General features: G+C 36.5%; 58 protein-coding genes and 1 tRNA gene (2 of these 59 cut by a window edge). 38 read left to right on the forward strand and 21 right to left on the reverse strand.

Going from position 1 to position 57,671, the window contains the following annotated elements; genetic code table 11:
- A protein-coding gene (locus tag ACTJIV_RS14375; RefSeq protein WP_111955546.1) for a DHH family phosphoesterase crosses the window boundary here: on the forward strand, window positions 1-736 show its 3' portion. Its footprint begins 269 nt before the window's first position; the window shows 736 of its 1,005 coding nt (coding positions 270-1,005); the start codon falls outside the window, past its left edge; its stop codon occupies window positions 734-736.
- Between the two features lie 51 nt (window positions 737-787).
- Here ACTJIV_RS14375 and ACTJIV_RS14380 read toward each other — a convergent pair whose 3' ends face one another.
- The 5 genes from ACTJIV_RS14380 to tilS form a co-directional block, all read right to left on the reverse strand.
- Window positions 788-1,627 (reverse strand): patatin-like phospholipase family protein, encoded by an 840-nt coding sequence (locus tag ACTJIV_RS14380; RefSeq protein WP_228452689.1) that lies wholly within the window; start codon window positions 1,625-1,627, stop codon window positions 788-790.
- Between the two features lie 42 nt (window positions 1,628-1,669).
- Window positions 1,670-2,452: an alpha/beta fold hydrolase gene (locus tag ACTJIV_RS14385; RefSeq protein WP_440628279.1), complete on the reverse strand. Its 783-nt coding sequence runs from the start codon at window positions 2,450-2,452 to the stop codon at window positions 1,670-1,672.
- Window positions 2,453-2,512: 60 nt separating this feature from the next.
- Window positions 2,513-3,040 carry a biopolymer transporter ExbD gene (locus ACTJIV_RS14390; RefSeq protein ID WP_440628281.1) on the reverse strand — a complete coding sequence of 176 codons (528 nt, stop codon included), beginning with the start codon at window positions 3,038-3,040 and terminating at the stop codon, window positions 2,513-2,515.
- Between the two features lie 271 nt (window positions 3,041-3,311).
- Window positions 3,312-5,378: a protein-disulfide reductase DsbD family protein gene (locus ACTJIV_RS14395; protein WP_111955538.1), complete on the reverse strand. Its 2,067-nt coding sequence runs from the start codon at window positions 5,376-5,378 to the stop codon at window positions 3,312-3,314.
- Window positions 5,375-6,694: a tRNA lysidine(34) synthetase TilS gene (gene tilS, locus ACTJIV_RS14400; protein ID WP_440628284.1), complete on the reverse strand. Its 1,320-nt coding sequence runs from the start codon at window positions 6,692-6,694 to the stop codon at window positions 5,375-5,377. Before tilS ends, ACTJIV_RS14395 begins: the two co-directional genes overlap by 4 nt.
- Window positions 6,695-6,784: 90 nt before the next feature.
- On the opposite strand from tilS, the gene ACTJIV_RS14405 reads away from it, so the two are divergent.
- The 6 genes from ACTJIV_RS14405 to ACTJIV_RS14430 all read left to right on the forward strand — a co-directional run bounded on the left by ACTJIV_RS14405 (window position 6,785) and on the right by ACTJIV_RS14430 (window position 11,530).
- Complete coding sequence (locus tag ACTJIV_RS14405; protein WP_440628286.1) at window positions 6,785-7,618, forward strand: OmpA family protein; 834 nt, start codon at window positions 6,785-6,787, stop codon at window positions 7,616-7,618.
- 395 nt (window positions 7,619-8,013) lie between these two features.
- Window positions 8,014-8,661 carry an O-methyltransferase gene (locus tag ACTJIV_RS14410; protein ID WP_116014267.1) on the forward strand — a complete coding sequence of 216 codons (648 nt, stop codon included), beginning with the start codon at window positions 8,014-8,016 and terminating at the stop codon, window positions 8,659-8,661.
- 89 nt (window positions 8,662-8,750) lie between these two features.
- Window positions 8,751-9,467 (forward strand): C40 family peptidase, encoded by a 717-nt coding sequence (locus ACTJIV_RS14415; protein WP_111955530.1) that lies wholly within the window; start codon window positions 8,751-8,753, stop codon window positions 9,465-9,467.
- Between the two features lie 17 nt (window positions 9,468-9,484).
- Window positions 9,485-9,952 carry a DUF1648 domain-containing protein gene (locus tag ACTJIV_RS14420; RefSeq protein WP_223560366.1) on the forward strand — a complete coding sequence of 156 codons (468 nt, stop codon included), beginning with the start codon at window positions 9,485-9,487 and terminating at the stop codon, window positions 9,950-9,952.
- Window positions 9,949-10,293: a cupin domain-containing protein gene (locus tag ACTJIV_RS14425; RefSeq protein WP_440628289.1), complete on the forward strand. Its 345-nt coding sequence runs from the start codon at window positions 9,949-9,951 to the stop codon at window positions 10,291-10,293. Before ACTJIV_RS14420 ends, ACTJIV_RS14425 begins: the two co-directional genes overlap by 4 nt.
- A gap of 4 nt (window positions 10,294-10,297) precedes the next feature.
- On the forward strand, window positions 10,298-11,530 hold the full coding sequence (locus ACTJIV_RS14430) for a 3-deoxy-D-manno-octulosonic acid transferase (protein WP_440628291.1): 1,233 nt from the start codon (window positions 10,298-10,300) through the stop codon (window positions 11,528-11,530).
- Here the strand turns inward: ACTJIV_RS14430 and ACTJIV_RS14435 are convergent.
- Genes ACTJIV_RS14435 through ACTJIV_RS14445 form a run of 3 tightly spaced genes read right to left on the reverse strand, consistent with a single transcriptional unit; the run spans window position 11,522 to window position 13,921 of the window.
- A complete protein-coding gene (locus tag ACTJIV_RS14435) occupies window positions 11,522-12,148 on the reverse strand; it encodes a deoxyuridine 5'-triphosphate nucleotidohydrolase (RefSeq protein WP_440628293.1) in 627 nt (208 codons plus the stop codon). The two genes, ACTJIV_RS14430 and ACTJIV_RS14435, sit on opposite strands and share 9 nt — an antisense overlap.
- Window positions 12,148-12,903 carry a glycosyltransferase family 2 protein gene (locus tag ACTJIV_RS14440; RefSeq protein ID WP_440628642.1) on the reverse strand — a complete coding sequence of 252 codons (756 nt, stop codon included), beginning with the start codon at window positions 12,901-12,903 and terminating at the stop codon, window positions 12,148-12,150. Before ACTJIV_RS14440 ends, ACTJIV_RS14435 begins: the two co-directional genes overlap by 1 nt.
- Before the next feature lie 22 nt (window positions 12,904-12,925).
- On the reverse strand, window positions 12,926-13,921 hold the full coding sequence (locus tag ACTJIV_RS14445) for an acyltransferase family protein (RefSeq protein ID WP_146897169.1): 996 nt from the start codon (window positions 13,919-13,921) through the stop codon (window positions 12,926-12,928).
- A 178-nt stretch (window positions 13,922-14,099) separates the two neighbouring features.
- Between ACTJIV_RS14445 and ACTJIV_RS14450 the strand changes: the two genes are divergently transcribed.
- From ACTJIV_RS14450 to ACTJIV_RS14515, 14 genes are all read left to right on the forward strand, one after another.
- A complete protein-coding gene (locus ACTJIV_RS14450) occupies window positions 14,100-14,573 on the forward strand; it encodes a lipocalin family protein (protein WP_111955518.1) in 474 nt (157 codons plus the stop codon).
- Between the two features lie 196 nt (window positions 14,574-14,769).
- Window positions 14,770-17,583: a leucine--tRNA ligase gene (gene leuS / locus ACTJIV_RS14455; protein ID WP_440628296.1), complete on the forward strand. Its 2,814-nt coding sequence runs from the start codon at window positions 14,770-14,772 to the stop codon at window positions 17,581-17,583.
- 240 nt (window positions 17,584-17,823) lie between these two features.
- Complete coding sequence (locus tag ACTJIV_RS14460) at window positions 17,824-18,687, forward strand: MotA/TolQ/ExbB proton channel family protein (protein ID WP_034723277.1); 864 nt, start codon at window positions 17,824-17,826, stop codon at window positions 18,685-18,687.
- A 68-nt stretch (window positions 18,688-18,755) separates the two neighbouring features.
- On the forward strand, window positions 18,756-19,358 hold the full coding sequence (locus ACTJIV_RS14465) for an ExbD/TolR family protein (RefSeq protein WP_111955514.1): 603 nt from the start codon (window positions 18,756-18,758) through the stop codon (window positions 19,356-19,358).
- A gap of 15 nt (window positions 19,359-19,373) precedes the next feature.
- Window positions 19,374-19,946: an ExbD/TolR family protein gene (locus tag ACTJIV_RS14470; RefSeq protein ID WP_440628299.1), complete on the forward strand. Its 573-nt coding sequence runs from the start codon at window positions 19,374-19,376 to the stop codon at window positions 19,944-19,946.
- Between the two features lie 22 nt (window positions 19,947-19,968).
- Window positions 19,969-20,811 (forward strand): energy transducer TonB, encoded by an 843-nt coding sequence (locus ACTJIV_RS14475; protein WP_111955510.1) that lies wholly within the window; start codon window positions 19,969-19,971, stop codon window positions 20,809-20,811.
- A gap of 75 nt (window positions 20,812-20,886) precedes the next feature.
- Window positions 20,887-21,084 (forward strand): DUF308 domain-containing protein, encoded by a 198-nt coding sequence (locus tag ACTJIV_RS14480; RefSeq protein WP_111955508.1) that lies wholly within the window; start codon window positions 20,887-20,889, stop codon window positions 21,082-21,084.
- Window positions 21,074-21,946 carry a PstS family phosphate ABC transporter substrate-binding protein gene (locus ACTJIV_RS14485; RefSeq protein ID WP_223560359.1) on the forward strand — a complete coding sequence of 291 codons (873 nt, stop codon included), beginning with the start codon at window positions 21,074-21,076 and terminating at the stop codon, window positions 21,944-21,946. The genes ACTJIV_RS14480 and ACTJIV_RS14485 overlap by 11 nt, the downstream gene beginning before the upstream one ends.
- A 91-nt stretch (window positions 21,947-22,037) precedes the next feature.
- Window positions 22,038-23,687: a tetratricopeptide repeat protein gene (locus ACTJIV_RS14490; RefSeq protein ID WP_111955504.1), complete on the forward strand. Its 1,650-nt coding sequence runs from the start codon at window positions 22,038-22,040 to the stop codon at window positions 23,685-23,687.
- A gap of 167 nt (window positions 23,688-23,854) precedes the next feature.
- Complete coding sequence (gene bshB1, locus ACTJIV_RS14495; protein ID WP_111955502.1) at window positions 23,855-24,574, forward strand: bacillithiol biosynthesis deacetylase BshB1; 720 nt, start codon at window positions 23,855-23,857, stop codon at window positions 24,572-24,574.
- Window positions 24,575-24,609: 35 nt separating this feature from the next.
- Window positions 24,610-24,685 (forward strand) — tRNA-His (locus tag ACTJIV_RS14500).
- Window positions 24,686-25,006: 321 nt separating this feature from the next.
- Window positions 25,007-25,312 carry a hypothetical protein gene (locus tag ACTJIV_RS14505; RefSeq protein WP_440628302.1) on the forward strand — a complete coding sequence of 102 codons (306 nt, stop codon included), beginning with the start codon at window positions 25,007-25,009 and terminating at the stop codon, window positions 25,310-25,312.
- A gap of 4 nt (window positions 25,313-25,316) precedes the next feature.
- Complete coding sequence (locus ACTJIV_RS14510; RefSeq protein ID WP_111955498.1) at window positions 25,317-25,514, forward strand: hypothetical protein; 198 nt, start codon at window positions 25,317-25,319, stop codon at window positions 25,512-25,514.
- Between the two features lie 42 nt (window positions 25,515-25,556).
- Window positions 25,557-27,854, forward strand: a complete 2,298-nt coding sequence (locus ACTJIV_RS14515) for a hypothetical protein (protein WP_440628304.1) — start codon at window positions 25,557-25,559, stop codon at window positions 27,852-27,854.
- A gap of 147 nt (window positions 27,855-28,001) precedes the next feature.
- On the opposite strand, the gene ACTJIV_RS14520 is transcribed toward ACTJIV_RS14515, so the two are convergent.
- A complete protein-coding gene (locus ACTJIV_RS14520) occupies window positions 28,002-28,337 on the reverse strand; it encodes a DUF3276 family protein (RefSeq protein ID WP_034701927.1) in 336 nt (111 codons plus the stop codon).
- Between the two features lie 99 nt (window positions 28,338-28,436).
- A complete protein-coding gene (locus ACTJIV_RS14525; RefSeq protein ID WP_440628307.1) occupies window positions 28,437-30,098 on the reverse strand; it encodes an ABC transporter ATP-binding protein in 1,662 nt (553 codons plus the stop codon).
- 90 nt (window positions 30,099-30,188) lie between these two features.
- On the opposite strand from ACTJIV_RS14525, the gene ACTJIV_RS14530 reads away from it, so the two are divergent.
- From ACTJIV_RS14530 to ACTJIV_RS14545, 4 genes are all read left to right on the forward strand, one after another.
- Window positions 30,189-31,094: a transcription antitermination protein NusB gene (locus ACTJIV_RS14530; protein WP_111955492.1), complete on the forward strand. Its 906-nt coding sequence runs from the start codon at window positions 30,189-30,191 to the stop codon at window positions 31,092-31,094.
- A gap of 1 nt (window position 31,095) precedes the next feature.
- Complete coding sequence (locus ACTJIV_RS14535) at window positions 31,096-31,617, forward strand: DUF1573 domain-containing protein (protein ID WP_440628309.1); 522 nt, start codon at window positions 31,096-31,098, stop codon at window positions 31,615-31,617.
- Between the two features lie 9 nt (window positions 31,618-31,626).
- Window positions 31,627-31,992 carry a preprotein translocase subunit YajC gene (gene yajC, locus ACTJIV_RS14540; RefSeq protein WP_111955490.1) on the forward strand — a complete coding sequence of 122 codons (366 nt, stop codon included), beginning with the start codon at window positions 31,627-31,629 and terminating at the stop codon, window positions 31,990-31,992.
- 357 nt (window positions 31,993-32,349) lie between these two features.
- A complete protein-coding gene (locus ACTJIV_RS14545) occupies window positions 32,350-33,084 on the forward strand; it encodes an SDR family NAD(P)-dependent oxidoreductase (protein WP_440628311.1) in 735 nt (244 codons plus the stop codon).
- On the opposite strand, the gene ACTJIV_RS14550 is transcribed toward ACTJIV_RS14545, so the two are convergent.
- The 8 genes from ACTJIV_RS14550 to ACTJIV_RS14585 form a co-directional block, all read right to left on the reverse strand.
- Window positions 33,081-33,614: a hypothetical protein gene (locus ACTJIV_RS14550; RefSeq protein WP_440628313.1), complete on the reverse strand. Its 534-nt coding sequence runs from the start codon at window positions 33,612-33,614 to the stop codon at window positions 33,081-33,083. The two genes, ACTJIV_RS14545 and ACTJIV_RS14550, sit on opposite strands and share 4 nt — an antisense overlap.
- A 26-nt stretch (window positions 33,615-33,640) precedes the next feature.
- Window positions 33,641-35,569: a DNA ligase D gene (gene ligD / locus ACTJIV_RS14555; protein ID WP_440628315.1), complete on the reverse strand. Its 1,929-nt coding sequence runs from the start codon at window positions 35,567-35,569 to the stop codon at window positions 33,641-33,643.
- A gap of 38 nt (window positions 35,570-35,607) precedes the next feature.
- Window positions 35,608-36,210 (reverse strand): DNA polymerase ligase N-terminal domain-containing protein, encoded by a 603-nt coding sequence (locus tag ACTJIV_RS14560; RefSeq protein WP_440628317.1) that lies wholly within the window; start codon window positions 36,208-36,210, stop codon window positions 35,608-35,610.
- On the reverse strand, window positions 36,210-36,995 hold the full coding sequence (gene ku, locus ACTJIV_RS14565) for a non-homologous end joining protein Ku (protein WP_440628320.1): 786 nt from the start codon (window positions 36,993-36,995) through the stop codon (window positions 36,210-36,212). The genes ACTJIV_RS14560 and ku overlap by 1 nt, the downstream gene beginning before the upstream one ends.
- 96 nt (window positions 36,996-37,091) lie before the next feature.
- The gene (locus tag ACTJIV_RS14570; RefSeq protein ID WP_336379061.1) at window positions 37,092-37,334 is read right to left on the reverse strand and encodes a DUF7660 family protein; all 243 of its coding nucleotides are present in this window, start codon (window positions 37,332-37,334) and stop codon (window positions 37,092-37,094) included.
- Entirely contained in the window at window positions 37,321-37,851 is a 531-nt protein-coding gene (locus tag ACTJIV_RS14575) for a hypothetical protein (RefSeq protein WP_336379060.1), read from the reverse strand. Before ACTJIV_RS14575 ends, ACTJIV_RS14570 begins: the two co-directional genes overlap by 14 nt.
- A 34-nt stretch (window positions 37,852-37,885) precedes the next feature.
- Window positions 37,886-39,640 (reverse strand): aspartate--tRNA ligase, encoded by a 1,755-nt coding sequence (aspS, locus tag ACTJIV_RS14580; protein ID WP_440628322.1) that lies wholly within the window; start codon window positions 39,638-39,640, stop codon window positions 37,886-37,888.
- Between the two features lie 162 nt (window positions 39,641-39,802).
- On the reverse strand, window positions 39,803-40,162 hold the full coding sequence (locus tag ACTJIV_RS14585) for an ankyrin repeat domain-containing protein (RefSeq protein WP_440628324.1): 360 nt from the start codon (window positions 40,160-40,162) through the stop codon (window positions 39,803-39,805).
- Window positions 40,163-40,274: 112 nt separating this feature from the next.
- On the opposite strand from ACTJIV_RS14585, the gene ACTJIV_RS14590 reads away from it, so the two are divergent.
- Window positions 40,275-41,669, forward strand: coding sequence for an MATE family efflux transporter (locus ACTJIV_RS14590; RefSeq protein ID WP_440628326.1), 1,395 nt, complete (start codon window positions 40,275-40,277; stop codon window positions 41,667-41,669).
- A gap of 265 nt (window positions 41,670-41,934) precedes the next feature.
- Window positions 41,935-42,054, forward strand: coding sequence for a 30S ribosomal protein THX (locus tag ACTJIV_RS14595; protein ID WP_111955466.1), 120 nt, complete (start codon window positions 41,935-41,937; stop codon window positions 42,052-42,054).
- Window positions 42,055-42,108: 54 nt separating this feature from the next.
- Here ACTJIV_RS14595 and ACTJIV_RS14600 read toward each other — a convergent pair whose 3' ends face one another.
- The 3 genes from ACTJIV_RS14600 to ACTJIV_RS14610 form a co-directional block, all read right to left on the reverse strand.
- Window positions 42,109-42,762 carry a DUF937 domain-containing protein gene (locus tag ACTJIV_RS14600; RefSeq protein ID WP_111955464.1) on the reverse strand — a complete coding sequence of 218 codons (654 nt, stop codon included), beginning with the start codon at window positions 42,760-42,762 and terminating at the stop codon, window positions 42,109-42,111.
- A gap of 81 nt (window positions 42,763-42,843) precedes the next feature.
- The gene (locus tag ACTJIV_RS14605) at window positions 42,844-44,103 is read right to left on the reverse strand and encodes a protein O-mannosyl-transferase family (RefSeq protein WP_440628328.1); all 1,260 of its coding nucleotides are present in this window, start codon (window positions 44,101-44,103) and stop codon (window positions 42,844-42,846) included.
- A 1-nt stretch (window position 44,104) separates the two neighbouring features.
- Entirely contained in the window at window positions 44,105-44,614 is a 510-nt protein-coding gene (locus ACTJIV_RS14610) for a DUF2480 family protein (RefSeq protein ID WP_111955460.1), read from the reverse strand.
- Between the two features lie 78 nt (window positions 44,615-44,692).
- Between ACTJIV_RS14610 and lpxB the strand changes: the two genes are divergently transcribed.
- From lpxB to ACTJIV_RS14665, 11 genes are all read left to right on the forward strand, one after another.
- The gene (gene lpxB, locus ACTJIV_RS14615) at window positions 44,693-45,796 is read left to right on the forward strand and encodes a lipid-A-disaccharide synthase (protein WP_223560346.1); all 1,104 of its coding nucleotides are present in this window, start codon (window positions 44,693-44,695) and stop codon (window positions 45,794-45,796) included.
- A 73-nt stretch (window positions 45,797-45,869) separates the two neighbouring features.
- A complete protein-coding gene (locus tag ACTJIV_RS14620; RefSeq protein WP_440628329.1) occupies window positions 45,870-46,961 on the forward strand; it encodes a glycoside hydrolase family 99 protein in 1,092 nt (363 codons plus the stop codon).
- Window positions 46,962-47,255: 294 nt separating this feature from the next.
- Window positions 47,256-49,004, forward strand: a complete 1,749-nt coding sequence (locus ACTJIV_RS14625) for a ComEC/Rec2 family competence protein (RefSeq protein ID WP_440628644.1) — start codon at window positions 47,256-47,258, stop codon at window positions 49,002-49,004.
- Between the two features lie 141 nt (window positions 49,005-49,145).
- Window positions 49,146-49,811: a succinate dehydrogenase cytochrome b subunit gene (locus tag ACTJIV_RS14630; RefSeq protein WP_111955452.1), complete on the forward strand. Its 666-nt coding sequence runs from the start codon at window positions 49,146-49,148 to the stop codon at window positions 49,809-49,811.
- A 15-nt stretch (window positions 49,812-49,826) separates the two neighbouring features.
- Window positions 49,827-51,839: a fumarate reductase/succinate dehydrogenase flavoprotein subunit gene (locus ACTJIV_RS14635; protein ID WP_111955450.1), complete on the forward strand. Its 2,013-nt coding sequence runs from the start codon at window positions 49,827-49,829 to the stop codon at window positions 51,837-51,839.
- Window positions 51,840-51,863: 24 nt separating this feature from the next.
- Window positions 51,864-52,631 carry a succinate dehydrogenase/fumarate reductase iron-sulfur subunit gene (locus ACTJIV_RS14640; RefSeq protein WP_040997496.1) on the forward strand — a complete coding sequence of 256 codons (768 nt, stop codon included), beginning with the start codon at window positions 51,864-51,866 and terminating at the stop codon, window positions 52,629-52,631.
- A gap of 315 nt (window positions 52,632-52,946) precedes the next feature.
- Complete coding sequence (locus ACTJIV_RS14645) at window positions 52,947-54,467, forward strand: TlpA family protein disulfide reductase (RefSeq protein WP_223560343.1); 1,521 nt, start codon at window positions 52,947-52,949, stop codon at window positions 54,465-54,467.
- A 164-nt stretch (window positions 54,468-54,631) separates the two neighbouring features.
- Window positions 54,632-56,038, forward strand: a complete 1,407-nt coding sequence (rlmD, locus tag ACTJIV_RS14650; RefSeq protein WP_440628332.1) for a 23S rRNA (uracil(1939)-C(5))-methyltransferase RlmD — start codon at window positions 54,632-54,634, stop codon at window positions 56,036-56,038.
- Window positions 56,039-56,117: 79 nt separating this feature from the next.
- On the forward strand, window positions 56,118-56,594 hold the full coding sequence (locus ACTJIV_RS14655) for a DUF6452 family protein (protein WP_223560342.1): 477 nt from the start codon (window positions 56,118-56,120) through the stop codon (window positions 56,592-56,594).
- Window positions 56,560-57,228, forward strand: coding sequence for a DUF6048 family protein (locus ACTJIV_RS14660; protein ID WP_440628335.1), 669 nt, complete (start codon window positions 56,560-56,562; stop codon window positions 57,226-57,228). The genes ACTJIV_RS14655 and ACTJIV_RS14660 overlap by 35 nt, the downstream gene beginning before the upstream one ends.
- A gap of 273 nt (window positions 57,229-57,501) precedes the next feature.
- Window positions 57,502-57,671, forward strand: partial view of a reprolysin-like metallopeptidase gene (locus ACTJIV_RS14665; RefSeq protein WP_440628337.1) — the beginning only. It continues 2,776 nt past the right edge of the window; the window shows 170 of its 2,946 coding nt (coding positions 1-170); its start codon is at window positions 57,502-57,504; the stop codon falls past the right edge of the window.

Consider the following 57,671-nt stretch of genomic DNA (forward strand, 5'->3'; position numbering starts at 1 on the left):
TATTTTTTGTCTTGATTTTAACTCGCCTTCAAGAATAGGATTATTGGGAGAATGGCTGATTAAATCTAAAGCTAAAAAAATACTTATCGACCATCACCAGCAGCCGGAAAATTTTGACTTTGTGTATTCTGACACAGTGATTCCAGCCACCTCACAGATGATTTATCATTTTATTGAAGCAATGGAAGATGAAAGGCTGGTCAATCAGGATATTGCAGAATGCCTCTATACTGGGATCATGACGGATACAGGCGGTTTCCGTTTTCGTTCCACAAGCGCAACGACTCACAGGATTATTGCCAATCTGATAGAAAAAGGAGCTGATCCTTCCGTTATAACCTCGAACACATGGGATACCAACACAGTTTCCCGTCTTCACCTTCTTGCTCTCGTGCTGGGAAGGATAGAAGTCGTGAATGATGGTAAAGTAGCTGTGCTGTCACTTACAAGAAACGAGCTGAAGGAATTTGGTTTTCAGAAAGGAGATACAGAAGGTTTTGTCAATTATGGACTGAGCATTGCAGGAGTAAAAATGGCAGCTTTCTTTATGGAAGACCTGTATGATGATTTTATCAAGATCTCTTTCAGAAGTAAGGATGATGTGGACGTGAACCAGTTTTCCAGAAAATATTTCAGTGGTGGCGGACACATCAATGCTGCGGGTGGAAAATCTGATGAATCTCTTCCGGATACCATCGAAACATTCAAGAAAAGACTGGAGCAGGAAGAGCTGTAAAGGAATTAGTACATGACTATTTTCGGAGAGTAAGCTTATACATTCAAACACTTACACTTCGGTACTCAAATTTTTAGTATATCCCTTGCTTTCGAGTTCTTCACAGGTATACTCGTAAACTTCCTGAAACATGACATCAAGGTTTTTCTTACTGAATAAACTGAATTTTGTCATTTTAGGAGGGTCTAAAAAAATGTCGCAGGACTTTGCTTTGGAGTAAACCGATTTTGCAATGGCTAAATGGAGAATACGGTCAAATTCCTTCATCAGGCTCATTTTTCTTAATTCATCATAACTTATAGAATTGACGTGAGAAGCAATTAAAAAATCACATTTGTCGATGATCGGCTCTATAGGAAGATTATCTAAAACACCTCCATCAACATATATTTTTTCACCCATTCTCACAGGAGGTAAAATAAACGGAACGCTTGACGAAGCCAGAAGCGGGCCGAAAAGCTCACCTTCCGAAAAGAAATCCACAATTCCGTGGGTCATTTCCGTGGCAGTAACGTAAACAGGGATTTTTAAGATTTTAAAATCATTCTCAGGAAAATGATCATTAAAAAGTTTCAGGATGAAATTTGAGCTGAAAATACCGTTTTTAGAAAGTTTCAGATAAGATCTTGAAAAGAATGTTGTTTGTTTTACAATATCCATCATCTCATCCGGTGATTTTCCGAAGGAATAAAATGCTCCCACAATAGAGCCGGCGCTGGTCCCTGAAATGATATGCGGTCTCAGATTATATTCTTCCAGTGCTTTCAGTACTGCGATATGGGCAATTCCACGCATTCCTCCACCGGAAAGTGTAAGGCCGATAACCGGCGGTTTCTTTTTTTTGAAAGAGAATAAACCCATCGAAAGTAATAATTCCTTACTAAGATACAAGAAATTTTGATATAGACCGGGCAATAAAGCTATTGCCGGGTATTACAGGACTAATTTTTTTGGAAGATTATGAAGAAGTTCCGTATTGATAATTTCTGCGCAGATGCCGGGCTTTTCCCAGTGCCCGTTATGCCCGCAGTCCAGGATGTAGGATTTTATATTCGTTCTGTCAGGAAGATGTTTGATCATCATATCTGTTTTTACAGCGTTGTCATGCTTTCCTGCCAATACTAAAATTTTCGCTTCCAGGCTTTCCATGACATGTTTTTTGTCTGTTCTTTCTACCATACCCTTTACACAGGCAAGAGCTCCCATATTGTTGGTAGAAAGTGCAGTTTCAAGCGCGGCTTCAATTTTGCCTTCCAGGATGTCTCTTTCATTGGGATTGAAAAGATTCGGAATTCCAGCCCGTACATAATGGGGAAATGCATCCTTGATGATTCTATAGCTTTTAATCCGCTGCTGTTTTTTCTCTTCATCGTCAGGAAAATAGGTGGAAAAGAATAAGGTCAGGCTTTTGAGAGTCTCAGGATATTTTTCTGCGAAAGCCAGTGAGGTGTATCCTCCCATGGAATGCCCCAAAAGATGTACATTATCCAGCTTCTCATGATCTAAAACTTTTTTCACTTCATCAGCCATCAGTTCCATGGTGTGAACTTCGGCCAGAATATCAGATTGTCCATGGCCCGGAAGATCTATTTTCAACAGTGGAAAATCTCGCGAAAGATGTGGCTCCATATCACTCCAGATGGAAAGGTTTTCCATAAAGCCGTGAAGCAGTACCAAAGTTTCTTTCCCGTTTCCTTTTCTTTCAAAATTCAGCATAATCTTAGTTGTTTCTTCAAATTTAAATAAAAAAGAGCATTGTAAAAATGCTCTTCGATTCTATTGGGTTAATTCGGTATAAATTTTCTTTTCCCATGGTTTTATATCAGTAATGCCATATCTTTCTTTTTTAGATATCGCGATATTGTCCAGGATGTCTACGAAGTTTTTATAGTTGGCATCATCGGTGGGCTTTACAATGACTGTAAAGTTTTCAGGCACCGGAGCGTTTTTATAAGCTTCAGAAATGATCTTAGAAATTTTTACCCCGCTGAAGTCTGTTTCTTTCAGGTTTCCTGCATTCAGCTCTTTCTCGTTGCTCTGGTGGTAAAAAACTCTGTTGTCTTTTCCAAGAATAAAGGTAACCTGGTTTTTGTCTCCAATATGAGGGATGTTTATTGGATGTGGATTAGGATCCTTTGCCGGGAGCCCCAGATCCATCACATTGGGTTTTGTAAAATTGGTGGTAAACATAAAGAAGGTGATCAATAGAAATCCTAAATCTACCATTGGAGTCATATCCACCCGGATTAATTTTTTTCTTTGTTTGCTTCCTCCCTGTTTTTCTTGCGCAATTACTTCAGCCATAATTCATATTTTTAAATGTTAAACGGTTTTGGTTAAAAAAGTAAAGTATTAATACTTATCTGAAGGAATCTATACAAAGTTTGTACCTAAAATTAATAAATGTCAATAAAATTTCAAATTTATAGAATGGTTGACATAAAATAGCTGTACAATATTTTATATTCGCAAGCTTTTGTGACTTTTTAAGAATATGATTATTTTTATTTTTATAAATATCAAAAAAGCCCTATCAAAATAATGATAAGGCTTTTTATTATGTTTAAATTAAGAATTACTTCGTCGTTTTATAGTAATTAACTCCGCATTCTAAGAACTTTTTGAAATCTTCTTTCGGCATATATCCGGATACCGGTGTATTGATTACTTTTCCATCCGGAGTGATCAAAACATAATGAGGCTGAGAATTGTTGTTGAAATTCACCTGCTGGAATAAGCTCCAACGGTCACCAATCGTTTTTACCTTTTTCACCTGTCCGTCTCCAAGATCTATTTTTGTTTTCTGATCTTCAGGAAGCTCTTCCTTATCATCTACGTATAGGGATGCCAATACAACATCGTTCTGTAAAATCGGAAGGATATCCGGCTCGCTCCATACGAATTCCTCCATTTTTCGGCAGTTTTCGCAGCCATAACCTGTGAAGTCAATCAAAATTGGTTTGTTTTCCTTTTTAGCCAGTTCAATAGCTTTAAAGAAATCATGCTCGGGATGCATTCCCAGAATTCCGTCTTTTTCATCATGAAGATAACTTACATTCAAAGGAGGCAGAATTCCGCTTAACAGCTGTAGTTTTGGACGTTCTGCCGGAATTAATCCCTGGATCAGATAGATCACAAAACCTATTCCCAAAGCGCCTAATATCTTTCTTGTAATAGAAATCTTCGGTTTTTTATCATCGTGCGGAAATCTTATAACTCCGAATAAATAAAGAGCCAGTCCCAAAGCAATAACGATCCAGATGGCAATGAAAAGTTCTCTTTTTAATAAGAATGTTTTAGAAACTAAATCTGCCTTAGATAAGAATTTTAAAGCTAAAGCCAGTTCTACAAAACCAAGAACCACTTTCACGGTATTCATCCATCCTCCGGATTTTGGAAGACTCTGTAAAGCCTGCGGGAATAAAGCCAGCAATCCAAAAACGATGGCCCATGCCAGTCCGAATCCTGCCAATGCGAATGTCAGCAGCATAGGAACATTGGTAGAGCCTGTCACTGCGCTTCCCAGTAAGCTTCCTAGAATAGGTCCGGTACATGAGAATGAAACGATAACCAGCGTCAGTGCCATGAAGAAAATACCGATAATTCCTCCTGCTTCTTCTGCTTTCGAAGACTTATTGGCAATGGAGCTTGGCAACGTGATATCATAGTATCCGAAGAAGCTTCCTGCAAAGAAGATGAATATGATAAAGAAGGCAATATTCAGCCATACACTTGTAGATATTTCATTGAAGATATTCCCGGCAATTCCATCGATCAGATGGAAAGGAAGGCTCAGAAGGACAAAGATGATAAGGATGAAAAATCCATAGATCAGTGCATCTCTTTTACCCTTTGCTTTGTTTTTATTCCCTTTTGTAAAGAAAGAAACCGTCAGCGGGATCATAGGAAAAACACAAGGTGTCAGCAAAGCGATCAGACCACCTACAAATCCTAAGAATAAATAAGTCCAGTAATTTTCTCCGACTTCTTCCACGGCTGTTCCGCAATCGGTCAAGGGTTTCTGGAAATCAATGGTTGCTATTTTTAGCTGTTTTGGATCCAGTTTTGATGTTTCTGCAACGGGTAATTCTCCTTTTACAGGCGTTACCGCAACTGTTTCTATAGTTTTTGCAGAATCTTTTATAACATCCGTCTTTTCCTCTGCAGTTTCCTCAACAGCACCTTTTGGAGTTACTTTCTGATTGAATTCTAAAGTATTTGGAGCCAGACAAACTCTGTCGTCACAAGTCTGATAGGTAATTTCAGAAATAACCTCTGCTGGTTTTGTAGGGTCTTTTAATTTAAATTTCTGTTTGAAACCGGCAGAATTGGAATAAAAAACAATCGTCCCTCCAAACGCTTCTGAAAACTCTTCGTGTTTCTTACCAACTTCAGTGAACTTTCCGATCAGTTCGATGTTTTTCCCTGAAACTTTATACTCGGTAGGAATTCCTGTATCTTCAGGAAGATCTTTGGAATAGATATGCCAGCCGTTTTCCATAGTAGCATTTAAAACTGCTTCATATTGGTTGTTCCCTAGATCGTTGACAGTGAACTTAAACTTTACAGGGTTCTTGATCTGTGCATTAATTCCTGCCGCTAAAAACAGTAGTACGGCTAAAAACCAGTTTCTAAATTTCATTTTTTCTTTTCATTAAAAATTTTGAGAATACTTTGCGTTTTCTCATCACTTGCATATCGTCTGTCCTGTCTGAGAGGTATAATTCCAAGTACGGAATTGTGACTGTCACACAGGATCCAAATTTTTGGCCTTGCTAAAATAGATAATTTTTCGTCCCTAAAAAACTTAGAAACTTTCTTTTTGCCTGAAAAATCCGCCGGATAAAACTCGTCACCGTCCTGCTGTTTTCTTAAACGTAATGGAAACTGAAGTTTTGCAGCATCAAAATTCCATTCAAAACTGTTATTGATTCCGTCAATGTTTTCAATTGTATCTTCAAGACTGATATCCATTTGGATTTCAGAAAAATCAAAATTTTCAAGCAAAATAATTTCATCTTTAGTTTCTTGCCTTTGGTTTTTACTGATGAAAATTAATTCATCTCGGCTGATCATAAGCTGATAATCTTTTGAAAAAAAAGAACTGCCGTTTTCCGCTGTAAAAATTTTGGAGATTTCTTCTTCCTTGTCGAATCCGTATTTCTTTAAAATCTCAAACTGTACGAAAGCACTTTCCTGATCCAGCTTTTCTTTGGATAAGATTTTGTGCTCAGAGTTAAATACCGTAAGTTTATTTTCGATTTCCTCGATCCGTTTTTCTACAAAATCTCTGGTTTGGTTCAGATAAGAAGAGCTTTTTCTGAAATTTTCCAGAAAGTGCTCATTGATTTCCAAAAGCTTGGGAGCGATCTCATTTCTGATTTTGTTTCTTAAATAATCACTTTTTTTATTAGAGAGATCTTCTCGGAAGTCAATTCTGTTTTCCTCAGCGTACCCATAAATTTCTTTTTTTGAAAAGTTGAGAAGAGGCCGGATTATCTTGTTTTTATTTGCTGGAATACCACTCAGCCCACTAATGCCGGAAGCTTTAGAAAGATTGATGATGAAAGTTTCCAGCTGGTCATTCAGATGATGGGCGGTAACAAGAAATTCAAGGTTTTCCTGCTCCTGAATTTCCCTGAAAAAGCGGTAGCGGATTTCTCTCGCCCAAAGCTGGATAGAATTTTCCGGTTTATTGTCTTTTTCCGAAACTTCATACAGGTGAAAACGAATATGATTTTTCTCACAAAAATCCTGAACCGTTTTTTGATCCAGATCAGAATCTTCACCCCGAAGTTTATAGTTGATATGAGCTATCTGGAAATTAAGCCCCAAACCCTTAAAAAGAGAGGCCAGGACCATAGAATCGGCACCTCCGCTTACAGCCAGAAGATAGCTGTGAGTTTCCGGATTTCTGACAAGGTTTTCAAGCTGATTTTTAAAACTAAATTTTTCCAAAGGGTATGTTGAAGATTTCTTTTATGCAAAGATAATCCATAAAATTCAATTCAATTTTCCTAACTTTGATTCGTCTAAAAATGATTACATATGAAGATTATTAAAATTTTAGGAGTAACTGTAATGGCGTTGGGATTGACCTCTTGTGTCAGTAAAAAGCAGTATGATGCATTAAGCTCCAATTATAAGCAGTGTATTGAAAATATCGGTGAAAGACAAAGAGAGATCCAGGATTTAAAGTCTCAGAATTCTGCATTGTCAGGTGAGAATAATCTTTTAAAAAGCCAGCATGATGCTTTGAAATCATCTCTGGATGCATGTCTTTCAAATACAGGGAAAAGTTCAGCTAATATTGATAAACTGGTTGGAGAGATCAATGCTTCCAATTCATATATCAAACAGCTGATTTCAAACAATGCTAAAAATGACAGTCTGAATATGGCACTGTCCAACAAGCTTAAAAGATCTCTTGATAATGTAGCGGATGATGACGTACAGGTGAAAGTGTTGAAAGGAGTGGTAATGATCTCGCTTTCTGATAAAATGCTATACAAAACAGGAGATTATAACGTACTGCCTGCTGCTCAGGAAGTATTAGGAAAAGTAGCTAAGGTAATTAATGATTATGATAAATATTCTGTATTGATTGAAGGTAATACAGATAATGCACCATTAAGCTCACCTAATCTGCCAAGAGATAACTGGGACCTTTCTGCATTGAGAGGTACAGCAGTTGCGAAGGTTCTTCAGACGCAGTTCGGAGTAGATCCAGCAAGAATTACTGCGGGAGGACGTTCCGAATACAATCCTAAAGCAACCAATATGAGTGTTTCAGGAAGAGCGGAAAACAGAAGAACGGAAATTATCATTATGCCTAAGCTGGATGAATTCATGAAATTAATGGATATTGCTCCTAAGAAGTAATTGAACATACATACCCATAAAAAAATCCCGAAGTCATTCGGGATTTTTTTTAATCAAATTAATTCTTCTTTTTTCAATAATGAAATAATTCGTTGAAAAAATGAGTTGGATATTTCTGTCTTAGTTTTTTTGGACGAAGAACCCGCACTGCCATTTGGCCTTGCGGTCTTCTGATTCTCTGTGTTAATTAGTTTTCCTCCTGCATTCATTGTTTTGTCTTAGTGTTTTTACCCCTTGTTCTGTGCAAATGTATTACTATCTTTCAGGCAAACATATCCGTATTTTCACGGTATTTTCAATGGGCTTTTTACGGAGAAACGGATGAAAAATGCCGACCAATAATAATTTTTTCTTTATATTTAAGTACTTTTGAATAACATAAAAAGAATTGCAGTATGAGCTTTTTTGAAGAAAAAAATCCTGAAATGGACAGGTATCTGGAAACGCATGCTTCCTCGGAACCTGAAATTCTGAAAAAACTGAGAAGAGAGACCTATCAGAAAACTACACAGCCGCATATGATATCAGGATATCAGCAGGGAAGACTTTTAACTATTATTTCTCAAATGATACAGCCTAAGAATGTGCTGGAAATAGGAACCTTTACAGGATATGCCACACTATGCCTGACAGCAGGACTGGCCAAAGATGGGAAAATTACCACACTGGATGTGAACGAAGATCTTGCTTACCTTCCAAAAAAATATTTTGAAGAAAGTGAATATGCCGGACAGATCGATTTTAAGCTTCAGGATGCCAAAGAATTTTTAAGAGATACTGATGAGGTTTTTGACCTTGTTTTCATAGATGCTGATAAAGAAAATTATGCGGAATACTTCAGGCTGATCAAGCCCAGAACAAAAACAGGTTCGGTAGTGATGTTTGATAACGTTTTATGGTACGGAAAAGTGCTGGAGGAAAATCCGAAACAGAGATCTACCCAGGTTATCAAGGAACTCAATGATTTGATTGCAAAAGACGATGATTTTGAAAATCTTATTTTACCTTTGCGTGACGGAGTGAATTTTCTGAGAAGAAAATAGGCAAAAGATTTAAAAATTAAAAAAATAAAAGATTTTACGGAATCTAATTCTTTAATTTTTAAATCATTGAATCTTTTAATTTAGAATGAATGAATAAAGGAATTTGTAATGTTACTGTAGCACCGGTTCGTGCAGAGAATTCTGACAAAGCGGAAATTGTTACGGAAATACTGTTTGGGGAAAGCGCTGATATTCTGGAAGTGAATAAAAACTGGACCAGAATAAAAATGCATTATGATGGCTATGAAGGATGGATGGATACCAAACAGCTGAAACCTGTAACAGAGGAAGAGCTGGCAAAAAGAAAGGTTACCGTGGTGACTGAAGATTTTTCCTCAGTGTTAATGAATGACGGAAAAACCCTTCTGTCAATGGGTTCCGAAGTAGAATTTCCTGCGGTGGCTTCAAGAAGAAGTCACGATCTCCGTGAGAGTATAGCTTTAGCTGCCAGAGAATTTCTTAACGTTCCTTACCTATGGGGCGGAAAGAGTTTTTTTGCAGTAGACTGTTCCGGTTTTACACAGCTGGTATACAAGATCCATGATATTAAATTACCTAGAGATACTTATCAGCAGGCAGAAGTAGGTGTCCCTTTAACTTTCGTTGAAGAAAGCCAGCCAGGTGATTTAGCATTTTTTGAAAACCCTGAAGGTAAAATTATTCACGTGGGGATTATGCTTGAGAATCAGAAGATTATTCATGCTTCGGGAAAAGTAAGAATAGATATTCTGGATTCTACCGGCATCTTTAACAAAGAAATGAATAAGCATACCCATAAGCTGAGAGTGATCAAAAACGTACTCTAATCTTAAATACAGTCTGAATGGAGAATATTATTTTCACAGCTTTTGATATTTTTAATTTCGGATTGGTGATTTTTTTCTGGTGGTTTACCCTGAAACATTACAAAACCCTTCCTAAACGAATTCCGGTACATTTCGATTTTGACGGAAAGGCTGATAATTTTGGAAACAAAGCCTTTTCTTTTTTAACACCGATTCTGGGAACGGCTTTCTATTTTATGTTTGTCTATACCTTAAGACATCCGGAAACCGCTAATTTTCCTGTAGAAATCACAGACCAGAATAAGGATGCCCAATTCCTGATCATGGAAGTTTTTATAAGATGGCTATTTGTATTAATAATGTTTATTTTTATGAATAGTCAGGATTATATGTTCCGTTATTCCTTTGATGAAAGCGTGAAGCCTAGAGTTCCATTATCTACAGCTATTTTATCGGTAATAGGAAGCCTGATCGTGGTTTTTATTTTTGTAGCGATATTCAAATGATATATTCTAAAGATAATTCAGTACACTATACCTGGGGAAACAGCTGTGACAGTTGGGTCCTGAATGATTCCCGCAATCTTTCCGTAAAGCAGGAAAAAATGCCTGCCGGAACTGCTGAAAAACTGCATTTCCATGAAATGGCAGAACAGGTTTTTTATATTTTAAAAGGGGAAGCCATATTGTATATCAATAATGAAAAGTTTTCTGTTAAGACGGGAGAAAGTATTTCTATTCAACCTAAATCAGAGCATTTTATTTCCAACGAATCTCAGGATGAAGTGGAGTTTCTTGTTATCTCCAGCCCATCTACCCATAACGACCGAATTGAAATTGAAAAATAATTAAATGTCTTTCTTATACAACATATTTGTCAGCCTGCTCATTTTCGGAATGAAAGTTTTCTCTTTGTTTAATGATAAAACTAAAAAAGGAGTTGAAGGAAGAAAGCGGTCTTTACATAAAGTAAAAGCTGCATTTTCGCCCTCAGACAAGGTGATCTGGATGCATGCGGCCAGTCTCGGCGAATATGAGCAGGGACTTCCTGTTTTGGAAAAGCTCAAAGAGAATTTTCCCAATCATAAGATTCTTATCACTTTTTTTTCCCCTTCAGGCTACGAAAATGTTGTAAAAAAGAAACATATCGCAGATGTAGTCTGCTATCTTCCTTTTGATAAAAAAAGTAAGGTAAAAGAGTTTATTTCCCGGTTTGATACAGAATTGTTTTTTACGGTTAAATATGACTACTGGTATCATCTCCTGGCAGAGCTTAAAGAGCATGGAGCTAAGATTTATGTAATTTCTGCCTTGTTTTATGAAAGCCAGGCTTTCTTTACATCTTATGGAAAATGGTTTGTAAAGCAGCTCAAAAAAGAGGTAGACTGGTTTTTTCATCAGACCACCTTTTCTTATGCATTAGCTAAGAGTATTGGATTGGTCAATTCTTCAGTCGCAGGAGATACAAGGTTTGACAGGGTAAAACAACTCCGGGCAAGAGATAATCATGTTGAATTTATTGCAGATTTTATAGGAGAGCATCAATCTGTTGTATTCGGAAGCTCGTGGCAGGCTGAAGAAAAGATTGCTGCCACAGTTTTCAGAATGAATGCTGATTTGAAACTGATTATTACTCCCCATGATCTGAAAAGAGTGGAGCATTTAAAGAATATTTTCCCCGAAGCCCTATTATATAGCGAAATACGAAATACGGAGCTTTCCGTTTCCAGACATCAGATTTTAATTATCGACAGCATTGGTTTGTTGTCAAAACTATATTCTTATGCAGATGTGGCGGTGGTAGGCGGAGGCTTTCATGATGCAGGTCTGCATAATATTCTGGAAGCAGCTACGTTCGGGACTCCTGTGATTTTTGGGGATCATTATAAAAAAAATCCTGAGGCAGACGATCTGATTGCAGCCGGCGGAGGAAAGTCTTTTTCAGAAGAATATGCCGCAGCAGATTTTGTATTGTTTCTTCTTAATAATGAAGAAGAGTTACAGGAAATGTCTGGAAATGCAAGAAAATTTATAAAAGAAAAGCCGGATGCCACAAATCTTATCCTGCAGAAGATATTATCGTAAAAATCCCTGACTTTTGGTGTCTTTCATGATCTGCTCTATATTTTCCGGAATATTATCAGATTCAAGCCAGTTAGTATCCAGACCATTATTGATGCAAAGTTTCTGCAAATAATGATTTTCAGAGATTTTATTTCGTGTTTCTCTCAGGAGCTCATCAATTTCCATCCAGTAATCTTCGTCCAGCTTTTTTGTTAATACCAATGCCTTAAACACTTTATTAATGATATAAATGTAGAGCTTGTACACATTATCAAATCGCTGTCTGCTGAAATCACTGTTGGAATCCAGAATTCTGTTCACCAGCAAAAGATTCAGAGAAACTTCCCCGAATTTATCCGTTGTAATTTTGATGTGCTCTGTTATTTCTGCACTCAGCTTTCGGATAATAGTAAGAAAATATTTGGCGTTTCCAACATATTTTGAGGCCAGAAGAACCTGTTCTGCAACATTCTCTTCCATCGCATTTCTCTTATCATCCGTAGTTTCCTGATCGATCAGTTCAAAATACAGTTTTTTAGATAAAAGCTTATCTTTTTTCAGCAATCTGAAAATAAGCCGGTCTTTTTCTATGCTGGAAAAAGCACTTAAGGCAGCTTTAAACTCTTTTGAATATTCCATTAATTGAAAATTTTAGAATATTTCAGAAATCCGTTTATGGCCCAATTGGCCGTATAATATAAGGATTTTACAGTAGAAAACCCCATAAAGTCTTTGTAGACCAGATACTGATCCTTGATGATGTTTTTTTTCTTTCGGGAAACACTGTTCTCACGCATCCTGTATTTTGCCAGTGTCTTATTGATGGGCATTCCTTCAGGAATTACTTTTAACAGGTTTAGCCACATCACGTGATCTTCACGCTTGCTTTTTATAGGGAATAAGAATTTCCCCACCCTTTTGGTATCGTACATGGTAGAAACCGGAGCCAGTCTGCAGGTTTTCAGAAGATTGGAGAAGGTTACTATCTTATCTGCCAGGAAATCTTTTAAAACAGGCTGTAACTGCTCATTACATCTTGAATAATTGCAGTAGACCAGTTCCGCATTATTTTCCTGCATATAATCTGTCATCGTTTCCAGATATTCAGGATACCAGAAATCATCAGAATCCAGAAAAGCAATATATCGCCCAGTGGCTCTTTCCAGGCTGTTATTTCTGGCATTTCCGGCACCGCCGTTTTTCTCCAGGACCTGTAATTTTATCCTGGGATCATTGTATTTTCTTATGATTTCTACGGTATTATCTTTGGAAAGGTCATCGGTGATCAGCCATTCCCAATTGTCATAGGTCTGGTTTAGAACAGATTGTATCGTTTCTTCGATGAATTCGGCAGAATTGTAACAGGGAGTGATGATGGAGACCAGGTCTTTCATTTGCATTTTTACTGGGGTAAAATTATAAAAATTTTTTCTCATAAAGATGCCAAGATGCAATTCCTACTCCGATAACGACCAGCATACACAAAAAGCTCATGAAAAAAGGATTGTAGTTGGCAAACAGTCCAAGCGTAGCAAATACCCTGATAATAGGAAAGTGGAAGATATAAATACCGTAAGTGAAATCTCCGTATTTTCCAAAATTGTTCAGAAATTTGAATGAATAGGCAATATACAGAACAATAATACTGATCATGATAGGAGAAAATAATTTGATATGTAAGATCAGATCTATCCAAACCGTAATAATAGCAATGATAAAGAGCGTATTTTTATATTTGATAAACTGATCAAAATAAAAATAGCCCAGCATCCCGCCTATAAAATAACATAGCGAGCCGGGCAGCTGTTTGGATATGGAGATTTTTCCGGCCATTTCAAAATAATTAAGGAAAACTAGAGAAAGAAAATACAGAATGATCAGGCTGATATTCCTGTACTTATTATTTTTTCCGAATAATAAAAAGATTAAGGGAACAACAAAATAAAAGCACATTTCAATCTTAAGCGTCCATAGAGCACCGTTGACTGCTTCATTCCCGAAGACCCCGGGAAGAGAAGGAGCCATGAAATTCATGAAAATAGAATTCCAGAAGAAATATTTATAAACCTGAACGTTTCCGAAATAATCGGAAAGAGGCAACGTACTTACCAGACTCAGCAGGACAGTACAGAGTAAAACAACCAAGAGATAAGCGGGAACAATTCTGGAGATTCTTTTCTTTACGTAGCTTTTCAGGCTGGAAGATCTTTCATAACTCCTTGCAATAAGGAATCCACTGACAATGAAAAACGAAAAAACGGCAACTTCTACAGGACTGTGTGTTAAAAAAGTAAGCTGGCTGGAGTCACTTAAAGCTCCCAAATGTCCTACAAAGACAATGAAAGCAAGGAGAACACGGATGAAGTCAAAATTATTTTTCGTTATACTCTGCATTTTTGTTTCTTTCTGCAAAAATAGTTTTTTTAATAGATAGAGGAAAAACTGAGATTCAATATTTTGTTAAATAAAGGCTGTTTTAAAGGATAATACTTTAAAATTTTCAGAAATATAGATTATCAAAATAATTTTTCACAAAAAATGAGGTTATAAATCAAAAAAATTATAATTTTAGCCCTTGAAAATTTTATATATGAAGAAATTAGCATTACTATTTGCAGGTTTATCATTATTTGTAGCTACAGGATGTAATGATGATGGCGATAATGAGATGGAATATCCTCTTGTAGGTGTCTGGCAGCCGCTTAAAGAAGTGGTTACTACCGTAGAAGTAGGTGAGGAGCCTGTTTCCGATCTTATTACGTATACCGACTGCCAGAAAGAGGGCAGATGGAGATTCAATACTGAGGCATCGGGAAAAAGAACTGAATGGGGAGAGATTGGTACAACTCCACAATGTGCTATTACGTCAGACAGAAACTTTACTTATACCTATGATAAAAGTGCAAAAACGGTAATAGTTAAGTATCAGGGTACCGTAGAACCATCCAATGGTAAAATAATTACGCTCAATGATGCTACCTTAAATATAGCATTCAGAGAAGAGACCCAGGATCCGACTGTATATAAAACAAGAACATTTACAATGAAGAGAATTCCTCAATAAATAAAATATACATTTTATACCTAAATACAGATCTCATCTCCGGATGAGATTTTTTGTTAAGGAGCATTTGTGAATTAATCAAAATTAAAATTTCCATTTCTTTTAAAATCATTATTTTTGTGAATCTTGATTTAGAATTAATGATAAGAATTAAATCTAATATCTAAAGTCTAACATCTAACATCTATTATAAAAAGTGTTTTACGATCATCAGCAGATAGAAAAAAAGTGGCAGAAGTACTGGGAGGAAAATCAGACCTACAAAACCTCTAATAACACAGACAAACCTAAATTTTATGTTCTCGATATGTTTCCGTATCCATCCGGAGCAGGGCTTCACGTGGGGCACCCGCTGGGATATATTGCATCAGATATTTATGCGAGATATAAAAGACATCAGGGTTTTAATGTTCTCCATCCGGTAGGGTATGACAGCTTCGGACTTCCTGCTGAACAGTATGCGATCCAGACAGGTCAGCATCCTGCGATCACAACCGAGGAAAATATCAACAAATATGAAGAGCAGCTGAAAAAGATCGGTTTTTCATTCGACTGGAGCAGAGAAGTGAGAACTTCAGATGCATCCTATTATAAATGGACGCAGTGGATCTTCATCGAGCTGTATCATTCATGGTATAATAAAAATACTGATAAGGCAGAACCTATCCAGACTTTGATTCAGCATTTTGAAGAAAAAGGAACTGAAGGATTAAATGCCAATCAAAATGATGAATTAAATTTCACAGCAGAAGAATGGAAAGATTCCTCAGACCTTGATAAAGAAGATATTTTACTCAACTATCGCCTGGCTTACAGGGCGGAAACTACCGTAAACTGGTGTCCGGCCTTGGGAACTGTATTAGCGAATGATGAGGTAAAAGACGGAAAATCTGAAAGAGGGGGATTTCCTGTATTCCAAAAGAAAATGATGCAGTGGAGCATGAGAATTTCTGCCTACTCTGAAAGATTATTACAGGGATTGAATACATTAGACTGGCCGCAGCCTCTTAAAGATGCCCAGGAATACTGGATTGGGAAATCCCAGGGAGCACAGGTTAAGTTTCAGATAGAAGGTCATGACGAGATCGTTGAGGTATTTACAACAAGACCTGACACTATTTTCGGGACAACATTTATGGTGCTGGCTCCTGAAAACCCTTTAGTGGATACCATTACTACAGAAGCTCAAAAAGCAGAAGTAGATTCTTATATTGAAGAAACTTCCAAGAAAACGGAAAGAGATAGAATGGCTGACGTGAAAAACGTGAGCGGCGCTTTTACGGGAAGTTATGCTGTCAATCCTTTCAGTGGAGAAAAAATGCCAATCTATATTTCAGATTATGTATTGATGGGTTATGGAACAGGAGCCGTAATGGCCGTTCCTGCACATGATGAGCGTGATCACAGATTTGCGAAGAAATTTAACCTTACTATTAAAAAGGTAGTGGATACCGATGAAGATGTTCAGGAAAAATCTTTCGATGCTAAAGATTCGGTCTGTGTGAATTCTGATTTCTTAAATGGGTTAAATTATAATGATGCCAAATCAAAAATAATTACCGAAATAGAAAACAAAGGAATTGGTCACGGAACCACGAACTACAGACAGCGTGATGCTATTTTCTCAAGACAGCGTTACTGGGGCGAGCCGGTTCCTATATATTATAAGGAAGGAATGCCTTACACACTTCCGGTTTCTGCTTTGCCGCTGGAACTTCCGGAGGTTGAAAAATATTTACCGACTGAAGACGGAGATCCGCCACTAGGAAATGCAAAAGTATTTGCCTGGGATGAAGCCAATCAGAAAGTGGTTTCTACAGACCTTATTGATGATAAAACCATATTTCCGTTAGAATTATCTACCATGCCGGGTTGGGCGGGAAGCTCATGGTATTTCCTTAGATATATGGATCCGAACGATCAGGAGGTTTTTGTTAAAAAAGAATTGGCTGATTATTGGGGACAGGTAGATTTATACATCGGAGGAAGCGAGCATGCAACCGGACACTTATTATATTCCCGATTCTGGAATATGTTCCTAAAAGACAGAGGCTATATTAATCAGGATGAACCTTTCCAAAAACTGATCAACCAAGGGATGATTTTGGGGATGAGTGCATTTGTATACAGAATTGATGGAACCAATCAATATGTTTCAAAAAGTCTGGCCGGTAATTATCAGACTCAAAAGATCCATGTTGATGTATCCTTATTAAAAGGAACCTCTGATGAATTGGATACCGAAGCTTTCAAAGCATGGAGACCGGATTATACGGATGCGGAATTTATTTTAGAAGACGGAAAATACATCACAGACCGTGAAGTGGAAAAAATGTCCAAATCTAAATACAACGTTGTAAATCCTGATGATATCTGTGAAGAATATGGAGCAGACGGATTAAGGCTGTACGAAATGTTCTTAGGTCCTTTGGAGCAATCTAAACCATGGAATACACAAGGGTTAAGCGGAGTGTATGGTTTCCTTAAGAAATTCTGGAACCTGTATTTCAACGGTGACACATTTGAAATTTCCGATGAAGAGCCTACAAAAGCAGAATACAAAGTTTTACATACCTTAATAAAGAAGGTGGTATATGACATTGAGAACTTCTCATTCAATACCTCTGTATCCTCCTTTATGATTGCTGTCAACGAGCTGCAAAAAATAAAATGCAACAAACGCAATATTTTAGAACCATTAGCCGTTATCATCTCTCCATATGCGCCACACATCTGTGAAGAGCTTTGGAGCCTGCTGGGACATAAAGAATCCGTGGAATTTGAGAAATTCCCTGTATTGAACGAGGAATACCTGGTTGAAGACGAAATAGAATATCCGGTAAGTGTAAACGGTAAAATGAAGTTCAAAATTTCACTTTCTGCTCAGTTATCGGCCAAGGAAGTGGAAGATTTGGTGATTTCGGATGAAAGAATGCAACCGTTTTTAGAAGGTAAAACACCTAAAAAAATCATCGTCGTGCATCACCGTATTGTGAATATCGTAATTTAAAAAAAAGTTAACATTGGCAAATTAAAAAAAATGAAGGTCTTATTTTTTTAAATTTCTAACTCAAATGTTAAAATTGAGAAAAATAAATAAAATAATTTAAAATAATTATTATATCGAAATCGTATTAAATTTTCTTTATCAGAAAAATGCAAAATGTTTATTTAAGACTCTTGCATTTTAATTAATTTTGCCTTTAATTTACACCCTGTAAAATTTTAAAACAATATAATTTAGTTAAATATGGAAATGAATGTTTCAAAAAATGATGAGCAAGTAGTTGCTAGAAAAGCAGGAGGTTTAAACCCGGCTGTTATTATTCCTATTTTATTCGTTATAGGAGTTTGTATTTATTTATTTGTTCTTGGGAACCCAGGAAACTTTAAAGACGCAGAAAAGCTAGGTGGCGGATCTGTAGCTTTCTCAAGTGTTGAAGGAAAAGACATTCACCCAGAATCGTTTTTAGGTATTATCTACAAAGGAGGGGTTATCGTACCAATCTTGATTACTTTCATGATCACAGTAATCGTTTTCTCTTTTGAAAGATATTTCGTACTAGGTAAAGCTGCTGGAAAAGGAAACTTAGACAACTTCGTAGTACAAGTAAGAAGCTTATTGAATCAAAACAAAATTGATGAAGCTTTAGAAGAGTGTGACAGACAGCAAGGATCTGTAGGTAACGTAGTGAAAGAAGGTCTTACTACTTACAAAGCACTTTCTCACGATACTACTTTAAATAAAGAGCAGAAAATGGTAGCTCTTAACAAAGCTATCGAAGAGGCTACTACTCTTGAAATGCCAATGCTTGAAAAGAACATGATGATTCTTTCTACTTTAGGTACTGTAGCTACGCTAATCGCACTTTTAGGAACTGTAATCGGGATGATCAAAGCATTCTTCGCATTAGGTTCAGGTGGTGGTACTCCAGATGCTGCTGCACTTTCTACAGGTATCTCTGAAGCCTTGATCAACACGGCATTAGGTATTGGTACTTCAGCTATCGCGATTATCCTTTATAACTTCTTTACATCTAAAATTGACGGATTAACTTATAAGATCGACGAGATCGCTATGAGCATCCAGCAGTCTTTCGCTGAATTCAACTAAGAATTGAATTTGTAGCAAGGAATTTGCATTCCAATTAAAAGAAGTTTAATTTAAATAATTCAAAAACAATGGCGAGAGTCAAACCAAAAAGACATGGAGTAGTGACGGATATGACGGCAATGTGTGACGTTGCCTTCCTACTACTTACGTTCTTTATATTGACCACTCAGTTTAAAAAACCTGACGTGGAGCAGATTAAACCGCCATCTTCAATATCAGAGAAGTTACTTCCTGATGCAAGTTTGATGACCATCAACGCTACTCCGGACGGAAAATTCTATTTCCAACCTGTGGAGAATGCATCAGAGAGACTACAGCTTTTAGACAAAATGGGACAAAAGTATAACATGACTTTTGACAACAAACAAAAAGCTGCATTTCAAAAAGTACAAGCAATTGGGGTTCCAATGAGCCAACTGAAAAGCTATCTCGATTTGTCAGATGAGGAGCAAAAGAACTTTAAGAGTCCTACTGGGATTCCTATGGATAGTACAAATAAGCAGTTAGTAGACTGGGTACAACAGAGTTTGAGCGTAAATCCTGATTACAAATTAGCAATCAAAGGAGACGTTACCACTGAGTATCCTAAAGTTAAAAGCCTATTTGAAGGTTTAAGAGATATTGATTTTCTTAAATTCTGGTTGATTACATCACAAGAAGGTAAACCATAACAATATCATTTAGAAATGGCAGAAGTACAAGTACAGGAAAAAGGCGGCAAAGGCGGCAAGGTACGTTCCAAGAAGCAGAATACCAGAGTAGATATGACTCCGATGGTGGACTTGGGTTTTCTATTGATTACCTTCTTTATGTTCACAACCACATTCAGTAAACCGAATGTAATGGATTTGGGGCTTCCGGCGAAACCTAAAAAGGATCAGCCGAAACCACCCCCAACAGAAATTAAACTTTCTAACTCAATTTCTTTATTATTGGGTAAAGACAATAAGATTTTTTGGCATCAGCAGGATAACACTTCTTTAACTGATCAGAATCTTAATGAAACTACTTTTGATAGAGAAGGAATTAGAAAAATAATTGAGCAGGCAAGAGCAAATGCGGCGGATAAAACAAAATTTACTGTTATTATTAAGCCGACTGACGATGCTGTATATAAAAACTTTGTAGATATTCTTGATGAGATGGCTATTACCAAAAGCGAGCAGTACGGGGTAACCGATGTGAAGCCTTGGGAAAAAGCTATTTATGATAGAAAAGTTGGAAATAATGGAGCTCCGGCTGCACCGGCTACAAAGTAATTAACCATAAAATTGCATATCTATGGCAGATGAAAATGTATACAATCAGAATCTTACTTTAGATGAGATTGTATTTGAAAATAGAAACAAGGAATATGGTGCCTATGATCTTAGACATCAGTATCCAAGACTTCTGACAAAATCTTTTATTGTCGGAACGGCATTATTCCTGGTTGCGGCTTTGTCTCCTTTTATTTATCTTACGATTAAGAGACTTACTGCTCCGCCTAAACAAGAAGTGAAGGCAGATTTGGTAGAAATTCTTCAGGAAGATAAAATTATTGACCAGCCAAAAGAAGAAGAACCACCGCCACCGCCACCACCTCCAAAAGAAGAGGAAAAAATTGAGGTGATTCAGAATGTGGTTCCTGAGCCTGTAAAAGCTCCTAAGATTGAAACACCACCGCCACCAATTTCTAAGCAGTTAGAAACGACGACTGGTTTAAATAATCAGGAAGGGGTAAAAGCTCCGGCTTATACACCACCGCCACCACCGCCATCTACTGGTACTAAAGCCAGTACAGCGGAAGTAAAAACAAATAATCCTAATGAGATCTACAAAGATGTAGACCAGTCTGCAGAATATCCTGGAGGTATGGGTGCATTGAGAAAATTCCTTGGTGAAAATTTTGATACTTCTTTAATGGAGGGAGGTGAAGGTACACTTAAAGCTAAGCTTAAGTTCGTTGTAGAAAAAGACGGAACAGTTTCAGCAGTTACTATTGAAGAGAAATCTCCAAATAGCGACTTCAACAATGAAGCAATTCGTGTAGTTAAGAAACTTAAAAAATGGACTCCTGCGAAAAGAAACGGGGAGAGCGTAAGATCTTACTATAGCGTACCATTTACTATGAACTTTGAATAATACTTATTTATTCAACTTATAAATAAAAAGAGAAGCATATGCTTCTCTTTTTATTTTTTTTGGTATTTTTGTTACATGATGTTCAATTGGTTATCCTTAGTTACAGGATTATTTTATATCGTATTGGGAATTGTAGTTATTATCTACAAGTTTTTCTTCACGATTTTGGAGCCTGCCATTGCCTACGCGATGGGTGCAGTGCTTATTCTTTATGGAATATTTAGAATCTATAGAGCAGTTACAAGAATTAAAGATTCCGGAAATGAAGAATAGTTTAAAAATCGTGTTGCTTTCTATGATGAGCATCATTGCAGTAAGCTGCAAAAAAGAAGATAAATCCCCCTCTTATCATAAAGGAGATCTTACCATACTTACGGATGAGTCTTTCAAAAGTGTTACCGAAGCGTTGGCAGACGGATATATGATCAATTATCCGGAAACCCATATCAAAATAGTAACCCAAAAAGAAGATTTGGCTTTTCTTGATCTGTTGAAAGATAAAGCAAGAATAACTGTCATGTCAAGAGATCTGACTCCCGAAGAGAAAAAAGCTTATGAAGAGCAGGTTGATCTGAAGTTTCTTCCTGCCAGATTCGCTGCAGATGCAGTGGTATTTATTGTTCCTAAAGATTCGCCGAAACAAAGTATTTCAATGGATGAAATCAAGAGTGGATTAGAATCTGATGCTAAAAATTTTATTTTTGACGGAACCAATTCAAGCAACTTGAACTTCGTCGCCCAAAAACTGAATAAACAGCCCAAAGACCTTAAATTTTCTATTATTCCGGGAAATCAGAATATTGTAGAAGAATTAGGGAAATATCCGGATAAAATTGGAGTTATAGGGTTAAACACTTTCAGTCGTCCTTATGATAAGACTTCTGAGAAGCTGAGAGATATGGTGAAAATTCTTCCCATAGAGGATAAAGGAAAACTGTATACTGCTGATAACGCAGGTCTTCGTGAAATGAAATATCCTTTTACACGTGTTCTTTATTTTTTAACAAACGAAGGTAACTTTAATATAGCTAACGGATTTATCAGATATTCTTGCACACAGCTTGGCCAAATGATTGTAGAAAAAGAAGGTCTGCAGCCCTATAATATATACAAAAGAGAGGTACAGATGCGTTAAATAATATTAAATAATATTATACCCACCGTAAAAATATTATTTTGGTCTGAAAATTGTGGAGCATATAACTCAAAATATAGAAAATATAAAAATGAAAGATATAATGATTATGAATGTAAAGAAAATTGCTTTTGGAGCGGCCGTAGTATTTTTTTCCGGTTTTGCCACTGCACAGACATTGCAGGATGGTATTAACAGTATAGACAGTGATAAATATGCGCAGGCTAAAACCAATTTTACAGAAATGGTTGCCAAAGCACCTACAGCAGAAAATTACTTCTATTTAGGAAATACTTACTTAAAACAGGGAGAACCTGATTATGCTAAAGCAATTGAAAGCTTTAACAAAGGTTTAGCTGCTGATAGCAAAAGCTACCTTAACAAAATCGGTTTGGCTACCGTAAAGCTGGGTAAAGGAGATAAAAGCGCAATTGCGGAAATTCAGAAAATTGTAGCGGATTCCAGAGAGAAAGATGCTGAAGTATTATTCAGAGCAGCAGAAGCCTTAACTTTGTTTGAGAAAAACAACGCTCCTGATGCTGCTATTCAGTTCCTGACCAAGGCTATTGAAAAAGCTGAGAAAAAAGGAGTTCCTGCTCACTATTATTATACCCTTGGAGATGCTTACAGAATAAAAAGAGCTCCGGGAGAAGCTATGTCGGCTTACGACAAAGCACTTCCTTTAGCTAAAAATAAAGCATCTGTTTATACAAGAATGGCTACGTTATGGATGGCTGCACAGCAATGGCAGCAAGCTAAGCAAAGCATTGATAAAGCGATCGGTGTAGATCCGACTTATGCTCCGGCATACAAAGCTTTAGCTTCTTACGATATCAGATACCAGGAAAATGCAAAAGCAACACAAGACCTTATCAACTATACAAAATATGCTGATGAAGATCCATATACCCAATTAGAAATTGCTAAACTATACTTCACAAACGAAGATTATGCAAACTCTAAAACTGTTTTAGATAAAATCTTTGATAAAATTGATGATCCTATCAAATTTAAATTAAGAGCTTATCAGTCTTATGCAGACGGAAATTATGCTGAAGCAAAACAGAACATGGATACTTTCGTATCTCAGGCTGAAAAAACAAGAATACAGCCGGCTGACCAGGGTCTTCAGGGACTTATCGCAGCTGGATTGGCAAAAACTGAAAAAGATGCGGCTAAAAAATCAGCTTTAACTACAGAAGCACAGCAAAAAATTGCTATTGCTAAAGCAGCTAAAGATGAAACAATGAAGTGGGATATGGAGCTTGCAAACATTGCCGGAGGAGGAGCTTCTCAGGCTGAAGCAGAAAAAGGACCATCTACACCGGAAATTGAAGCATTGAAAAAGAAAGTGGCTGCTAACCCACAGGATTCAGATTCCCTGTTTAAGTTGGCAACAGCTTACCAGGATGCTAAAAACTGGAACGGTGCAATCCTTACATGGCAAAAAATGAGTACCCTTCTTCCTGATTGGGCTCCGGCTTATTACAGCCAGGGGTATTCCTATCAGCAGGCAGGAAATAACGATGCTGCGAAAATTGCATATGAAAAATTCATCAGCACAGTAAAACCTGCAGATCAGGAAGCCAACAAGCAGACTTTAGCCTATGCTTACTTTGCAGTAGCCTATATGAATAAAGATACTGATCTTGCAAAAGCTAAAGATTATATAGCTAAATCTTTACAGCTTGATCCTACTTACCAGGATGCTGTAAAATTAAATGCAGAAATCAATAAGTAATTTAAAATTTAAATTATAGATATTAAAACTTCCCATTCTCAATGTTTGGGAAGTTTTTATTTTAAATCTTATCTTTGAAACTATGAAACGCCCGGGGTTAAAAATTCGAAAATGTGAGGGAAATTATTGGGCGTTCCATCTGACAAATTAAAAAATAAAAAGAACAGATGAAAACAGATATACTTGCTTTTGGAGCACATCCTGATGATGTAGAGCTGGGATGTGGCGGAACTATTGCCAAAATGATTTCGGAAGGTAAAACATGCGTTATTGTAGATCTTACAAGAGGCGAGCTCGGAACCAGAGGAACCGATGAAACCCGAAAAGTAGAAGCAGGAGATTCTGCCAGAATACTTGGTGTTTCTGCCAGAGAAAATTTAAAGATGAAAGATGGCTTTTTAGTGAATTCCGAAGAATATCAGATAGAGATCGTAAAAATGATCCGCAAATACCGTCCTGAAATCGTCTTGGCTAATGCCATTGATGACAGACATCCGGATCATGCAAAAGGAGCAAAATTAGTGTCGGATGCGTGCTTTTTATCCGGACTTAGAAAAATTGAAACCGTTTTAGAAGGAGAAAATCAGGAAGTGTGGAGACCGAAACATATTTTTCATTATATCCAGTGGAAAGACATTAAACCGGAGTTCGTTATTGACATATCAGAGCATTTGGATAAAAAAATTGAAGCCTGTATGGCTTTCAAAACCCAGTTCTATGATCCAACATCTAATGAACCGGTTACCCCTATTGCAACAAAAGATTTTTTTGAAAGTCTGACCTACCGTGCTCAGGATTTGGGACGCTTATCGGGAGTTGCTTATGCTGAGGGATTTACGTCTGAGAAGCTCATTGCGATGAAAAATTTTGATGGAATTGTTTGGTAATTAAAAAATCTTCCCTATATTTGCACTCACAAAACGGTGATTGTAGCTCAGTTGGTTAGAGCGTCGGATTGTGGTTCCGAAGGTCGGGGGTTCGAGACCCCTCATTCACCCAAAGAAAGTACACTTTTTTACAAGTGTACTTTTTTATTTTATGTCTGTTTCAATAATAACAGATACTTCTTTTTTCATATCCTTTCTAAAAGTTTTTTTCATCCAGCGCTTATAATTTGTAAGTCAATACACAAAAATGGTTCTATTTAAGTTTTTGAAAATAAATTCAGGGTTTGGTGATTGAAACTTTTATATTTGTTTTGCCAAAATTATGAGAATTAATTCTCTTAAAATGATCTCAAATCAAAACTATTAACATGAAAAAGTTCTTTACAATCCTTACCCCGCTATTTATTAAAGCGGTTGCTGCTGGTAATCTTGATGATGACCCCAAAAGATGAAATTGTATTGTTGATTGATGCTGGAGATTATATGCAAAATGGTGTGTATGCTTATGATATTGATGATAATGGGATAATGATACTGATTGATAAGTCTATAGGCTTTGGTTCAGCTTCAGATTGGAAAGGATTGGCTGTTGGAAATCTGGATGGTGATGGAGCTGATGAAATTATCGCTCATAGAAACTTTGATGGAGATTATAAAGTTTTTAAACTGAAGGAATCAAATGGCGTTAAATTTTTAGATAACATTGGTATTGAAAGTTTTCCTGTATTGCAAAGATAATGTAATGTGTTTTGGAAACTTTGATTCAAGCTCGCAAAATGATGAACTGGTTACTCTTAGAAAAGATGGAGGTATTGTAATGTTTTCTGCGGCAAAAGTTGTCAAAACTCCTCATAATGCTATTAAACAATCAGATCCATGTAAGAATGAGCTGCCGGAAGTATTGTTTAGCTTCCTGGATCCGGCTTGTTTTAATAACTAAAGTTGTTCGAAAATACACTTGAAATAATCACAAAAATAAAATATGAAAAAATTCTTCACAGTTCTTGCTTTCTTATTTGTAATAAAGTCTTATGCTCAATCCTATTACAAAAACCTGTTTGATAGTAAGGGATATGCTGTAGTACCACTTAATTCAACCAGCTCAAACCAAGTAGAATTTTCGTGGATAGTATCTGCCCATATGGAAGCATTGGTAATGATGTATGAAAAAACACATGACGTGAAATATGCTAATGTTTTAATAGGGACTATCGGAAATGTGATTGACAGAAGAGATGATCTTAGAGATCAGGTTCCTGGTCTGGATACAATTTATGATTACCGTCATATTTCTGGTGCTGCATGGTCAACTGATGAGTATAACACAATACCAAATGATGGAAAAACTTATGCTCATGTGGTACACAGTGCTAACATAACTTATCCTATGGCTAAGTTTGCCGCAATAGTTAAGAATGACTCTACTCTTCATCATTTAAAATATATTGGGGGAGGGCGTTATAATGATATGAGTTTTAAAGCTATTTCTGACGATCTTAAACAAAAGGTAAAAGAAACTATTGATTATCATGGGGGTCAATGGTATACTGAACCAAATTCTAATACAAATAATAGTATAGGTTATTATAAAGAGCGAAATGATAATCCGCCAATAAATAACGCTGGTGAAATTTTACCGTTTAATATGCAAAGTGCAATGGGAAGAGTATTGGTACAGATGTATTTGGCAACAGATAATTCGGATTATCTTACACAACTTAACCAGATAGCCAATTTTATAAAAGCAAATACCTCTTTTAATACAAATCTGGGGTCCAATAGCTGGACATATTGGAAAACAAGTACTTTGCGGGAAGATATTTCTCACGGTGGTTTAACCATATCTTTTCCTCATGAATGCCGCAAATATAATATTTCCAGAGGTGGAACGCTTATTTATACGGATTCCGATATACAAGCCTATGCTAATACCTTAACGAAAGATATCTATAAGGCTCCTTTGTATATAAATAATGGAGTGAGTTATCCTAATTCACCCTGGGATCTTAAGTATCCACATCCTGTTGGCGAAGACGTAAGTACCTATACATGTTTCCAATGGGCGAGCTTATCTGAATATGATGAAAAAATATATCAGTTACTTGCTGAGATGCAAACGGCAGAAAATTATTATACACCTTTGACACCTGAAAATTTTCCTTTAGTAGTTGCTTATTTGGCTTATTATGAAAACTTAATTGTACCTGTCAATACGGAACATGGATGGGGATCTGGTTCCGATTGGAGAGGAATTGCGAGCGGTAATTTTGATAGAGATAGTGCTAATGAATTTGTTGTCATCAGAAATTATGATGGGATGATAGGAACTATGGAACCTTATGGTAAAAAATTTCATTCCGTTACAAATGACAAATATTATAGTGGACAGTACAATTGGAGAGGTATAGCAGCCGGAGATTTTTTTGGAGATAGCAAAAGTGAGATAATAGCTTTAAGTAATCATTCCGATCCCGGCAATAATGGAGCTTATATTTTAAAAATTGAAAACAATAATATTGTTGAACAGACAAAATCTATAGGATGGGATGTACAATCTGATTGGGTAGGAGCCGCAGCTGGAAACTTTATTACCGGAGATAAGGATGATTTTATTGCTGTCAAGAATTTAAATAAAGAAGTAATTGTTTTTAAATTTAATGGGACCACTCCTGAGCTAGTTCATACTAATGCTCTTAATCTACCCGCGGATTCTAAAATTGCAGCAGTAGCATCAGGTAATCTGGATAATGATGATAAAGATGAGATCGTATTACTTGTAAATTCTCCAAACATAGCATATAACGGAATACATGTTTATGATATAGATGATAATGGTGTAATGACAAAAATAACCCAATCTACAGGGTGGGGCTCGGCTTCAGAATGGAGAGGACTGGCTGTAGGGGATATCGATGCAAACGGAGTAGATGAGATTTTTGTTCATAAAAATTATGATGGAGAGTATGTATTATATAAATTGAATGGAAATGCCCTGGCTAGTGTAGATGTTGAAAGGTTTCCTATATTACAAACCAAAGATAATATAATGTGTTTTGGAAATTTTGATCCAGCTTCAAAAAATGAAGAACTGGTTACCCTTAGAAAAGATGGAGGGATTGTAATGTTTTCTGCAGCAAAAGTTATTAATAGTACTTCTAATTTTAATCCAAGTAAAATAGCAGATCCTTGCCAGAATGACATCCCAAGTGAACTATTCAGTTTAATGAAATCTCCGTCTTTCATTAAGCAGGAATTGAAAGAAATAGTATTGGTAAAGTAAGAAAATCCTTAATGACGAAATAAAATGTAAAATATTCATCATACTTTAATAGGAACGGGCTTTAGCCCGTTTTTTATGCAAATATGGTTTCAGAGCATAAAAAAAGCATCTTTTTCAGATGCTTGTGTTTTTAGAATATTCTTTTTTTTAAACTTCGTCGTCAGAATCAATTGTGAATGATTTGCTTTTGAAGTCTTTGTCATGCTTTTCTGATATTACATCCTCACCCTTTTCATTAATGATGAAATCTGTGGACTCATTAAACATCTCCTGGAAACTTTTAAAATCCTCTTTGTAAAGATAAATTTTGTGTTTCTCGAATGTAGCTTCACCATTCTCTCCGAAATTCTTTTTACTTTCGGTAATCGTAAGATAATAATCTCCTGCTTTCGTCTCGCGCACATCAAAGAAATAAGTTCTTCTTCCTGCTTTTAACACCTTCGTGAAAATTTCATTTTCATGGCGTTCCTTGTATTCACTCATTGTTAGATATTTTTTAATCTTGTTAAGAACAAATATAAAAGAATTCTTTTAATCACAAAATTTTTTTTATGATTTATTTAACAATTGAGAACGAAACCGCTAAGCAGTTACAGAATTGGTAATTTCGGTGAGGTTGATGATTTTATCTGCTCTCTGAGCGCTAGACTCTCTGTGTGTGATAATTATGGATGTAGCGTTGCTGATTTTCTGATCAATATTTTCAAGGATATTCTGCTCGGTTTCCGTATCCAGAGCAGACAGAGAATCATCAAAAATAATGATATTTGGGTCCTTAATTAAGGCTCTGGCGATACATATTCTTTGCTTCTGTCCTCCTGAAAGCATCACACCGCGTTCACCTACAAGTGTTTTATACTGTTCTTTAAATCCAACAATATTTTTATCAACGTCTGCAATTTTGGCATATTCCACCACTTTTTCGTGGGATGGATGGTCAATGGCGAAACCGATATTGTTTTCGATTGAATCAGAGAATAAATAGCTTTCCTGGGGAATATATCCGATAAAGTTTCTGTAATTGGTAAGATTATGCTCCTTCAGGTTTTTACCGTCAATTAAGATTTCACCTTCTGTAGGATCAATAAGTCGGCAAAGCAGAAGGGCGATGGTAGATTTTCCGCTTCCTGTTTTACCCATAATAGCAAGAGATTCTCCGGCTTTAATCTTAAAGCTTAAGTTATCTAATGCTTTAATTCCTGTATTCGGATACACATAAGAAACATTTCTGAATTCAATATCCCCTTTAATAGGATAGTCCTCAAAGTTGGTATTGATGACTTCAGATTTTTTATCCAGAAATTCATTAATTCTCTGCATCGAAGCTTCAGCTCTCTGGTTGACGGAAGTAACCCAACCCACCATTGAGAATGGCCAGATCAGGATATTGATGTACATAAAGAAATCAGCAATTTTACCAACACTTAACTGCCCTGCAATATATTTCTGTCCACCAATTAAAATAACGGCAACATTCAACAGTCCGATTACAAATAAAATTATGGTAAAGAAATAGGCTTCTGTTTTTGCTAAGTCGAGTGCTTTATTCTGATAGTCCGTTACTTTTATGCCGTAGTTCTTTTTAATGTAGTTTTCTTTAGCAAAAAACTTCACCACGCGGATTCCTGAAAAGCTATCCTGTACGAAAGTGGAAATCGCAGACTGGCTTTTCTGCATAATCTTCGACTTCTGATTGATAATCGAGCTTACCTTAAATATAATATAGGATAAAATAGGAAGCGGCAATAACGTCCATAAAGTCATGGAAGCATCCGTTTTAACCATATAAATGCTGGTGATTAAAAGAAGAATCACGAGATTCACCACATACATTACTCCTGGACCAAGATACATTCTCACCGCAACAACATCTTCACTTAACCTGTTCATAAGATCCCCGATGGTAGTCTGTTTGTAATCTGTAAGAGAAAGATCCTGATAATGTCTGTAAATCTTATTTTTCAGTTCATATTCAATTCTTCTTGAGGCGACAATAATTGTCTGGCGCATCATGAAGGTGAAAAATCCAGTCAAAAGAGAGCAGCCGACAATAATGGCAACATACACCAGAACCTGCTTATTGAAGCCTAGATTTCCGCCTTTTGTAAGCTCATCTACAGATTTTCCTATAAATTGGACTTTATAGATATTGAAGAAATTACTGGCAATGATAAATAACAACCCCCAAAACAATAATATTTTGTGCTTCCAAAAGTAAGGGTTTAAGGTTTTTAGCGCTTTCATAAAGTTTTACAAATTTACAAAAATGTAGACACACTACGAATTTCATCAATTTTAATTTTTGTATCTTTGCACCCATAAAAAGCTCTTTGAATGTTAGGAAGACGACAAATCCGTGAAAAAGTAGTACAAACAGTGTATTCATACTATCAGAATCCTTTAAAATTTGATGTTTTAGAGAAAAACATGTTCTCTGGAATAGAGAAAATCTATAATCTCTATATCTATCAGCTTAATTTTTTGGTGGCTCTGAAAGAATTGGCAGAAACCCAGATCGAAATTGGGAAGAACAAATATCTTAAAACTGATGCTGAAATTAACCCTAACCAAAAATTTATCAATAACCAGGTCCTGATCAAGCTGGAAGAAAATCCTGAGAGATTATTTTTCACAGGTCAGCACAAGCAGTTGAAATGGGATATGCATGATGATATATTGGTAAAAACTTTTCAGAGAATTACGGCAGGAAAACGTTATCAGGATTTCATGAAAGAAGAAGGATATTCTTTTGAAGAAGATCAGAAGTTTATCGGGAAACTGTTTTTAAGATATATTGCTGAGAATGATGACTTCCAGGAGTATCTTAGTGATAAAGAACTTTCATGGTATGATGATATTCATATCGCCAATTCAATGGTACAGAAAACGATTGGTTTCCTGAAAGAAGATGAAGAAAGCAGAACTTTAATTAAAATGATTAAAGATGAAGAGGATAAAGTTTTCGCCGGAAAACTTCTCAGAGATACCCTGAACAACTGGGAAGCTAATGAGAAAACACTAAGCGAAAGACTGGAAAACTGGGATCTGGAAAGAGTTTCTTTGATGGATAAAGTAATTTTGTCAACGGCTATTTCAGAACTGGATAATTTTCCTTTTACACCTTCAAGAGTTATTATTAATGAATATATTGAGATTGCAAAGGTATTTGCAACAGACCGTTCCAATATCTTCATTAACGGAATTTTGGATAAATATTGTAAAGATCAAAATAGAATTTAACATGAAAAAGACGTTATCAATTATCGCCTTGTCTATTATAGGCCTTGGTTTGGTTTCTTGTAAAAAAGAAAACCAGCAAGCTGCAGCCGGTGCAAAAGCTGCTAATATTACAGATTCTACAGCAGGTGCAACCAATTTAGCTCCTACCGATTCAGCGGCAGCTCCTGCAGCAGCCAATACAGCAGAAGCAGCTCCGGTTTCTAACCAGCCATTAACATCAGTTGCCCTATCTGAAAACAACTTCGATTTTGGAAAAATCAAAAAAGGAGATAAAGTAGAGCACGTTTACGAAATTACCAATACAGGAAAAAATCCTTTGGTGATCTCTGAAGTAAAACCTGGATGCGGATGTACAGCTCCTGATTTCACAAAAGAACCTATTCTTCCTGGTAAAAAAGGAAAAATCACTTTGCATTTTGATTCTTCAAGCTTTGACGGAAACGTTCAGAAGTATGCGGATGTATTTGCCAACGTAGATAAGGCTCCTATCAAATTAACGTTCACAGCGAACATTCAACCGTAATTATAAAATATGTTGACAATCTTTTTACAGGCACAGCCACAAGGATCTTCATCAATGATGCTGATCATGATGGGGGTGATGTTTGTGGGGTTTTATTTCTTAATGATAAGACCACAGATGAGAAAACAGAAGCAGGAGAAAAGCTTTCAGGAAACTTTAAAAGTAGGAACCAGAGTGGTCCTTACTTCAGGTCTTCACGGAAGAATTGCTCAGGTTCAGGATGATGGATTCGTTATCGAAACTTTATCCGGAAAACTGAAATTTGAAAAAGCTGCTGTTTCCAGAGAATTTACTGAAGCACGTTTTGGAGATAAAGCGAAAGCTGCTGCAGACAAGACGGCGGAGAAAAAAGAAATCGATACTGAAAAGAAATAACTTTTTAGTTTGAAAATATCGCTCGGCGCGGTGAACGAAGTTCACCGCGCCGAGTTTTTATATAATCAACACAGTAAACATACGCTTATTCAGTGGCGTAGCCACATTCTTTGCTTCCCTCAGAACTATTACACATCATCTTGAAACTTTGCGTTGAAAATCTCCCACAGATCCACAGATTGTATAGATTTTTCACCTAACGTTCAGATCAATTTGTTAATCCTATACATTTTAAGAATAGCTTTGCATGAAAACCTACTTAAATTAGCGTTATCTATGAACTCATTCGTGAAATTTGCTTAAAAGTATTCCTATTCAAAATTCATGATCATAAAATCAAATAAATATCTTTGCACCATGAATCAAAATACAGGCAAAATCGTTCTCATTTTAGGCGCCAATTCAGATGTAGCTAAACAATGTATTAAGCAGTATGTTGGAAAAGGTTTTTCTGTGATCGCAGCTTCGCGGGATACTGCCTCGCTGGAAAAATTTGTGGCAGAACATCATTTAGTTCCTTCAACGGTTACCATTCTTTATTTTGATGCTGTAGATTTTGCTTCCCATCAGAAATTCTATGTTGACCTGCCGGTAAAACCTCATATTGTAGTTTATGCAGCGGGCTTTCTGGTTGATAATGAAAAAGCATTGAGAGACTTCAAAGGTACCCAACAGATGATACAGGTGAATTATATAGGTGCTGTTTCTATTCTGAATATCATTTCTATGGATGAAAGCAATAAAAATTTAGAAAGGATCATTGGGCTTTCTTCACTTTCCGGAGTTAGAGGCCGAAAAAGCAATTTTGTGTATGGAAGTACAAAAGCTGCTTTCACCCAATATTTAGCAGGGTTACGACAGGAATTAGCATCAAGAAAGGTTATTGTTAATGCCTTGGTGATCGGTTATATCAGAACTAAGATCAATGAAGGTCTCCAGCTCAATGAATCTCTGATTATGGAGCCGGATTATGTGGCGAAACATATTGTCAATGCTGGGAATTCTTTTACCATCGTCCCGAATTTTAAATGGAAGATGATTTATATGATTTTGAAAATCTTGCCGGAAAGTTTGGTGGCGAAACTGCCTTAATTATTTTTTAATTTAGATTTATCCTTTAAAAATATCAGAATATTTTGATATTGTTCTGTTTCCTCCTCACTAATTAAATAGGTAAATGGAGTTCCTAAGTCAAAATTAATGATAAGGATTTTATCTGAAATGTTATAAGAAATTTTTTTCCAAACGCTTCTGATATCATATTGCTCATTTTTAATATACAAACTCTTTTCATCAAAATATAACTCTGTAACCGGATGGTAACTTTTTAGTTCTGTAATAAATTTATCTGTTTTAATTGAATAATTTGCTTTACTATAAAAGAAAAAGATAATTTGTATTAAACAATATATACCAAACAGAATACCAGAAAATTTTAAGAAATCAATTCTGCTTTTATTACCAAATAAGCTGTCTAATATAAAAATTAACAATAAAATAAATAAAAAGTATTTAATAAGATTAGGAATTTTTTTCTTCCAAGAATAGTAATAATATTTTTGAAGTTGATTTCGTGTTATATTTTCATCAAAGTTAATTAAAACTTGCAGTGAGTTTGCCATTTATGTTTTTTCGTAAAAATAGAATTTTATTCAACATCCTCCAACAATTCCAACGCCTTCATCATATCAATTCCTTTCCCTAAAACAGGTTTAAATAAATCGCCTTTTTCCTTAATTCTATCCAAAGTATTATCAATAGTAAAATCTGTCGGTTTCATACCGGGCTTCACTTCATCCCATTCCAAAGGCATCGAAACTGAAGCTCCTTCCTTGGGACGTAAACTGTAAGCACTTGCTAAAGTCTGTCCCGTTCTGTTTTGCAGATAATCCAGATATATTTTATTGTCATCCCTTTTCTGTAAGCTCCTTTCTAATGTGGTAATTTCCGGAAGCTGTGTATGAACCTGCTTCATCAAAATATGGGCAAAATCTTTCACCTGGTCAAAATCATATTTTCCGCCCATCGGAATATAAACGTGAATTCCTGTGCTTCCCGAAGTTTTGCAATATCCTTTGATTTTAACTGAATTTAAAACCTCGTTTACCTGAAGAGCCGTTTCAATGACATCATCAAATGTATTTTTCTTTGACGGATCCAGATCCAGCACTAGATAATCAGGATGTTCAAGGTCGGGGAGAGCACTGTTCCAGGGATTTAAATCGATACAACCTAAATTATTCAGGTAAGCTAACGTAGCTTTATCATTACAGTATACATAATCAATATACTTATCATTGGATTCTGAATAGACTTCCGTGGTTTTGATCCAGTCTGGCATATTGTCTCCTGCATCTTTCTGATAAAAGCCCTGTTCTTCAATTCCGTTGGGAAAACGATTCAAAGATAATGGGCGGTTTTTCAAATAAGGAAGAATATATTCCGCGACCGATTGGTAATATTCTATAACATCACCTTTTGTAATGCCATCTTTCGGAAAATAAATTTTATCCTGATTGGTCAGTTTTACTGTATGTCTGTTTAAAATAATCTCCTTTTCTTTTTCAGCAGATTTAGTACTCTTCTTAGGGGCAGCTTTAGCTTTCATTTCTTTAGGATTTTCATTAATTGGACTTATTTTATTGATTGAATCACTGATTTCTTCAGGATTTTTATCCTCACGGAGGGCGACAAAAACAGGATGCCGGTAAATGCCGTCTTTGGTAATTTCAGAGAATTTGATTTCACAGACCAATTCTGGTTTTGTCCAGGTTACGGGCATATTTGTTCTAGGCTTTTTTTCAAACGGGGAAGTTTTTACAGTCAATTCTTTTAACCTTTCATGCATCTGGCTTAAGGATTCTTTATTAAAACCTGTTCCCGTATGTCCGCAATACACCAGCTTTCCATCTATGTATTTTCCAAGAATCAATGCTCCGAAACTTTTCCTGGATCCTCTGGGCTCCGTAAATCCACAAATAATGGCTTCCTCTGTATTGGTGAATTTTATTTTAAGCCAGTCATTCGTTCTGTGATTTTCGGTATATAAACTGGCGGCTTTTTTAGCAATCATTCCTTCTAACTGCATTTTCTTCATTTGGTTGAAAAAAGCAATGCCTTTTTCGGGAATATGATCGCAATATTTGATAACATCAGTTTCAACTAAAGCTTCTTTTAAAAGCTCTTTCCTCTGTAAAAGCGGAAGTTCTTCTGTAGAATGGCCATTCAGCCACAGAAGATCAAATACCTGGTAGGTTAAAGCAAGGTTGGGATTGTCGCCAATTTGCTGCAAGAGTTGGAAACTGGGTTTTCCATGTTCATCATAGGCTACAATTTCTCCGTCGAGAATCATTTGATATTTCTGGTGCTCAAAATCTTTTGTAACTTTTTCAAACTTTGATAAGAAAGAAATTCCGTTCCGGGAATAAAACAGAGGAGATTTATCACTGAGATCAGCAATTGCTCTGTATCCGTCCCATTTTATTTCAAAAACCCAATCTTCATCATCAAAAGCATTTTCAAACGATTTAGCCAGCATAGGTCTGATAAAGTTCTCTAGTTTTTTTTCGTCGACCAAAGAATTAAACCGTTGAAATCTGGGCTTGCTTTCAGAAGTTATGACTTCTTTTTGCTGTTTTTTAGTCTTTTTTTTTCCTCTAAAAATTTTGTTACCGCAGAGTTTTTAGATGTATTTTCTTCTGCATCATAATTTTCTTCTGCAAATTCATCTTTATGTTTAATTAAAAGCCATGCGTTATTTTCGGCATTTTTCATTTTAACTAAGGCAAATTCGCCTTTCAGTTTTTTTCCGTGCAAAATAAATTTTATTGAGCCGGCTTTTAGCTCTTTCAACAATTCTTTTTCGTCGGAAAGTTTGCTCGTATCGTCTAACGGCTCATACGTTCCGCTGTCCCAGACCTCCACCTGTCCGGCTCCATAATTTCCTTCGGGAATGTTGCCTTCAAAATCTTTGTAATCGTAAGGATGATCTTCAACTTCCATGGCCAGACGTTTATCTTTTGGATCCAGTGACGGGCCTTTTGGAACTGCCCAACTTTTCAGAACGCCTTCCATTTCTAACCGGAAATCATAATGCAGGCGGGATGCGGCGTGCCTTTGAACCACAAAAATAAGCTTGTCTTTACTCTTTTTTGTTTTTCCCTTAGGTTCGCTTGTTTCATCGAATCTTCGTTTTTCGTTGTAATCTTTCAGAGCCATTATGATGCGTTTTTAGATTTGGAACTTTGTAAGCTGGCCTTCAGCTGGGCCATAAGGTCTATTACCTTACCTTCTTTTGCAGGTTCTGCTTTTTTAGCTTTTAGTCCTTTACCTTTAGCTTTCTGCTTAATGATTTTCAGCAAAGATTCGGAATAAGTGTCCTCGTACATTTCGGGATCAAATTCTTGTGAAAGCTGCTCGATAAGACTTACTGCCATTTTTAATTCGGCAGGTTTCGGAGCTTTTTTGGCCGGGATTTTTAAATCTTTATAATCCCTGATTTCCTGAGCGAACCGTAGGCGGTTTAGAACCAAAACCTCATCATTATAAGGCCGGATCATTCCGATTGCTTCACTTTCACGAAGAACAAAAGTTCCTACACCCACCATTTTTGTTTGTGATAAAGCTTTTAATAGAAGTCTGTAAGCATTTTCTCCATTTTTTTGAGGTTCAAGAAAATAAGGATTTTCAAAATAAACGCTGTCAACTTCAACTTCTTTTACGAATTGATCTATAGAAAGTATTTTGCTTTTTTCGGGGCTTGCTGCTTCATAGTCTTCATCTTCGAGAATAATGTATTGATCATCCAGAAGATAACCTTTTACAATGTTTTCCCACTTGACTTCTTTGCCTGTTTTTTCATTGACTCTTTTGAATTTGATATTCGAAAAATCAGATTTATCGAGCATGTCCAAATCCAGTTTGCTGGTTTCTGTGGCGGAGTAGATTTTAACAGGAATATTGACTAAACCGAATCCAATGGCGCCGTTCCAAATTGCTTTCATTGTCTTACGTTTTGTGTAAGAGTGTGCAATGATTGTGCCGAGCGAAAAATATTTATCAAATGTGGTATTTAAGTTTATAATTTAACGTAAGTAAAATTATTTATAAATGGAACTTCCTTTCAAAATGTTTGCAAAAACTTTCCAATCAACTTTTTCTAGATTGATATCCTGATTTGTGTTTTTATAATATCCGTCAATATCTTCAGTATAACGAGACATGGCTTTCAGATAATCTTCAATGGTTTTGTTCTCCCACTGTTCTTTATTTTCGATGAAATCTGTTCTTAAATTTTCTATAAATTGAAGGAATTCTGATTTTTCATGATTATTGCGAATCAATATTATCTTTTTGGATATAGTCGAATTTAGAAGTTCTTATATCCCCAATATCGGCATCCATGTAATACTTTTTAGAAATAATGATATATCTGTTTTTTTTGTAACAGTGTCTGATGATTTCAATAGGAATAGTTTCATTATTTTCCAAATTTATAAAACCTTTAAAATGATCACATCTGTAACGTCCCTCTGTTCCTTCAAAATTATTGAAAACACCATTTAAATCATCTTGACTAAAGAATATTCCATTTATTTCAGCATTGATAATTTTATTGTGTTTTAAAGTGTTATGAAAATCGAATTTTATGATTTGTTTTCCACCTAAAAAACAAATAGTACTTACTGTAATCAGAGTTCCTGCAATATAAAAATTCTTTGAGATTTTCTCTGAAGCTTCTTGCTGTACGTTGGCAGGATAATAAAGCATTTTCTTTGCGAAACTTATTAATAAATATATGGCTCCAATTATTGCAGTAATAAATCCAATGGCTGAAAGTATCGGGATAAGTGTATTCATAATAAAAAAGCGGAGAAAAATCTCCGCTCTAAATTTATGCTTTTAAATTCAATTGTAATTCTAATTCATCGAGCTGTTCATCAGCAATCGCAGCCGGTGCATCAATCATCACGTCGCGCCCTGAATTATTTTTAGGGAAAGCAATATAGTCTCTGATGACTTCGTTTCCGTCAAGAATAGCTACCAAACGGTCAAATCCGAAAGCAAGACCACCATGTGGAGGTGCTCCGTATTTGAATGCATTCATCAGGAATCCGAACTGAGCTTCCGCTTCCTCTTTGGTAAATCCTAAAAGGTCAAACATTTTAGACTGAAGATCTTTGTCAAAAATTCTGATAGAACCGCCTCCGATCTCGTTTCCGTTAAGAACCATATCATAGGCATTAGCTCTTGCTTTGCCCGGATCTGTTTCCAGTAAATGGATATCTTCCGGTTTCGGAGAGGTGAAAGGATGGTGCATAGCATGATAACGTCCACTTTCTTCATCAAATTCCAGTAATGGGAAGTCAACTACCCAAAGCGGGGCAAATACATTTCCTTTTCTTAATCCCAAACGGTTTCCAAGCTCCATTCTCAAAGCAGAAAGCTGTGCTCTTACCTTATTCTCGTTTCCGGATAAGATCAGCATTAGGTCACCTTCTTTAGCTCCGAATTTTTCGATTATTTTGGAAAGATCTTCTTCATTGTAGAACTTATTGACAGAAGATGTTTTTACACCATCATTCTGGAATTTAGCCCATACCATTCCCGAAGCTCCGATCTGTGGGCGTTTTACCCAATCAACAAGTTCATCGATCTGCTTTCTTGTATAGTCAGCACATCCTTCAACATTAATTCCTACAACCAATTCAGCGTCATCAAATATTTTAAAATCTTTTCCTTTTACCAGTTCGTTAAGTTCCACGAATTCCATTCCGAAACGGATATCCGGTTTGTCGTTTCCGTATTTTCTCATCGCATCTGCGAAGGTCATTCTCGGGAAATCTCCGAATTCCTGTCCTGTAACGTCTTTAATCAGCGTTTTTGTCATTCCTTCAAAGACATTCATGATATCTTCCTGTTCTACAAAAGCCATTTCGCAGTCGATTTGGGTAAATTCCGGCTGTCTGTCCGCTCTTAAATCTTCATCACGGAAACATTTTACAATCTGGAAATATTTATCCATTCCCCCTACCATCAGAAGCTGCTTGAATGTCTGTGGCGATTGTGGAAGTGCATAAAACTGACCCGGGTTCATTCTGCTTGGAACCACGAAGTCTCTTGCCCCCTCCGGAGTAGATTTAATTAAAACCGGGGTTTCCACTTCAATAAATCCTTCGTCTGAAAGATAATTTCTTACCTTCTGCGCCATTTTGTGACGGAAGATCAGTTTATCTCTTACCGGAGCTCTTCTGATATCCAGATAACGGTATTTCATTCTTAATTCTTCACCGCCATCCGTTTCATCTTCAATAGTGAAAGGTGGAAGCTGGGATTCATTAAGAACTTCTAATTTTTCAACTAAAATTTCAATCTCTCCTGTTGGAATATTGGGGTTTTTGCTTACTCTTTCAATTACTTTTCCTGTAACCTGAATCACGAATTCACGTCCCAATTTTTTTGCATTTTCCATCAATTCCGCTGTGGATCGGTCCTGATCAAAAACCAGTTGAGTAATTCCGTAACGATCTCGAAGATCTATCCAAATCATAAATCCTTTGTCACGGATAGTCTGTACCCATCCGGAAAGTGTAACTTCTTCATTAAGATTTTTCAGAGATAATTCTCCGTTCGTGTGTGATCGAAACATAATTATTTGTTTAAGGTTCAATGTTTAAGACATATGGTTTGGCTTTCAGATCATGAAGTTTTCTACCATAATTTTCGGATGCAAAGATAAGATTTTTGCAGGTTCTATAAACAAAAAAAACTTCCTTTCGGAAGTCTTGTATATTATTTGAGGGCTTTTTAATTAATTATTAGCAGCACCTTTTTGTATCAATAGCTGTACAGTTTCTTCTTTGTTTCCTAATTTAGCTAAAGCAAGAGGCGTTTTTCCGTTACATTCTTTATTAATATCTGCCTGATTGTCCAAAAGGAATTTGACAATATTATTTCTACCGTAAAGCGAGCTGAAGCCTAATGCGCTGAAAGTCTCATCTTTAAGTGGAAAGCATTTGTTGTAATCTGCTTTTGTGAAATTCTTTTTAAATGAAGCAACATTATCAGATTGAATAGACTGCATCTGAGCTTTGCTGAGTGTCTGAGCAGAAAGCATATTGGCAGACACTGAAATTACAAGTAGAAAAGCAGTAGAGATTATTTTTTTCATAAGATTCATTTTAAGAATATACAAATCTAAATTATTTTTTTGATATGGGTAACTAATTTTTTATAAGAATTGAATTTGTATTTTTGGAAATCAGATAATTATTGATTAGAAAATGACAAAATATATAGACTTTTTGAAAAGAGCCTTTAGTGGAGAAGAAGTGGATTATACCAAAATAACGATAAGAAGTGCTGTGCTTTTACTGGCAGTTCCTATGATGCTGGAAATGGCCATGGAGTCGGTTTTTGCCTTAGTTGATCTGTACTTTGTGGGACATTTGAAAGAAAGCGGATATGCCATCCAGAGTGTTGGTTTAACGGAATCCGTACTTTCTGTAATGTATTCTATTGCCATAGGAATGAGTATGGCTGCCACTGCTTTGGTAGCGAGGAGAATCGGGGAGAAGAACCCGGAGCAGGCTTCCAGAAGTGCGGCACAGGTTTTATTGGTTTCATTTGTTATCACTTTCATTCTTAGTTTATTCGGAGTCATTTATGCTGAGGAAATTCTGATTCTGATGGGTTCAAAGCCTGAAGCTGCGGCTTATGGAAAAGATTTCACAAGAATAATGATGGGCAGCAGCGTAATTATTATGCTTCTGTTTTTGATCAACGGGATCTTCAGGGGAGCAGGAAATGCAGCTATTGCCATGAAATCTCTTTGGATCGCCAATATTGTGAACATTATTCTCTGTCCTGTTCTTATTAGAGGTTTTGGGCCTGTTCCTGCGATGGGACTTACCGGAGCTGCTTTGGCGACTACGATAGGCAGAAGTGTTGGGGTAATTTACCAGCTGTATCATCTTTTGGTTGCTGATACCCAAATCCGCATCACACTGTCTTATTTTACTCCTGATTTTAAGCAGATAAAATCCATAGTGAAAATTGCTACTCCCGGAATTTTCCAGTTTGTAATTGCCTCATGCAGTTGGATCTTTCTTGCCCAACTGGTTGCCACTACGGGAGGAGAAAATGCTTCTGCAGGCTATCAGACGGCCTTGAGGCTGATGATGTTTTTTATGCTTCCTGCCTGGGGACTGAGCAATGCAGCTTCTACACTGGTTGGACAGAATATGGGAGCTAACGAAATGCTGAGAGCAGAACAGTCCGTGATGAAAACCGTGAAATATAATGTGATCTTTATGCTGGCTGTAAGCCTGATATTTTTCCTGCTTGGAGATTTTCTTGTAGGATTTTTTACACAGGAAACAGAGATTAAAGATTTTGCCAAAAACGCATTACACATTATGAGTGTCGGGTTTATTTTCTACGGAATCGGGATGGTGCTTATCAATGCTTTTAACGGAGCTGGAGATACCTGGACCCCCACTTGGGTAAATTTTTTCGGTTTCTGGTTGTTTCAGATCCCGCTGGCCTATTTTCTTTCCAAACATTTCGGGATGGGACCAAAAGGAGTATTCATCTCTATTCCTGTTGCAGAAACTTTGATTACTATTGTTGCTTTCATTTTGTTTAAAAAAGGAAAGTGGAAGATGGTGAAAGTGTGATCGAAAATGAAGCTGGAAGAGGGAGGGTGGAAGTTAGCGGAAGTCCTGCTATCCTTGTCAAGGTTTCAAACCTTGACAAGGATTTCCAAGTGCAAAAATTAATAAAACTGTTTTTTAAATTTCCGTTTCTGGCCTCAATAACTTCCATCTTCCAGCCTCAGGCTTCCTTTCTTTTGTCTCGATTTTATAAAAATTTTAACAGCCTTAATTTTTTGATGTATACCATATTTTCTAATTTAGTATTTACCAATAAATATTTATCACTATGGGAAAAGGAGACAAAAAATCAAGAAGAGGAAAGATCAATGCAGGAAGTTATGGCAAAAGAAGACCCAGAAAGGCTTCCAAGCCAGTTGCTTCTTCTGAAGCTAAAGCAAAGAGCTGAAAATAAAAAGGCTGAAGATTTAGTCTTCAGCCTTTTTCAATATACAAAATTAAATTATTTTCCTCCTAAAAGGTTCCCAAGGATATTTCCTAATCCACCTCCTTGCTGTTGCTGTCCGCCACCGCCAAGTACGCTTCCTAAGATATCGTTAAGCGGGTTTCCCCCGGACTGAGCCTGACCACCCCCTAAAACACTTCCCAAAATGTCATTCAAAGGGCTGGATTGCTGTGCCTGAGCCTGGTTAGATGCATTCCCAAGAATTCCGCCTAAAAGGTCTCCTAAACCTCCGGCTCCTACATTGTTTTGCTGTTTCTCTTTACCGATATATCCCATAATTACCGGAGCAAGCATTGCTAAGATAGGTCCGATTTTATCAATGGAGATCCCTGTATTCTGAGAAAGCTGATTTTCTACAGTGCTTTTTTGTCCGCCAAAAACATGATCAAGGATAGATCCTCCTTCAGCCTGTCTGGCTTCTGCTTGTGAAGCATCGTCAAGAATACTTCCGTCGTGGTCTTTATCTAATGCACTATTTAAAGCTTCTGCTTCGTTAGCGTCCTGCGATTTGTTTCTAAGGTAAGAAATAACCAAAGGTGCAGCTACTGCCAATAGGGCAATAATCTGATTTTTGCTGATTCCGAATTTGTTTTCTGCCTGTTCAGCAACCTGATTGCTGGTGCTGCCTGTAAGTAGGTCGATTAAACTCATGTTTGTGTTTATTTTAAATATTAAGTAAATCAAAGATATCAAAAAATGTGATTCACGAAATTTTTTGCCTCACAATTATTGTTAAAGTTTTTTGATCTCCTCTTCCGTATATCCTTTACTTTTTAGCAATTCTATATATTCCATAGCACTCAGGGTCATCCAATTAATGGGTTCCGGAGCTGTCTTTTTATCAATAGTAAATTCCAGAATACCGGCATTGTCATTCATCCAGGGAAGTATATAATAATCCAGGCCGCCTTTATACTTTTTGAAGCTATGGAATGCCTTTCCTTTTTCTGTCTGGAAAACAGCTTTATAAGTAAGCAGATATCCTATAGGAATAAGCAGGCAGACCCATGATACTTTTTTGAGAGCAGCATATTTCGGGTGCGACAGTCCATATCCGACAGACAGGGCAAAAATAATATTGAAAGGAAGAAAGAAAACATAATTATCCGAAACTGCATAAAAAGTAGAAAAGCCATACACACATACAGATCCTGCAAAAAAGACAAAGAACATTTTTCTGTTAGATTTGTATAGAAATACAGCACCCATTACTCCGAAAAAAGTAAATAGATTGAAATTGTAGATGAGGTAAGCGAAAGACTGAAAAAAATCTTTAACATACTGCAAGGAGGTTTTGCTGAAAGATTCTTCTACCCAGTTTCCCTGATCCGAACTATATGGTGATTTGAAAGAAAGCCCCTGAGACATATTCAGAATAAATAATGAAGCAAACAGCAGTACAAACACCAGCAATGAAGAATAGAAATATTTTTTTTCAGCTTTAAAATAAAGTAGGAAAAGCAGAAAAGCAGGAATCAGTAAAATATTCTGGATATGTACCCAAAGACTGATGCCTAGAAAGATACCTGCCCATACAATATATTGTTTTTTGTTTTCTATAAAAGTCTTAATCATCGAGAAGAAAAAAAGACTTATCCATAACGTATTATAGGTATATACTTCTACAATCTCTGCATTTCGCCAGAATGAGAAGCTGAAACCAAAAACAAAAGCTGCTGTGAGAGAAACCCATTCTGTTTTCGTAATACTTTTAACAGTAAGATAGATCACGGAAACGGTTGCGGCTCCGGAAAAAACTACCAATAAACGGCTTGCCTCGATTCCATTAAGACCGGTGATATTTTTAATTAAAATGACCGTATTAATATATAAAAAATGAGTAGTAGCCGTAGCAGTTGTCATGAATTTACCTTTTTCGGCATCCAGCACAAAACCAACACAGTCTGCAAAAGGAATTTTTGTAAAACTCCCGGAATAATAAATTACCAGAAAAATAAAGAACAAAAATAAGGCGGATAAATATTTCCTCATGTTAATTCTTTACAATAGGAACATTGGAACAGGCTTCACCGAACATGAGGGATTTAACCATTGGTTTCAGTTGTTCAACCAGCTCTATATATGCATTTTCAGGGATTTCTTTATCAGAGCAACCTTTTACAAGCACTCTTTTACCTCTCATATCTTCAAAATCATAAGTCTGGATAGCATTGTGCATCAGGATCACTTCCAGATCTTCACGGTCTCCGAAGACGATTTTTTTAGCAACATCTGTAAGCTTGGCAGTCAATACAAAATAAGCCCACAGCGGAACAATAGTATCCACAGAATTGTAAATATATATATAGGCGTCTTTATACTCATCAGTATTGATGGCCTCTACCTTTTCCCTGAAATCTTTTTCCTTCAGAATCAGTTCCTGGAAAAGGAAATCTTTAAGGTCAATACCCTTTCTTATTCCCTTAGGAACCAGAGTAGATAGGTCGAAATTCACAAGGCCGCTTTCAGCAACTTTATTTCGGATTTCAAATTCTTCTGACATTTTTTATCATTATCTTTGGACAAATTTACAAATTAAGATCAAGTAAACCTTAATTTGTTCTCTATCCTTACTATAGAAATGAAGTATTATATTATTGCAGGAGAAGCGTCCGGTGATCTGCATGGAAGCAACTTAATGAAAGCCCTTAAACAGAAAGATCCGCAGGCAGAAATACGTTTCTGGGGTGGCGATCTTATGAAAGCTCAGGGAGGAACATTGGTAAAACATTACCGTGATCTGGCATTTATGGGTTTTCTGGAAGTCGCGATGAATTTAAGAACCATCCTCAACAATATCAAATTCTGTAAAGAAGATATCAGAAAAAACAAACCCGATATTCTTATTCTGGTTGATTATCCGGGATTTAATTTAAGAATTGCAAAATTTGCAAAGGAGCTCGGGATAAAAGTGGTCTATTATATTTCTCCGCAACTCTGGGCCTGGAAAGAAGGCAGGGTAGAGATCATTAAAAAATATGTAGACGAAATGATGGTCATTCTCCCTTTTGAAGAGGATTTTTATAAAGGGCATGGTGTTCATTCCCACTTTGTAGGACATCCGCTCCTTGATGCAATAGCTGGCCTGAATGATATCAGTGTTGAAGAATTTAAAAAGGAAAATGGTCTTAACGAAAAAGAAATCATTGCACTTCTTCCCGGTTCCAGGAAACAGGAAGTGGAAAAAATGCTTGAAATTATGCTTTCCGTGAGACCGTATTTCAAAAATTACCAGTTTGTCATTGCCGGTGCACCAAGCCTTCCGAAAGAATTCTATCAAAAATATGTGGATGATAATGTTCATTTTGTTTCCAACAGGACATATGATCTGCTGAGATGTTCGAAAGCAGCTTTGGTAACTTCGGGAACAGCTACTTTAGAAACAGCTTTGCTTAATGTTCCGGAGGTGGTCTGCTATCGTGGAAGTAAAATTTCTTACGCCATTGCCAAAAGACTCGTTAAAAACATTAAATATATTTCCCTGGTCAATCTGATCATGGATAGAGAAGTTGTAAAAGAACTGATCCAAACCGACCTGAATACCAAAAACCTTGTGGAAGAGCTCAATAAAATGATAGAAGGTGAAAAAAGAAACCAGGTTCTGGCAGATTACAGTCTTTTAAGAAAAAAGCTTGGCGGAAAAGGAGCCAGTGAAAAAGCTGCTGAGGTAATTTTAAGCATTTAATTTACTCTTTCTGAATGGTCAAGGCTTCTAAGATCATCTGTGCTGAATAATTTTTAGATTTAAATTTTTATCAATGAATTTTTTTAAAAACTTTCTGGTATTCATTTTATTGACTTGCATTTCACTGAAAAGTTTTGCTCAAAACAGCAAATCCCGGGATAAGGTCCAGATCTTCTATTATGGATGGTACGGAAATCCTGAAGTGGATGGAAAGTATTCTCATTGGAATCATGATATCTTGCCCCACTGGAACAATCCAAAATGGAACAACCTTGGAAATCACAAAGGAGGAGACGATATTGGTGCTAATTTCTATCCTGCCCTGGGTAATTACAGTTCCAATGATCCGGCAATCATTAAAAAGCACATGAAAATGATCCGGGAAGCCGGAGTTGGGGTGGTTGTTTTAAGCTGGCTGGGAAAAGATTCGTTTGTTGATAAAAGTATTACCCAATATCTGGATATAGCAGACCAATTTAACTTAAAGGTTGCTTTTCACATAGAGCCGTTTTACAAGAATATAACAGAACTTAGAGAACAGCTTTCTTATCTGGTGGAGACCTATTCCCACCATCATGCCTTTTATAAAAAAGATGGAAAGCCATTGTACTATGTTTACGATAGCTATAAAATTTCACCGTCAGAATGGTCCGAGCTCCTGTCTGAAAACGGAAGTAAAACAGTCCGGAAAACAGAATTGGATGGACTTTACATAGGATTATGGGTTGAAAAAGAACATTCAGGTTTTTTTGAAGAATCCGGTTTTGATGGTTTTTATACCTATTTTGCCAGCGACGGTTTTGTTTTCGGAAGCACAACATCCAATTGGAGCTATCTTTCCCAATTTGCAAAAGACCACCATCTTATTTTTATTCCGTGCGTAGGTCCGGGTTATTCCGATACCAGAATAAGACCATGGAATGAAGCCAATTTCAAAAGCAGAGAAAGCGGAAAGTATTATGAAAGAATGTTTGATGCAGCTGCCAAAGTAAATCCGGATTTTATCGGGATCACTTCTTTCAACGAATGGCATGAAGGAACACAGATAGAACCTGCAATTCCTAAAAAATCCGGAGATTTCAAATATGAAGATTATGGAAAAGATTCCTTGTTCTATATAAAAGAAACTAAACGCCTGACAGACCGGTTTTTAAGCGGTAAATAATTCGGTGAATAACCTTTTATAAGACTGTTTTATTTACCAAAGAAAATATTGCGTTAAAAATTTTAATAAATTGCTACAGTATGCAGTTTTTTAATACAAAGCTATCTTTAACAGATGGCTTTTACTTTTTCATTTAAAACCAGATTTTATAATAAATAATCAAGCCGTATATTATTCATTTAATGGGAAGTAATCATTCAATTCTGCAAAATTTGTGTTATTTAATAATCAAATAAATTAATTACTTTTTTGATTGTAAATATACACGGTTTGAAAAAACAGCCACTTCTCATTTTGTCTATCTGTTTTATCCTCGGAATTTTTTTTCAGGATAAAGTACTGTTGGATAAAACTATAATTTATATAGTTTCAGCATGCTGTTTATCAATTTTCCTTTTGTGTTTTTTGAATTCTTATTTGCTGCATAAAACAAGAGCGATACTGCTGGGATTGATATTTTTCGGAACCGGAATAATTCTTCATTTTTTCAATACCTTTTCGTCCGATGATCTTTCTGTTCCTCAAAACACAACAGTATTCTTTAAGATCTCCAAAAAACTGAATTCTACAGATAAAAATAAAAAATATGAAGCTGTTATTCGTGCTGGAAAAGAAAATTTTAATGCCGTTGTCTATATCCCGAAAATAAGTAAAGAACTTGATTTTGAGCATTATTATAAGGCCGATGCTTACCTATCGAAACCAAAGCCGCCAAAGCATGATTTTCAGTTTGATTATGCAAAGTATTTAAAAAGGAAAAATATTGAGTATCAGTGTTATATTTCCGAAAATATTTCTTCGGCAGAGAGATCAGATTTAAATCCAAATGAACGAATTCAGCAGCGCAGATTAGAAATACTCCAGAAGATCGACAGCGTTGAAATGTCTTCCAGAACCCGGGAATTTCTAAAAGGGATTATTCTGGCAGACAGAACAGAAATGGATTCCGGGACAGTAGAGGATTTCAACAGGTCCGGAATGGTTCATTTATTGGCTATTTCAGGAACACATATTGTCGTTATTTTTGGGATGATCTATTTTTTATTGACGCGGTTCAGTCCTTTACGATTCAGAAAGTATGCAGTGATTTCCAGTATCTTTTTTATTTGGTTGTTTGCTGCATTTATCGGTTTCGGAAATTCTGTAATACGGTCGTGCATTATGTTGACGGTATATTTTGTCTATGTCCTTCTCCAGAGAAAACCGGATCTGCTTCACTCCCTTTCTTTATCAGCAATAATTATTTTAGTTGTTGATACACAGCAGCTTTTCGACGTCGGTTTTCAGCTCAGCTTTCTGGCTGTGTTGGGGATTTTTTGGCTGAACCAGCCAGTATTGAAATATTTTCCCCGGCAAAATGGTTATTTTAAAAAATTAATCTACAATACCATTACCATTTCTCTTTCCGCACAACTGGCGACACTTCCGCTGGTTCTCTATTACTTTCACCAATTTTCGTTGGTTTCTGTTCCTGCTAATATTGTGATCGTTCCATTTTCAGAAATATTGATCATATTTTCTTTTTTAATGACGGTTCTCGTGGGATTAAAGATCGATTTTACTTGGATCAATTTTGTATATGATGGATCTATCCAGCTTTTATTGAACCTTATCCACTGGTTTTCAGAAAGGGATATGCTATTTTATTCCAATATAGCGATGAATATTGCTGAAGTAGTATCTTTATCCTTGATCGTTTATGTGTTGAGACCATTATTTTTAAATATCAATCTTAAAAATTTAATCAGGGTGGCAGGGATGATTTTAGCTTTTTTTATAATCAGAACTGGGTTTACTATTTTTGAAAATCAGAAAGAAGAAATACTGCTTCATGATTTTAATAAAACTAAAGTATTATCAGTGAAGAAAGGAAGTAGGGCTTGCTTTTGGATGACAAAAAATTCGGATAAAAAGAAAATTTTAAAATTTATAGCCGGCCCTTACTGCTCTTCAAGACGCATTCAGACTATGGAAATAAAAACCTTTCCCGGAATAGCAGAAAAGGTAGTTTATAATGGCAAAATTTATGATTTGAAAAAATAAACAGTACTTTTCATTTTTCCCTTTAAATAATGTGCTAGATTCTTATTTAGAAAGATTACAAACTGTCTAATTGTGAGATTTCTCACTTTTTGATATAGTTAACATTTCTTAATTTTGTGGGAAATTCAAATTTAAACTTATATGGCAGGTTTAACGAGTTCTACGATAGGTAGAAAATATGCGATGGCATTATCAGCTCTATTTTTGCTGATCTTTCTTATACTGCATTTGACGACCAATTTGTTATCAGTCCTGAATCGTGATGCGTTCAATACAGCATCTGATTTTATGGGCTATAATCCTTTTGTGCAGTTCTTAATGCAGCCTATTCTTGGTTTTGCGGTTTTTTTCCATTTCATTATGGGATTTGTACTGGAGATTAAGAATAGAAATGCGCGTCCTGTAAAGTACGCAGCAAACAATCCTTCTGTGAACTCATCATGGATGTCCAGAAATATGATTATTTCCGGAGCAGTGGTGTTGGCTTTCTTAGCGCTTCACTTTTACGATTTTTGGTGGCATGAGATCGATTACAAGTATGTAGAAGGGATTGCTCCTGATGCAGAACGTTTCTGGCCGGAGCTTCACGAGAAGTTTGCGGATATCTGGAGAGTAGCTTTGTATGTAATTGCTTTTGTATTATTGGGATTACACCTTGCGCACGGTTTCCAGTCTTCATTCCAGTCAATTGGGGCGAGACATCCAAAATATACTCCGGTAATCAAGGCTTTCGGAAAATGGTATTCAATCCTTATTCCTGCAGGGTTTATTTTTATCGCAATTTTTCACTTTGTAACTCAATCATAATATCAGTATAATAGTATGAGTAAACTAGATTCAAAAATTCCGGCAGGTCCTTTAAAGGATAAATGGAAAAATCATAAAGACCATATGAACCTTGTTGCACCAAACAACAGAGATAAGATTGATATTATTGTTGTTGGAACAGGTTTGGCAGGTGGTTCTGCAGCTGCTACTTTAGCAGAGCAGGGATATAACGTAAAAGCGTTCTGCTACCAGGATTCTCCAAGAAGAGCACACTCAATTGCTGCACAAGGAGGTATTAATGCTGCTAAAAACTATCAGGGTGATGGTGACTCTACATACAGATTATTCTATGACACCATCAAAGGTGGTGACTATAGAGCAAGAGAGGCCAACGTTTACAGATTAGCTGAAGTTTCTGCCAATATTATCGACCAATGCGTCTCTCAGGGTGTTCCTTTTGGTAGAGATTACGGCGGTCAGTTAGATAACCGTTCATTTGGTGGGGTTCAGGTAAAAAGAACTTTCTACGCAAAAGGACAAACTGGTCAACAGTTATTATTAGGTGCCTATTCTTCGATGAGCCGTCAGATTGGTAAAGGAAGAATTAAAATGTACAACCGTCATGAAATGATGGAATTGGTAATTGTAGACGGAAAAGCAAGAGGAATCATCGCAAGAAACCTGGTAACAGGTGAAATCGAAAGACATTCTGCTCACGCGGTTGTTATTGCATCAGGAGGTTACGGAAACGTATATTTCCTTTCTACAAATGCAATGGGATCGAACGTTTCTGCGGCTTGGAAAATCCATAAAAAAGGAGCGTACTTCGCAAACCCTTGTTATGTACAGATTCACCCGACTTGTATTCCGGTTCATGGAACACAGCAGTCTAAACTGACTTTGATGTCAGAATCATTAAGAAACTCAGGAAGGATCTGGGTTCCTAAGAAAATTGAAGATTCTGTAGCGATCAGAGAAGGAAAGCTTAGACCTGAAAATATTAAAGAAGAAGATAGAGATTATTATTTAGAAAGAAGATATCCTGCATTCGGAAACTTAGTGCCTAGAGACGTTGCGTCGAGAGCTGGTAAAGAAAGATGTGATGCTGGTTACGGAATCGAAAATAATGATACTAAAGAAGGTGTTTACTTAGATTTCTCTACAGAGATTATTAAAAAGGGTAAAGAAGCCGCTATCGAAAAACATATCCATAATCCTACAGATCAGCAGATCTATGATTTAGGAAAAGCTTGGATTGAGGAAAAATACGGTAACTTATTCGTGATGTACGAAAAAATTACGGCTGATGATCCTTACAAAACCCCAATGAAGATCTATCCTGCAGTTCACTACACAATGGGTGGTGTTTGGGTAGATTACAACCTGCAGTCTACCATTCCTGGGTGTTTCGTAATCGGTGAAGCCAATTTCTCAGATCACGGAGCTAACAGATTGGGAGCTTCTGCTTTGATGCAGGGGTTAGCAGACGGATATTTCGTTCTTCCTTACACGATTGCAGATTACCTTTCAGCGGACATCAGAACGGGAGCAATTCCTACAACTTCTGGTGAATTCGATCAGGCTGAAAAAGAAATTAAAGACAAAGTAAATTTCTTCTTAAATAATAAAGGAACTCACTCAGTAGATCATTTCCACAAAAAATTAGGACACATCATGTGGAATAAAGTAGGAATGGGAAGAACTCCTGAAGGTTTGAGAGAAGCTATTGCTGAAATTGCTCAGGTGAAAAAAGAATTCTGGAGCGATGTGAAAGTTCCTGGTGATGCAGATGGAATGAACACTGAGCTTGAAAAAGCTTTCAGAGTGGCAGATTTCATCGAATTAGGACAACTAATGGCCATCGATGCATTACACAGAAACGAATCTTGTGGAGGACATTTCAGAGAAGACCATGCTACTCCTGAAGGTGAAGCTGAAAGAGATGATGTTAACTTCAAATATGTAGCAGCTTGGGAATATCAAACGGATGATATCACAACGGAAGTGCTGCATAAAGAAGATCTGATCTATGAAAACATTGAAGTTAAAGCAAGAAGTTACAAATAATCTCCAACCTATAAATACATAATTATGAGTGCAAAAAAAGGCCTTCATCTTACCCTAAAAATTTGGAGACAAAAAAATAGCAAAACTAAAGGTCAGTTTGAGACCTACAAGATATCAGATGTTTCTACAGATTCTTCATTCTTGGAAATGCTGGACATTTTGAACGAAAATCTTATTAACGAAGGAAAAGAACCAATTGCTTTCGATCACGACTGTCGTGAAGGGATCTGCGGAATGTGTTCCCTTTATATCAACGGTAGAGCGCATGGTCCGGATACAGGGATCACGACTTGCCAGCTTCACATGAGAATGTTCAAAGACGGTGAAACCATCGTTATTGAGCCTTGGAGAAGTGCAGCTTTCCCGGTTATCAAAGATTTAATGGTGGACAGAAGCGCATTCGACAGAGTAATGGCTGCCGGAGGATTCATTTCTGTGAACACTTCAGGTAATACATTAGATGCCAATGCTATTCCGGTTCCTAAAGAAGATGCAGACAAAGCAATGGATGCTGCAGCATGTATCGGATGCGGTGCGTGTGTAGCTACTTGTAAAAACGGATCTGCAATGCTATTCGTTGGAGCTAAGGTTTCTCAGTTTGCTTTACTTCCTCAAGGTAGAGTGGAAGCCAAAAGAAGAGTTCTGAACATGGTGAAAGCTATGGATGAAGAAGGATTCGGAAACTGTTCGAATACTGGAGCTTGCGAAGTTGAATGTCCGAAAGGAATTTCTCTTGAAAACATCGCCAGAATGAACAGAGAATATATGGCTGCTATGGTAGATCAGGGATAAAACCTATTCAAATACATAAAAAATCGTCTCCATTATGGAGACGATTTTTTTATACCTGTAATTTAGCTGTTAAAATTTGTTAAGGTGTTGATCAGATAAGATATTCTTTAATTTAATAAGTCTATATTTGGTGAGCACTTGGATGTGTAAGAAAAGAATTGCATTTTTTGAGACTCTTTTCTGGTGAAGAAGTTTATAGAACGGATAGGCCTTAAAGTCCCTATTTTACAGGTTCTCATAAAATTTTCAAAAAAAATAAATAGTGTTAATTAACAAGCCGTAAAAAACGTATTTTTGCGTAATATTAAAATCGAAATGAAAAAATATCTTTTATTGTTTATCATCACAGCTTTTGTGATGTCTTGTTCAAAAAAAGTTGAAGTTAAAGGAAAAATAACCGGAAGTTCACCACTCGAAAGAATTGAATTTGTTGAAGCTTCTGGTGTGGCAACACTTCCACTTGTCAATATTGGTTTAGATAAAAATGGAAACTTTACAGGAAGCTTCGAAGCTCCTAAAGATGGGATGTACGTAATCAACTATGCAGGAAGACAAAACCTGATCTATCTTGAGGGCGGACAGAACCTGAATATTTCCGGAAATGCAATGACCTTTCCAAATGAGTTCGTCGTTACAGGAGATGCTAAGAAAAATAATGATTTCCTTCAGGCCAGCCAAAAGTTCTTGGGTGAGTATGGAAGCAAAATCAATATCCAGCAGTTAATGTCCGGAGACGAAAAAACATTCTTAAAAGGAGCTCAGAAAATTGAAGCCGACATCAATAAAAATGTAGAAGAGCTTGCTCAGAAAAATAATCCAAGCAAAGGAATCTTGGAATGGAAAAAGAATGATGTAAAAGTAACTATCCTTAACCTTCTTGCCAACTATGAAATGTCACAGCGCCAGATGTCAGGAAATCCATCATTTAAAGTATCAAAAGCATTCCAGGATTACGAAACAAAACTGGAAGGTAATAAAGATGTAATGGTGAAGACTATTCCATTATACAGACAGTATCTTCTTGTAAAAATGAGCCCTGACTTTCAGAAATATGCCGAAGCAAAAACCAAAGGAAAAACAGATATGATTACTTCTGAAGTATTTGCACAGTTCCTGAAAGACAGAAAAGAAGTTTCACAAACTGCTAAAGATTATCTATTGGCGTTCGTGGTAGCTCAGGATATTCATCCGGGTGCTCCTGCAAAAAATACTGAAAAGGTTAAAAAAATCATTGATACAGATATTACAGACGCAGGTATCAAGGCAGATTTAGTTAAAATGCAGTTGGCAATCAATGGACTTAAAGTAGGAGAGGCTGCTCCGGAAGCATCACTGGTAAAAGCAGACGGAAAATCTTACCAGCTTTCTGAAAATAAAGGAAAACCATACATGCTGTTCTTCTATGCATCTTGGAATCCTTACATCAGCGAAGCTACAGTTCCTGTATTGAAAGAAGTTGTAAATTTCTATAAATCTAAAATGAACTTTGTTTTTGTAAATGTAGATGATACCAAAGATCAGTTTGTAAAAACCAGCAGTTCATTGTTAAAAGGAATTCCGGGAGCAAATGTGTACGGAGAAAAAGGATTAGAATCAGATATTGCTAAAAAATATGGCGTTTACGGATTTAAACTGCCTTGCTTTGTGATCGTGGATAAAGACGGTAAAATTGCAAGCAGATCTTTTGTGAACCTTGGTGAACAGGAAGTAGTAACAATCCTGGATAAACTTACAGGTCTTTCTGCACCTAAAGTACAGCCTAATATTCAGATGCAGCCGGGAGCGATGGATCCTTCAGCACAGCCTGTAAATCCTCAGCCTGCCCCAACAAAATAATAAACTTTTATATAGATGGAAACCTTATCTTCGGATAAGGTTTTTTTTATTGTATTTTTGCGGAATCAAACCGGAAGATTGTTTTCGGTGTATTAGAAAATAGAAATAAAATTTAGGATGAGTCGGAGGGTTCGTCCGACCATAAAAGAAATTGAGTTTTAGGGATGAGAAAGAAGAAAGATATAATTCTTGAAAATATTAAACTGTTTGGTGCAGGTGCAAAAGGCGTGGCCATAGGGAAAACCGAAGAAGGAAAAACCGTACTGATTTCCGGAGCAGTTCCCGGAGATGTGGTTAATGCCAGAGTAAAAAAATCCAAATCCAAATACTATGAGGCAGAAACCATAGAAATAGTGGAAAAATCGCCATTCAGAGTAGATCCCAAATGTATTCATTTTGGAACATGTGGTGGATGCAAATGGCAGAACATGAGCTACGAAAAACAGCTCAATTTCAAACAGGAAGAGGTCTATAATAATATTAAAAGAATCGGTGGGATTGATGATTTTGAAACCGTTCCTATCTTAGGCGCCGAAGAACAGTATTTCTACAGAAATAAAATGGAGTTTTCCTTTTCCAATGCGAGATGGCTTACCCAATACGAAATAAGCTCTGAAGAGAATTTTGGGAGTAAAGACGCTTTGGGTTTCCATATTCCCGGAATGTGGAGCAAGATCCTGGACCTGAAAGAATGTTTCCTGCAGGAAGATCCCTCCAATGCTATACGTTTAGCTGTAAAAAACTATGGTGTAGACAATGGGTTGGATTTCTTTGATGTCAGAAATCAGGAAGGGTTTTTGAGAACTTTAATGATGAGACAGAACTCTAAAGGCGAATGGATGGTACTATTCCAGCTTTACAGAGAAGAAAAAGAAAACAGAGAAAAGCTTTTCCAGTTCTTGCTGGAGAAATTCCCACAGATCAAAACATTGGTTTACGCTATCAATCCGAAGCAGAATGATTCTATTTACGATCTGGATATCAATATTTATTTCGGAGAAGGCTTCCTGATGGAAGAAATGGATGGACTGAAGTTTAAAATTGGCCCAAAATCATTCTTTCAGACCAATTACAAACAGGCTTTGGAGCTTTACAGAAAAACATTGGAATTTGCTGATTTAAAAGGTGATGAAGTAGTATATGACCTTTATACAGGAACAGGAACTATTGCCCAGTATGTTGCCAAAAATGCAAAACAGGTTATAGGCATAGAATCTGTTCAGGAAGCCATTGATGCAGCTATTGAACATGCTGAATTAAACGGTCTTACCAACACAACATTCTATTGTGGAGATATGAAAAATGTCTTTAACGATGAATTCTTAGAAAATCATCCGAAAGCAGATGTCCTGATTACCGATCCGCCAAGAGACGGAATGCACCAGAAAGTGGTAGAGCAGATATTGAAGCTTGCTCCGGAAAAAGTAGTCTATGTAAGCTGTAATTCAGCAACACAGGCAAGAGACCTTGCCCTGATGAAAGAACATTATACGTTGGTGAAAATTCTGCCGGTAGATATGTTCCCGCAAACCCACCACGTGGAAAATATAGCATTGCTGATTAAAAAATAAATTTATTTAAATTTGAATTTCAAATCTTAATATGAAACGTAAGTTCCATCTGATCAAAATAAAAAATCAAAATATGCAGATGAAATATTTTAAATTTCTCGTCATGATCTGTTTCGTTGGAATGCTTTTTTCCTGTGGAGGAGATGACGATATCTGCGAAAGTGGTGAAGGGACACCCAGAATAAAAGTAGCATTCAAATCTCTGGCATCCGGAAAAGCAACTACTTTGGATTCATTATATGTAGCCGTAGATTACGGGGCTGGGAAAGTACAGCTGGGGAAAGCTGAGAAAATAGATTCAAGACTTATCCCCTTAAGAGTGGATGATTCACCTTATACAGATGTTTATTTCAGACTTGCAGATAAAGGAGCAGAATCTCACGTTCGCATTAATTATACAACGAAGAGTACATACGTTTCGCCAGGATGCGGGATTAAGAAAACGTACGATAATTTAAGCTCAGAATTAATACAATCAAATCCTGTACAACAGCTCGAAGCAGGACAAAACCAAATTGAGAATGAAGACAAGACTAATCTTTTCCTTCTTTTTTAGCATAATAGGAATAACCGGGTTCGCCCAGGAAAAAAAAGAAACCCAGGAAGCCAAAAAAGTTCAGGAGAAATACAAACCTAATTTTATGGTAGGTTTTGATGTTCTTAATACAGGTATTTCCTTTTTTTCGGATAGAATGCTTTACCAGGGCTTTATTTCAACAAAAGTGAAAGGAAATGTTCATGCCATTGCAGAAGCCGGTTTTGAGAAAAATGTATATCAAAAAAACGGTTACGATGCCAAGGCAAGCGGCCCCTTTGTAAAGCTTGGTGCTTTTTATATGCTGGCAAAAGATCTTGAAAATGAATTCAATGGTTTTTATGCAGGAGGTAAAATAGGAGGTGCGTTCTACAATCAGGAGTATATGGCTGTTCCGGTCCGTGGATTTGGGGGCAGCACTTCGTCTGTGGCATTTCCGTCTTCGTCACAAACCTCTGCCTGGGTAGAAGGAACTTTAGGAGGAAGGGTTCAGCTGTTTGAATCCAATTTTTATATAGATGTTAATCTTCAGCCAAGATATTTAGTATATACTTCCAAACAGGATGATATTACGCCGATGATTGTTCCCGGATTTGGTAAAAGCTCAGCTAAGTTCAATATGGGCTTTGCCTGGAATATTGCCTATAAATTTTAAAATATAACAGGTTTATTAATGTTTGTAAAGCCCTTGTATAAATGATAATTTTGAAAATATTGAATTTATATAAAAGTGGAGTAAATTAGTTATAATTCCTATAGAATCATAAAAAGTATTAGAAATATTTCTAGTGCTTTTTTTATTCTGTTTTTCTGTTTTTATACCTTATGTCTTAAATAAATTTTGAAAAAAAATAAAATAAATTAATTATTTTTTGGTTTATTTGTTAATGTATGGTTATTTTTGAGAAATTTAAAAATAATCTTTTTTATGAAAAAAATCATTACTGCTTTATTTTGTAGCTTGATAGGAGGGTCTGCTTTGGCACAGTGGACGCCCACTAGCTACGAGAGAGGAAAGGAAAAGTTCTCTCTGGTACGTAATTATTATAAGTTAGATCTTAATAAGATTAAGGAACAACTTAAAAGCGCTCAGGAGAC

The organism is Chryseobacterium sp. 22532 (genome assembly GCF_052044665.1).
Lineage (GTDB): Bacteria > Bacteroidota > Bacteroidia > Flavobacteriales > Weeksellaceae > Chryseobacterium > Chryseobacterium lathyri.

Bases quoted from the DNA above. Each gene is read 5' to 3' on its own strand.
- ACTJIV_RS14585 (WP_440628324.1), bottom strand. From the start codon at position 40,162: ATGAAAAAAATAATCTCTACTGCTTTTCTACTTGTAATTTCAGTGTCT.
- ku (WP_440628320.1), bottom strand. From the start codon at position 36,995: ATGAAAGCAATTTGGAACGGCGCCATTGGATTCGGTTTAGTCAATATT.
- ACTJIV_RS14390 (WP_440628281.1), bottom strand. From the start codon at position 3,040: ATGGCTGAAGTAATTGCGCAAGAAAAACAGGGAGGAAGCAAACAAAGA.
- ACTJIV_RS14655 (WP_223560342.1), top strand. From the start codon at position 56,118: ATGAAATATTTTAAATTTCTCGTCATGATCTGTTTCGTTGGAATGCTT.
- ACTJIV_RS14425 (WP_440628289.1), top strand. From the start codon at position 9,949: ATGATATATTCTAAAGATAATTCAGTACACTATACCTGGGGAAACAGC.
- ACTJIV_RS14415 (WP_111955530.1), top strand. From the start codon at position 8,751: ATGAATAAAGGAATTTGTAATGTTACTGTAGCACCGGTTCGTGCAGAG.
- yajC (WP_111955490.1), top strand. From the start codon at position 31,627: ATGTTGACAATCTTTTTACAGGCACAGCCACAAGGATCTTCATCAATG.
- ACTJIV_RS14575 (WP_336379060.1), bottom strand. From the start codon at position 37,851: ATGAATACACTTATCCCGATACTTTCAGCCATTGGATTTATTACTGCA.
- ACTJIV_RS14435 (WP_440628293.1), bottom strand. From the start codon at position 12,148: ATGGAATATTCAAAAGAGTTTAAAGCTGCCTTAAGTGCTTTTTCCAGC.
- rlmD (WP_440628332.1), top strand. From the start codon at position 54,632: ATGAGAAAGAAGAAAGATATAATTCTTGAAAATATTAAACTGTTTGGT.
- ACTJIV_RS14520 (WP_034701927.1), bottom strand. From the start codon at position 28,337: ATGAGTGAATACAAGGAACGCCATGAAAATGAAATTTTCACGAAGGTG.
- ACTJIV_RS14410 (WP_116014267.1), top strand. From the start codon at position 8,014: ATGAGCTTTTTTGAAGAAAAAAATCCTGAAATGGACAGGTATCTGGAA.
- ACTJIV_RS14605 (WP_440628328.1), bottom strand. From the start codon at position 44,103: ATGAGGAAATATTTATCCGCCTTATTTTTGTTCTTTATTTTTCTGGTA.
- ACTJIV_RS14395 (WP_111955538.1), bottom strand. From the start codon at position 5,378: ATGAAATTTAGAAACTGGTTTTTAGCCGTACTACTGTTTTTAGCGGCA.
- ACTJIV_RS14600 (WP_111955464.1), bottom strand. From the start codon at position 42,762: ATGAGTTTAATCGACCTACTTACAGGCAGCACCAGCAATCAGGTTGCT.
- ACTJIV_RS14440 (WP_440628642.1), bottom strand. From the start codon at position 12,903: ATGAAAGACCTGGTCTCCATCATCACTCCCTGTTACAATTCTGCCGAA.
- ACTJIV_RS14590 (WP_440628326.1), top strand. From the start codon at position 40,275: ATGACAAAATATATAGACTTTTTGAAAAGAGCCTTTAGTGGAGAAGAA.
- aspS (WP_440628322.1), bottom strand. From the start codon at position 39,640: ATGTTTCGATCACACACGAACGGAGAATTATCTCTGAAAAATCTTAAT.
- ACTJIV_RS14620 (WP_440628329.1), top strand. From the start codon at position 45,870: ATGAATTTTTTTAAAAACTTTCTGGTATTCATTTTATTGACTTGCATT.
- ACTJIV_RS14610 (WP_111955460.1), bottom strand. From the start codon at position 44,614: ATGTCAGAAGAATTTGAAATCCGAAATAAAGTTGCTGAAAGCGGCCTT.
- ACTJIV_RS14505 (WP_440628302.1), top strand. From the start codon at position 25,007: ATGATGACCCCAAAAGATGAAATTGTATTGTTGATTGATGCTGGAGAT.
- ACTJIV_RS14485 (WP_223560359.1), top strand. From the start codon at position 21,074: ATGAAGAATAGTTTAAAAATCGTGTTGCTTTCTATGATGAGCATCATT.
- bshB1 (WP_111955502.1), top strand. From the start codon at position 23,855: ATGAAAACAGATATACTTGCTTTTGGAGCACATCCTGATGATGTAGAG.
- ACTJIV_RS14545 (WP_440628311.1), top strand. From the start codon at position 32,350: ATGAATCAAAATACAGGCAAAATCGTTCTCATTTTAGGCGCCAATTCA.
- ACTJIV_RS14630 (WP_111955452.1), top strand. From the start codon at position 49,146: ATGGCAGGTTTAACGAGTTCTACGATAGGTAGAAAATATGCGATGGCA.
- ACTJIV_RS14560 (WP_440628317.1), bottom strand. From the start codon at position 36,210: ATGGCTCTGAAAGATTACAACGAAAAACGAAGATTCGATGAAACAAGC.
- ACTJIV_RS14525 (WP_440628307.1), bottom strand. From the start codon at position 30,098: ATGAAAGCGCTAAAAACCTTAAACCCTTACTTTTGGAAGCACAAAATA.
- ACTJIV_RS14530 (WP_111955492.1), top strand. From the start codon at position 30,189: ATGTTAGGAAGACGACAAATCCGTGAAAAAGTAGTACAAACAGTGTAT.
- ACTJIV_RS14450 (WP_111955518.1), top strand. From the start codon at position 14,100: ATGAAGAAATTAGCATTACTATTTGCAGGTTTATCATTATTTGTAGCT.
- ACTJIV_RS14470 (WP_440628299.1), top strand. From the start codon at position 19,374: ATGGCAGAAGTACAAGTACAGGAAAAAGGCGGCAAAGGCGGCAAGGTA.
- ACTJIV_RS14490 (WP_111955504.1), top strand. From the start codon at position 22,038: ATGAAAGATATAATGATTATGAATGTAAAGAAAATTGCTTTTGGAGCG.
- ACTJIV_RS14405 (WP_440628286.1), top strand. From the start codon at position 6,785: ATGAAGATTATTAAAATTTTAGGAGTAACTGTAATGGCGTTGGGATTG.
- ACTJIV_RS14645 (WP_223560343.1), top strand. From the start codon at position 52,947: ATGAAAAAATATCTTTTATTGTTTATCATCACAGCTTTTGTGATGTCT.
- ACTJIV_RS14385 (WP_440628279.1), bottom strand. From the start codon at position 2,452: ATGCTGAATTTTGAAAGAAAAGGAAACGGGAAAGAAACTTTGGTACTG.
- ACTJIV_RS14640 (WP_040997496.1), top strand. From the start codon at position 51,864: ATGAGTGCAAAAAAAGGCCTTCATCTTACCCTAAAAATTTGGAGACAA.
- ACTJIV_RS14660 (WP_440628335.1), top strand. From the start codon at position 56,560: ATGAAGACAAGACTAATCTTTTCCTTCTTTTTTAGCATAATAGGAATA.
- ACTJIV_RS14510 (WP_111955498.1), top strand. From the start codon at position 25,317: ATGTGTTTTGGAAACTTTGATTCAAGCTCGCAAAATGATGAACTGGTT.
- ACTJIV_RS14535 (WP_440628309.1), top strand. From the start codon at position 31,096: ATGAAAAAGACGTTATCAATTATCGCCTTGTCTATTATAGGCCTTGGT.
- ACTJIV_RS14430 (WP_440628291.1), top strand. From the start codon at position 10,298: ATGTCTTTCTTATACAACATATTTGTCAGCCTGCTCATTTTCGGAATG.
- ACTJIV_RS14420 (WP_223560366.1), top strand. From the start codon at position 9,485: ATGGAGAATATTATTTTCACAGCTTTTGATATTTTTAATTTCGGATTG.
- ACTJIV_RS14460 (WP_034723277.1), top strand. From the start codon at position 17,824: ATGGAAATGAATGTTTCAAAAAATGATGAGCAAGTAGTTGCTAGAAAA.
- ACTJIV_RS14635 (WP_111955450.1), top strand. From the start codon at position 49,827: ATGAGTAAACTAGATTCAAAAATTCCGGCAGGTCCTTTAAAGGATAAA.
- lpxB (WP_223560346.1), top strand. From the start codon at position 44,693: ATGAAGTATTATATTATTGCAGGAGAAGCGTCCGGTGATCTGCATGGA.
- ACTJIV_RS14550 (WP_440628313.1), bottom strand. From the start codon at position 33,614: ATGGCAAACTCACTGCAAGTTTTAATTAACTTTGATGAAAATATAACA.
- ACTJIV_RS14515 (WP_440628304.1), top strand. From the start codon at position 25,557: ATGAAAAAATTCTTCACAGTTCTTGCTTTCTTATTTGTAATAAAGTCT.
- ACTJIV_RS14465 (WP_111955514.1), top strand. From the start codon at position 18,756: ATGGCGAGAGTCAAACCAAAAAGACATGGAGTAGTGACGGATATGACG.
- ACTJIV_RS14595 (WP_111955466.1), top strand. From the start codon at position 41,935: ATGGGAAAAGGAGACAAAAAATCAAGAAGAGGAAAGATCAATGCAGGA.
- ACTJIV_RS14480 (WP_111955508.1), top strand. From the start codon at position 20,887: ATGATGTTCAATTGGTTATCCTTAGTTACAGGATTATTTTATATCGTA.
- ACTJIV_RS14475 (WP_111955510.1), top strand. From the start codon at position 19,969: ATGGCAGATGAAAATGTATACAATCAGAATCTTACTTTAGATGAGATT.